The sequence below is a fragment of the Microcoleus sp. S13_C5 genome (assembly GCF_036700845.1).
GTDB lineage: Bacteria > Cyanobacteriota > Cyanobacteriia > Cyanobacteriales > Microcoleaceae > Microcoleus.
This window is the reverse complement of sequence record NZ_JAUBPR010000009.1, coordinates 1-57,671: the sequence shown is the minus strand read 5'-3', so window position 1 is coordinate 57,671 and position 57,671 is coordinate 1. Positions and strand designations below refer to the sequence as shown.

Annotated in this window: 41 protein-coding genes (1 of these 41 running past the window's edge); 22 read left to right on the top strand and 19 right to left on the bottom strand. The window is 46.2% G+C overall.

Annotation, left to right across the window (positions count from 1 at the left end):
- The 7 genes from QUA04_RS04510 to treZ all read right to left on the bottom strand — a co-directional run.
- A protein-coding gene (locus QUA04_RS04510; protein WP_333254163.1) for an efflux RND transporter periplasmic adaptor subunit crosses the window boundary here: on the bottom strand, nt 1–385 show its 5' portion. It extends 1,400 nt beyond the left edge of the window; the window shows 385 of its 1,785 coding nt (coding positions 1–385); it begins with the start codon at nt 383–385; its stop codon lies beyond the left edge, outside the window.
- Nucleotides 386–655: 270 nt separating this feature from the next.
- A complete protein-coding gene (locus QUA04_RS04505) occupies nt 656–1,264 on the bottom strand; it encodes a PadR family transcriptional regulator (RefSeq protein ID WP_333254162.1) in 609 nt (202 codons plus the stop codon).
- A gap of 238 nt (nt 1,265–1,502) precedes the next feature.
- The gene (locus QUA04_RS04500; protein ID WP_333254160.1) at nt 1,503–1,694 is read right to left on the bottom strand and encodes a hypothetical protein; all 192 of its coding nucleotides are present in this window, start codon (nt 1,692–1,694) and stop codon (nt 1,503–1,505) included.
- A gap of 161 nt (nt 1,695–1,855) precedes the next feature.
- Nucleotides 1,856–2,368 (bottom strand): DUF4112 domain-containing protein, encoded by a 513-nt coding sequence (locus tag QUA04_RS04495; RefSeq protein ID WP_333254158.1) that lies wholly within the window; start codon nt 2,366–2,368, stop codon nt 1,856–1,858.
- 198 nt (nt 2,369–2,566) lie between these two features.
- Nucleotides 2,567–4,483, bottom strand: coding sequence for a molecular chaperone DnaK (gene dnaK / locus QUA04_RS04490; protein WP_333254156.1), 1,917 nt, complete (start codon nt 4,481–4,483; stop codon nt 2,567–2,569).
- Nucleotides 4,484–5,022: 539 nt separating this feature from the next.
- On the bottom strand, nt 5,023–7,818 hold the full coding sequence (gene treY, locus QUA04_RS04485; protein WP_333254224.1) for a malto-oligosyltrehalose synthase: 2,796 nt from the start codon (nt 7,816–7,818) through the stop codon (nt 5,023–5,025).
- 174 nt (nt 7,819–7,992) lie between these two features.
- A complete protein-coding gene (gene treZ / locus QUA04_RS04480; protein WP_333254154.1) occupies nt 7,993–9,816 on the bottom strand; it encodes a malto-oligosyltrehalose trehalohydrolase in 1,824 nt (607 codons plus the stop codon).
- 315 nt (nt 9,817–10,131) lie between these two features.
- Between treZ and QUA04_RS04475 the strand changes: the two genes are divergently transcribed.
- A complete protein-coding gene (locus QUA04_RS04475) occupies nt 10,132–12,198 on the top strand; it encodes an amylo-alpha-1,6-glucosidase (protein ID WP_333254152.1) in 2,067 nt (688 codons plus the stop codon).
- Between the two features lie 35 nt (nt 12,199–12,233).
- Complete coding sequence (locus QUA04_RS04470) at nt 12,234–13,274, top strand: glucokinase (protein WP_333254151.1); 1,041 nt, start codon at nt 12,234–12,236, stop codon at nt 13,272–13,274.
- 291 nt (nt 13,275–13,565) lie between these two features.
- Here the strand turns inward: QUA04_RS04470 and QUA04_RS04465 are convergent, their stop codons facing one another.
- The 7 genes from QUA04_RS04465 to QUA04_RS04435 form a co-directional block, all read right to left on the bottom strand.
- A complete protein-coding gene (locus tag QUA04_RS04465) occupies nt 13,566–15,341 on the bottom strand; it encodes a tetratricopeptide repeat protein (RefSeq protein WP_333254149.1) in 1,776 nt (591 codons plus the stop codon).
- A 74-nt stretch (nt 15,342–15,415) separates the two neighbouring features.
- Complete coding sequence (locus QUA04_RS04460) at nt 15,416–15,904, bottom strand: hypothetical protein (protein WP_333254147.1); 489 nt, start codon at nt 15,902–15,904, stop codon at nt 15,416–15,418.
- A gap of 84 nt (nt 15,905–15,988) precedes the next feature.
- The gene (locus tag QUA04_RS04455) at nt 15,989–16,438 is read right to left on the bottom strand and encodes an EVE domain-containing protein (protein ID WP_333254145.1); all 450 of its coding nucleotides are present in this window, start codon (nt 16,436–16,438) and stop codon (nt 15,989–15,991) included.
- On the bottom strand, nt 16,435–18,795 hold the full coding sequence (locus QUA04_RS04450; RefSeq protein WP_333254143.1) for an FHA domain-containing protein: 2,361 nt from the start codon (nt 18,793–18,795) through the stop codon (nt 16,435–16,437). Before QUA04_RS04450 ends, QUA04_RS04455 begins: the two co-directional genes overlap by 4 nt.
- 77 nt (nt 18,796–18,872) lie before the next feature.
- Nucleotides 18,873–20,705, bottom strand: coding sequence for an ABC-ATPase domain-containing protein (locus tag QUA04_RS04445; RefSeq protein WP_333254142.1), 1,833 nt, complete (start codon nt 20,703–20,705; stop codon nt 18,873–18,875).
- 163 nt (nt 20,706–20,868) lie between these two features.
- Nucleotides 20,869–21,906 carry a M20/M25/M40 family metallo-hydrolase gene (locus tag QUA04_RS04440; protein WP_333254140.1) on the bottom strand — a complete coding sequence of 346 codons (1,038 nt, stop codon included), beginning with the start codon at nt 21,904–21,906 and terminating at the stop codon, nt 20,869–20,871.
- Nucleotides 21,907–22,258: 352 nt separating this feature from the next.
- Nucleotides 22,259–22,837: a hypothetical protein gene (locus tag QUA04_RS04435; protein ID WP_333254138.1), complete on the bottom strand. Its 579-nt coding sequence runs from the start codon at nt 22,835–22,837 to the stop codon at nt 22,259–22,261.
- A 348-nt stretch (nt 22,838–23,185) separates the two neighbouring features.
- On the opposite strand from QUA04_RS04435, the gene QUA04_RS04430 reads away from it, so the two are divergent.
- From QUA04_RS04430 to glgP, 3 genes are all read left to right on the top strand, one after another.
- Nucleotides 23,186–26,533: an EAL domain-containing protein gene (locus tag QUA04_RS04430; protein WP_333254136.1), complete on the top strand. Its 3,348-nt coding sequence runs from the start codon at nt 23,186–23,188 to the stop codon at nt 26,531–26,533.
- 361 nt (nt 26,534–26,894) lie between these two features.
- The gene (locus QUA04_RS04425; protein WP_333254134.1) at nt 26,895–27,071 is read left to right on the top strand and encodes a hypothetical protein; all 177 of its coding nucleotides are present in this window, start codon (nt 26,895–26,897) and stop codon (nt 27,069–27,071) included.
- Nucleotides 27,072–27,153: 82 nt separating this feature from the next.
- Nucleotides 27,154–29,712, top strand: a complete 2,559-nt coding sequence (glgP, locus tag QUA04_RS04420) for an alpha-glucan family phosphorylase (protein ID WP_333254132.1) — start codon at nt 27,154–27,156, stop codon at nt 29,710–29,712.
- A gap of 688 nt (nt 29,713–30,400) precedes the next feature.
- On the opposite strand, the gene mnmG is transcribed toward glgP, so the two are convergent.
- Entirely contained in the window at nt 30,401–32,317 is a 1,917-nt protein-coding gene (mnmG, locus tag QUA04_RS04415) for a tRNA uridine-5-carboxymethylaminomethyl(34) synthesis enzyme MnmG (protein ID WP_333254130.1), read from the bottom strand.
- A gap of 92 nt (nt 32,318–32,409) precedes the next feature.
- On the opposite strand from mnmG, the gene QUA04_RS04410 reads away from it, so the two are divergent.
- The 10 genes from QUA04_RS04410 to QUA04_RS04365 all read left to right on the top strand — a co-directional run bounded on the left by QUA04_RS04410 (nt 32,410) and on the right by QUA04_RS04365 (nt 45,684).
- On the top strand, nt 32,410–33,384 hold the full coding sequence (locus QUA04_RS04410) for a hypothetical protein (protein ID WP_333254128.1): 975 nt from the start codon (nt 32,410–32,412) through the stop codon (nt 33,382–33,384).
- Nucleotides 33,385–33,536: 152 nt separating this feature from the next.
- The gene (locus QUA04_RS04405) at nt 33,537–33,866 is read left to right on the top strand and encodes a hypothetical protein (protein WP_039887994.1); all 330 of its coding nucleotides are present in this window, start codon (nt 33,537–33,539) and stop codon (nt 33,864–33,866) included.
- A gap of 198 nt (nt 33,867–34,064) precedes the next feature.
- A complete protein-coding gene (gene psbB / locus QUA04_RS04400) occupies nt 34,065–35,594 on the top strand; it encodes a photosystem II chlorophyll-binding protein CP47 (protein ID WP_333254126.1) in 1,530 nt (509 codons plus the stop codon).
- A gap of 143 nt (nt 35,595–35,737) precedes the next feature.
- Nucleotides 35,738–35,833 carry a photosystem II reaction center protein T gene (locus QUA04_RS04395; protein ID WP_006635641.1) on the top strand — a complete coding sequence of 32 codons (96 nt, stop codon included), beginning with the start codon at nt 35,738–35,740 and terminating at the stop codon, nt 35,831–35,833.
- A gap of 194 nt (nt 35,834–36,027) precedes the next feature.
- Entirely contained in the window at nt 36,028–36,585 is a 558-nt protein-coding gene (gene nrdR, locus QUA04_RS04390) for a transcriptional regulator NrdR (protein WP_333254222.1), read from the top strand.
- Nucleotides 36,586–36,851: 266 nt separating this feature from the next.
- Nucleotides 36,852–37,958, top strand: a complete 1,107-nt coding sequence (locus QUA04_RS04385; protein ID WP_333254124.1) for a 30S ribosomal protein S1 — start codon at nt 36,852–36,854, stop codon at nt 37,956–37,958.
- Nucleotides 37,959–38,336: 378 nt separating this feature from the next.
- Nucleotides 38,337–39,746, top strand: coding sequence for an adenylate/guanylate cyclase domain-containing protein (locus QUA04_RS04380; protein ID WP_333254122.1), 1,410 nt, complete (start codon nt 38,337–38,339; stop codon nt 39,744–39,746).
- 237 nt (nt 39,747–39,983) lie between these two features.
- Nucleotides 39,984–44,198 (top strand): chemotaxis protein CheB, encoded by a 4,215-nt coding sequence (locus QUA04_RS04375; RefSeq protein ID WP_333254120.1) that lies wholly within the window; start codon nt 39,984–39,986, stop codon nt 44,196–44,198.
- Nucleotides 44,199–44,361: 163 nt separating this feature from the next.
- Nucleotides 44,362–44,745, top strand: a complete 384-nt coding sequence (locus QUA04_RS04370; protein WP_333159538.1) for an endonuclease domain-containing protein — start codon at nt 44,362–44,364, stop codon at nt 44,743–44,745.
- A 198-nt stretch (nt 44,746–44,943) separates the two neighbouring features.
- A complete protein-coding gene (locus QUA04_RS04365) occupies nt 44,944–45,684 on the top strand; it encodes an HAD family hydrolase (RefSeq protein ID WP_333254118.1) in 741 nt (246 codons plus the stop codon).
- Nucleotides 45,685–45,970: 286 nt separating this feature from the next.
- Here QUA04_RS04365 and QUA04_RS04360 read toward each other — a convergent pair whose 3' ends face one another.
- Both QUA04_RS04360 and tsaD read right to left on the bottom strand, forming a co-directional pair.
- Complete coding sequence (locus QUA04_RS04360) at nt 45,971–46,462, bottom strand: N-acetyltransferase family protein (RefSeq protein ID WP_333254116.1); 492 nt, start codon at nt 46,460–46,462, stop codon at nt 45,971–45,973.
- A 109-nt stretch (nt 46,463–46,571) separates the two neighbouring features.
- Nucleotides 46,572–47,645 (bottom strand): tRNA (adenosine(37)-N6)-threonylcarbamoyltransferase complex transferase subunit TsaD, encoded by a 1,074-nt coding sequence (gene tsaD / locus QUA04_RS04355; RefSeq protein WP_333254114.1) that lies wholly within the window; start codon nt 47,643–47,645, stop codon nt 46,572–46,574.
- A 330-nt stretch (nt 47,646–47,975) separates the two neighbouring features.
- On the opposite strand from tsaD, the gene QUA04_RS04350 reads away from it, so the two are divergent.
- From QUA04_RS04350 to QUA04_RS04325, 6 genes are all read left to right on the top strand, one after another.
- Nucleotides 47,976–48,464 (top strand): Photosystem I reaction center subunit III, encoded by a 489-nt coding sequence (locus QUA04_RS04350; RefSeq protein ID WP_333172718.1) that lies wholly within the window; start codon nt 47,976–47,978, stop codon nt 48,462–48,464.
- A gap of 117 nt (nt 48,465–48,581) precedes the next feature.
- Nucleotides 48,582–48,710, top strand: a complete 129-nt coding sequence (psaJ, locus tag QUA04_RS04345; protein WP_106151078.1) for a photosystem I reaction center subunit IX — start codon at nt 48,582–48,584, stop codon at nt 48,708–48,710.
- 266 nt (nt 48,711–48,976) lie between these two features.
- On the top strand, nt 48,977–49,789 hold the full coding sequence (locus QUA04_RS04340) for a carbon-nitrogen hydrolase family protein (RefSeq protein ID WP_333254112.1): 813 nt from the start codon (nt 48,977–48,979) through the stop codon (nt 49,787–49,789).
- 487 nt (nt 49,790–50,276) lie between these two features.
- Nucleotides 50,277–50,795, top strand: coding sequence for an acetolactate synthase small subunit (ilvN, locus tag QUA04_RS04335; protein WP_333189202.1), 519 nt, complete (start codon nt 50,277–50,279; stop codon nt 50,793–50,795).
- Between the two features lie 193 nt (nt 50,796–50,988).
- Complete coding sequence (locus QUA04_RS04330; protein WP_333254109.1) at nt 50,989–51,135, top strand: four helix bundle protein; 147 nt, start codon at nt 50,989–50,991, stop codon at nt 51,133–51,135.
- Nucleotides 51,089–51,253, top strand: a complete 165-nt coding sequence (locus QUA04_RS04325; RefSeq protein ID WP_333254107.1) for a four helix bundle protein — start codon at nt 51,089–51,091, stop codon at nt 51,251–51,253. The genes QUA04_RS04330 and QUA04_RS04325 overlap by 47 nt, the downstream gene beginning before the upstream one ends.
- A 29-nt stretch (nt 51,254–51,282) precedes the next feature.
- Here the strand turns inward: QUA04_RS04325 and QUA04_RS04320 are convergent, their stop codons facing one another.
- Complete coding sequence (locus tag QUA04_RS04320; protein ID WP_333254104.1) at nt 51,283–54,684, bottom strand: EAL domain-containing protein; 3,402 nt, start codon at nt 54,682–54,684, stop codon at nt 51,283–51,285.
- A 237-nt stretch (nt 54,685–54,921) separates the two neighbouring features.
- Nucleotides 54,922–56,130 (bottom strand): transposase, encoded by a 1,209-nt coding sequence (locus tag QUA04_RS04315; RefSeq protein ID WP_333254102.1) that lies wholly within the window; start codon nt 56,128–56,130, stop codon nt 54,922–54,924.
- Between the two features lie 198 nt (nt 56,131–56,328).
- On the opposite strand from QUA04_RS04315, the gene QUA04_RS04310 reads away from it, so the two are divergent.
- Nucleotides 56,329–57,333, top strand: coding sequence for a zinc-dependent alcohol dehydrogenase family protein (locus QUA04_RS04310; protein WP_333254220.1), 1,005 nt, complete (start codon nt 56,329–56,331; stop codon nt 57,331–57,333).
- Nucleotides 57,334–57,671: the final 338 nt, after the last annotated feature.

Below are 57,671 nucleotides of genomic sequence, written 5' to 3'. Positions count from 1 at the left end.
CATCGATCTCAGGCTTGATTTCTACCGAACGCTTGGCCTCTAAGCTGCTGACAAATTCCGAGGCATCTTGGACTGAGCTGGTTTGTACGGCTGCGAGCTTGACTGGTATGGCTTTGGGTTGGGCTGCTCCTGCCGTTTGCTGTGGGCGATTATGACTCGATTGCCACGAGTACCAGCCGAAACCTGCTGCGCCTGTGGCGAGCGCGATCGCGGCAATTAGGGGCCAGCGCGATCGTGGTTTAGCAACGGGTTCGGGGCGATCACTGGCAACGGCTGCAAAATCCTGCAGTTGCTCGCTGTCTGCATCGGTTGGGTGCAGTTCGGGTGTGGGAGATTTTTGCTCTTGGGCTTCAACGACGGATTCTGGGGATTTAGAATAACTCATGGGCAGCACCACTTAGATTTTTTTTAACTTCTGACTTACTGAGACTTGGGCGGAATATTTGATTCTCCGGCGTTCCCCTCAAACAGAGGGGGAATAAGGACAAGCGATTTTAAACAGAATGGAATCGGGAAAGTCCCTTTTTAATGGGGTTGGGGTATGTGCAGGGCTTTAGTCTCATCACAGTTAGCCAAGCCAGGGAGTGATTATTTTTAGGAAAGCTTTTTGTTATCTCTCAAAAGTTACGATGGCAGGGAAGATTACGCATCCTTCTTATGACTCAAGTGAGTGGGTGAGTTGGAAGGATTTTTCCTTGGAGTCGGGGGATTCAGCGTAGGTTGGGGAGTCACGCACTCCGGCGATCGCGCTTTTTTCCTTGGCTAGTTGCTCGGTTAACCACTCTATTTCTGACGCCAGCACTGACTTGCAGCGATCGCGAGAGGCGAATTGATAGTCATCGGTTAGTGGATATTCGCTCTTGAGGCTTTCGATGTAGTCTTGACGGGTGTAACAGGCTCGCAAGCGGTGTTCCAACAATTTCATCCGTTCTGCGGGTTCTAAGTCGCCAAAAAAGAAAAACTTGATTTGGAACCGGGAACCACTGTTAACCCAGCTTTCTTGAGGGTGTTCGAGCATTTTTTGCCGCCACAGCTCGCGCCCTTTGGCGGTAATTCCGTAGATTTTGCGCGGACAGCCCGCATCTCCGGCTTCTTCGGCTATTACCGAAATCTCCCCTCGCTCTTCCAAGCGCTTCAGCAGCGGGTAAATCGCTCCGTAGTTGACGCTGATGCAACTGCTCATAAACAGCTCCAGTTTTTGCTTTAGCCGATAGCCGTGCAGGGGTTGCAACTGTAGCAGCCCAAGGGCTGATAATTCAAGCATTTATATCAAATTGATATTATAGTCTGAATTATATAACTATATCTGGCTCAAGGGCGATCGGGTAAATAGCTAGTTTCACAGAAATATAGCGATTACACATTTAATAATATTTGTCAATACCCTTAATATATATTATTTTAGGATCGAGATAGGGCGATGGCTTTGTATTATAGAACACATTTGAGATATAAAAAGAGTGCTGATTTACCTCGATTGCGGTCAGAAGAACGGGAACATCTCACTTGTGACACAAATGAGATGCTGCCTGGTCTTTGATGTGTCCGAAGTGCTTTAATAAACTCTGCTCAACTGGTTTGATTTCTGCCACATATGTCTTCTTGGTAAAAGCAGGTTGAATGTTAAAAGCCTGAGATATTTTAGTATTTTTGGAGAATTTTTTAGAGCGCATACCTGTTTTTTGGTAGCTCATACTCAGAAATTATTTATCAAGTATAATTTATACTAAATTCAAATGTTGTTACCTGCCTCTAATCATCCTCAAACATACTTTTTTAATGACAAATTATCCCATATTAGGTTCTCTTAACCTGACACCGCTAGAGGGATTTATCTTTACCCTAAAACCCAAAATCACTGCCCTCTCAGTGTTCGAAATACCCACCCCAAAAGCATGACGCTCAAGAAAATCACGCCTCCGACAATTAACATCAAACCCAACAGTAATCCCGCCACAAATAGCCAATCGGCTTTTTTCCCAGGTTCAGGGGAACCTAAATGAGCATCTAGCAATTCTATATTTTTGACATTAGCTTTCCAAGCAACATCCAACAAATCTCCTGCCACCGGTACAGTACCAGCAACTGTATCAAATACGATATTAGCTGCCATTTTTACTAAAGTCTCTTGAGGCACTCCCATTTGAGCGGCTTTGAAGACTATGTAACCTGCAAAAATCGATCCGATTAAATCGCCGCCGCCCGGTATAAGTCCCAATATCGGATCGAGTCCGATGCGGTATTTGGTGCCGGGAATGGGAATCGCATTGTCAAGTAAGTGGCTGATTTGGCGCAGACGTCGCAAGGATGCAAGCTGGGATTTGTTGGGAGGATTTGGGGAAGAATTTTGTATAGGGGAACGTGACATTTAATTAGTCTCGATTGCGATATTACTGCTAGTTTATGATATTTGTTGAAGCATATTATAGTTTTGTCTCTATGCCTCAAGCAAGATTTTTAGTAATTTTAGTCGATCGGCTTTGGTTTGTTTTTGAACGAACAGAAACCCGGTTTCTGTTCAAAACCGGGTTTCTTGCTTCTAGCTGGGGGCTTTTAATTTAGCCTGTTATTTGTTGCCTTCTGTGAAGTCGGCGTCAATCACGTCGTCGCCGCCGCCAGTGGGGCCGCCGTCTCCATAGCCACCAGGGCCACCAGGGCCGCCAGGGCCATCAGTTGGGCCGCCTGCTTGCTGGTACAGGTTGCTGCTGACAGCGTAGAATGCTTGCTGCAACTCGGTTGTCAGTGTCTTGATGCGATCGTCATCTTCACTCTCGATCGCGGATCGCAAGTCTTTAAGCAACCCTTCAATCTTAGTTTTGTCATCAGCGGGAACTTTATCGCCCAATTCTGCCAACTGCTTCTCGATTTGATAGGCTTGAGAATCAGCTTGATTTTTGCGATCGATCCTTTCGCGGCGTTCCTTGTCAGCAGAAGCATTCGATTCGGCTTCCCTCACCATGCGCTCGACTTCATTGCTGGGCAAAGTAGAAGCACCAGTAATGCTAATCGATTGCTCCTTGCCAGTACCTTTATCCTTAGCAGCTACATTCAAAATACCGTTAGCATCGATATCGAAAGTAACTTCAATTTGAGGTACGCCACGGGGGGCTGGTGGAACTCCATCTAAGCGGAAGGTTCCCAAATCCTTGTTATCATTCGCCATTTCCCGTTCGCCTTGCAAAACGTGAATTTCCACGTTTGTTTGGCCGTCTACAGCAGTCGAGAAAGTTTCCGACTTCTTGGTAGGAATAGTGGTGTTGCGGGGAATGATTTTGGTCATCACGCCACCCAAGGTTTCGACGCCGAGAGACAGCGGAGTAACGTCGAGCAACAAGATGTCTTTGACTTCGCCGGAGAGTACGCCGGCTTGAATTGCTGCACCGACTGCGACCACTTCGTCCGGGTTTACCGTTTGGTTGGGCTCTTTGCCGAGGATTTTTTTGACCAGTTCTTGCACCGCAGGAATGCGGGTAGAACCACCAACTAAGACGACTTCATTAATTGCAGATTTGTCTAATTTGGCGTCGCGGATCGCATTTTCTACGGGGATGCGGGAGCGATCGATCAAATCTGAACAGAGTTCTTCAAACTTGCCCCGCGTCAAAGTCGTGTCCAAGTGTTTTGGCCCGTCTTGAGTCGCGGTAATAAAGGGCAGGTTGATTTCTGCTTGGGTAACGCTCGAAAGCTCAATCTTGGCTTTTTCGGCGGCTTCCGTCAGGCGTTGCAGTGCTTGTTTGTCTTTGCGAAGGTCAATGCCTTCGGCTCTTTGGAATTCGTTAGCGATGTAATCGACGATTTTTTTGTCGAAGTCGTCACCGCCGAGGTGAGTGTCTCCAGAAGTTGCTAGCACTTCAAATACGCCGTCGCCTACTTCGAGAATAGATACGTCGAAAGTACCGCCACCTAAGTCAAATACGAGGATGGTTTCGTTGCTCTTTTTATCTAATCCGTAAGCTAAAGCTGCTGCTGTAGGTTCGTTAATAATCCGCAGCACTTCTATACCGGCAATTTTTCCCGCGTCTTTCGTAGCTTGGCGCTGGGAGTCGTTGAAGTAAGCGGGAACAGTAATTACCGCTTGGGTGACAGTTTCGCCCAGGTATTTGCTGGCGTCTTCTACGAGTTTGCGGAGAACTTGTGCAGAAATTTCTTCTGGGGCAAATTGCTTGCCACGGGCGGGACAGTCCAGTTTGAGGCTGTTGCCAACTTTGAGGACTTTGTAGGAAACTTCAGTGGTTTCATGGGCTACTTCATCAACCCGACGGCCGATAAACCGTTTTACTGAGTAAAAGGTGTTTTCGGCGTTCATCACGGCTTGACGCTTGGCGATTTGTCCGACAAGTTGATCGCCATTTTTAGCATATGCTACTACAGAAGGTGTGGTGCGACCCCCTTCGGCGTTGGCTATGACGGTGGGTTTGCCGCCTTCCATAACTGCGACGCAGGAGTTTGTCGTACCTAAGTCAATTCCAACTACTTTTCCCATAGGGGTGTTCCGGCTCCAATCTCTACAAAATTTTGGTGTTTTATCTGTGCGATAGTCTGGTTATTCAGGACTGCGATTTTACCTCGCGGTTTACGGGTAGTGAGTCCTGCTTTAATACAGTCTTCGATAGGGTGCTGATCTCTATACTGCGGGCGGTAGACCTTGCGATGAAGGGGTATTTACCGAACCTGTTGGGGGACGGTTGCATCCGTGAGGCTTGCACCGCTACAGTTGTTGACTGCTTTTCTTTACTCTTCCCAATGTACGGTGTGCGATCGATTCGGGTATTGTGGCAAACCGTATACGTTGTGTTGTATTTGCCGTCTTTGTTGTATAAATTTTGTTGGGCGGGTTCGGGCGATCGGTTTTTTGACTTCAAATCAGGTTTAATATCAATTCTGAAAAGGGACACGGCAATGCCCTATCCCTACCCGTTTACTTCCAGGCTGTGCCTGGGAAGGAATATATTATTGAGGCAGAGCCTCAAGTCCGCCTTCTGGGAATTTCGGAAAATTCAATAATTTTCCAGCTTTTAATTGCTATCTTTCACCGATCAGCAGAGCTGCAGGAAAGTAGCTCAGAGCTTCACCAATTGCTAACGTACCGTTACTTTCTACCGCCTGATTTGTAATTGCATCTTTCCAAACCGACGGCATTTGCTCGGATAATTTCAAATTAGTATCTTTCCAGACTTGTTTGCCGATCGGCATTTCTTCCGGTTTGACAATTACCGTCAAAAACCGGGGAGCAATGACAATAACTGTAGTATCTTCAAAGCTTCTGGCAAAGGCAACAACATTATCTTTAAAAGTGCCAACTGCTTGCAGGGGCACATAGTCGCCAGATTGAAAAACTTGCAAGTATTTTTTTCTCGCTTCTAGCGCTCTTGCCGTCAAAAATAACTTTATTCTCGCATCTTCTCGCGTCGCAATCAAATCTTCAATTAGTTGCAAAATCTCAGTCTGAGATCGCTCTTTAATTTCCCGCAAAACCTCGATTCTGCGGTCAAAATCAACGGGACGGCGGTTATCCGGATCGACGTGGCTTAAATCCCAGAATTCCGTCCCTTGATAAATGTCTGGAACGCCAGGAGCAGTGATTTTCAGCAGCGTTTGAGATAAAGAATTGAAAATTCCGTAATTAGCTACTTTTTTCCAGAAAGGTTTAAATTTGTTGAGAAACTGATTTTGTTCCGAAAGTTCGAGAACGCTATCGACAAAGGTCATAAAACCAGCTTCGTAGTCGTTATCCGGTCTCAGCCAAGCCGTATAAACTTTGGCTTCACGGACAGCTTTAATCACATAATCTTTCAGGCGCTGGACATAATCAGTGTTTTCAATTCCCTCAAAGGGAAAACTGCCTAGCAGAGTTTGGTACAGGAAGTATTCGTCATTAGTATCTGGAACCATTCGATTCACAAAGTTGACTTTCTTAGAAGAGTTTACCTCTCTCCAAGACCTGACTTGCTGTTCCCATTCATCGGGAATTTCTGACAAAACGTTAAGTCTGGCTCGCACATCTTCGCCGCGTTTGGTATCGTGGGTAGCTGTAGCATTCATTTTGTGCGGCCAAGCTACTTGCTGCTGTTGGTTGAACTCGTGAAAATCTACCAGCGACACGCCGAACTGACTGGGATTTCCTCCCACTTCGTTGAGGGATAAAAGCCGATAGTAGACGTATAAAAGGGTGTCTTCAACGCCTTTTGCCATTAATGGGCCTGTCAACTGCTGGAGTTTCATTACAAAGTGCCGGCGCTGCTCTTTTTGTTCTGGTGTGAGAGTTTCTTCTTCTTCGAGTAACAGCACCGTTTCGATAAATTTAAGTTCCTTGAGGAGTCGGGGTACTTGTTCTTTGGCATGGGCGATCGCATATTTTACGTAAGTGCGATCGGACTCTCTCAAACCGTCTTGATTGATGTAAGTTCGGTAGACTGGAAAAATCGTCAAAACAGCAGCCAATGCTTTTTCCAAACCTGGACGAGTAAAGTCATTTCCCTGTCTCGATTGACCGGAGATATTCTTCAAAAGTTGAGCTAGATTGTCTACATCTCCAGCCAAATTTTTCTCAACAATCAGTCCTTTTTTATCTAAAAACAACTGTTCGTAGGGAACAGTCAAGCGAGTAAATCTCTGATATATTTCGGTAAATTGCTGCTCGCGATCGCACCGACAAAAAACGCCGTTTACGTAATTCAAAAAGTCGTAGCCGCTAGTTCCCTCAATCGGCCAATATGACGGCAAATCTTCTTCGTGTTCCAGAATTTTTTCAACAGTAATATAAGTGTCTCCGACTTTCTCCCGCAGGCGTTTCAAATATTCGGTGGGGTCGTACAGTCCGTCGATGTGGTCAATTCTCAATCCGGTAAACTTTCCCTCATCAACCATGTCGAATATCAGAGCATGGTTTTTGTGAAAAACTTTAATCTCTTCAACTTTTACCGAAATAAGTTCGTTTACCGTAAAAAATCTTCGGTAGTTAATTTCTTCGGCCCCCACTTTCCAGAAAGCCAGACGGTAAAACTGCTCGGCAAGCAATTCGTCTAGCAGATTAAAGCTTTCGGGATTGCCCTTTTCTCCGTTAAAAAATTTGATGTTTTCATCAATGAATTCCTGGACGATGGGATTTTGATTGTAGAGTTCCCACAGCAGTCCTTTGACAAAAGCTATCTGATCGTATCTGGTTTTACCTTTAGTTTCTGAGGGGGTATTTTTAATTAAATAAAGAATTCCTAAAAACTTGATAAAATCTGGATGGCGTCGGCCTAATTCCCTGGCTAAATGCCCCAAATTATGACTGATAAATTTAGCATAAGATTCAATTCTTACTGGCAATTGTAAGCTATAATAATTGATAGTCAGCCCAATTTCGCTGTATTTGAGTTGAATCTCGCCATTTTCCAGACACTCTCCATAAAAATTGCCCAGCAGTGGAGCCAGCACTCGACCCCTGAGATGTTCGTAAGCGTGATTCCATTCAATATCGAAGTAATCGAAATAGTCGGAATCGGGCCCGTGTTCCAATACGTCTAACAGCAGCAAATTTTGAGTGTCGTAAGCCATGTGATTCGGGACAATATCTTGCAGCCATCCCATGTTCCGTTTCTTGATTTCGTATGTGAGACCTTCAAAATTTTCTGATGTTCCCAAATCGGGATTGAGCTGATTTGAGTCAACGACATCGTATCCGTGAGAGCTGCCTTTTCTGGCTTTAAATATGGGTGAAGCGTAAAGGTCGGTAATTCCTAAATCTTCCAGATAGCTAAGGATTTGTTTGGCGGCTTCAAAGTTAAAACCTCCATGAAATTGAATCCGATAAGTTGTTGTGGGAATTCTCATCATGTTAATTTTACTCCGGGTTTTTTAGGGTTTTCTTTTTTAATATAGGAGGCAGAGCCTCCTGAACTGCATTCCCAGGCTCTGCCTGGGAATGAGAGAGGCTCTGCCTCCCGTTTCTTGTTCCTAGGCTCTGCCTAGGAACGCCTGTATTTGAGGCTCTGCCTCGACTTTTAATTATTCTAATTCATAGAGTGCGAAACTCTGCGGTTTAATGGTCAATTTTTGCTCTGAAGTTATCTTTTCAGGCAAGCTAGAACCTGAACCCATCCATTTTTCATCAGCAGAGTCTAAAATTTTGTGACCGTTGCCTTGGGGCAGTGTAGCTGTAAAAGCTACCTCTTGCCTGTTGAAGTTTAAAATGCAGAATATCTGGCTGTCATCTGTCCATCGACGTAGAAATAAGATTTTTTCGGCTTCAATACTGGACACTTCTAGACTGTTTTTGTCGAGTTTTTTAAGGGCTGGTATTGTCCGCCGCAGTTGAATCAGATGTTGATGCCATTCCCAAAGGATTTTGTGTTTGCCTTCGGTTTGTTTTTCCCAGTTTAACTTACACTTATCGAAAGTCTCAGGACTCTGGGGGTCGTGAAACTCGCCTCGGCCTTCAAAGATTTTAAATTCTTGTTGTTTGTCTTTGCGGATAGCTTCAATTAAGTTTTCGTCCGAGTGGGAAACGAAGTAAAAAAACGGTGCTTCTTCTCCGTATTCTTCTCCCATAAAAAAGAAGGGAATGTAGGGAGAAATTAAGACAGTGCCTGCTGCAAGTTTCAATCCTTCAAAGTCAACTATTTTGGATAGTCTGTCTCCCAAAATGCGGTTGCCGATTTGGTCGTGGGTTTGGGCAAACACCAGAAATTTATGACCCGGTTCATCCTTAACAGAATTGCCGTGTTTCCGCTTTCTGTGGGGGGCGTACTGGCCGGAGTAAACAAAGCTTTCTTTGAAGGCTTTTTCTAAGTGTTCGCATTTGCCGAAATCTTGGTAGTATCGGTCGTCTTCTCCGGTGAGCAAGGCGTGCAGTGCGTGGTGGAAATCATCGCACCATTGGGCGTCTAGTCCAAAGCCACCGAGTTCTTTAGGACGTATAGTGCGGACATCATTTAAGTCACTTTCGGCTATTAAGTAAAGTTGCCGTCCTAGTTCTTGGGAAATATCGGCTGTGGCATCGGATAGTTGTTGTAAAAAAGGTCTTGCACCTACTTCAAATATTGCTTGAATTGCATCTAATCTCAGGGCATCGATGTGATAGTCTCGAAACCAGTATAGAGCATTTTCAAGAAAGTAGTTACGCACGCCGTCGCTGTAGGCGTCGTCGAAGTTGAGGGGATCTCCCCAAATTGAGCCGTATTTTGAGGTAAAGTAGGGGCCGAAGTCCCTGAGATAATTTCCTTCGGGGCCGAGGTGGTTGTAAACTACATCGAGAATTACTGAAATGCCGTGTTCGTGGCAGGCGTTGACGAGCGTTTTGAAGCCTTCGGGGCCGCCGTAGGAGTTTTGAACTGCGTAGGGATATACGCCGTCATATCCCCAGTTTCGCTCGCCGGGGAATTGGGCTACTGGCATTATTTCGATGGCGTTGATTCCCAATTCTTTAAGTTGTTTTAGCTGGGGAATTATTGCTTCAAATGTTCCGGCTTGGGTGAATGTGCCGACGTGCAGTTCGTAAATAATCATTTCGGCTAGCGGCACGCCTTGCCAATTTGTGTCAGTCCAAGTAAAAATATTTTGATCTATTACTTGCGACGGAGCGTGTACGCCTTGGGGTTGATATTTTGAGGCTGGGTCTGGTCGGTCGGTTTTTCCTTCGATTTGGTAAGTGTAAAGGGTTCCTGGTTCGATGTCTGTAACTGTGGTTTGCCAATAACCTTCTGCCGATTGTTGCAGGGGTATCAGGCGGTTTTTTGGGGAAACAATTTGGACTGCGATTTGTTTGAGGGTGGGCGCCCAAACGGTAAATTTACATTGGTTATTGCCGAGGTAATTTGCTCCTATCTTCACTTTGAGCTGTTCTCCTTATAAAATAGGTTGGTAGTTCGATCGCCCGACGCGCTATCAAATGCTTGCCCTTAACGTTCAGCGCCTGTTTAGACGGTAATATTACTTAATATAACAAACAACTAACTTTAGACAGAGGCATCAAAGGCTAAAATTGTGTAAGGGGCAAAAGTAGCAGTTGGTGAGGCCGAAATTAGAGCAGGAATGGGCACGGGGCCGATCGCCAAATTAACGGCCTGCAAGCGTTAATATTTCTGGTTGATCTCATGTCGAAAATCTACCTAAAGGTAGGTCAAAAATCAGCGCGAGTGTGTTTTTATGGTTATGGCTTTTGGACGGGAAATCTGCTGCAATCTCGACTCGGCGGAGTCTCGCGAGTGGTTGGTCACAAACGGGATCGGCGGTTACGCTAGCGGGACGATCGCAAATCTCCTCACCCGCCGCTATCACGGCTTGCTGATAGCCGCCCTCAAACCCCCGCTGGGACGCACTTTGATGCTCGCCAAGCTGGACGAGACGGCTGTGTATCACGATCGCGCCTATCCGCTTTATACAAACCGCTGGGCCGACGCGACGATGGAACCCCACGGCTACAAATACGTCGAAAGCTTTCACCTAGAAGGCACGACGCCTGTTTGGAGGTTTGCTCTCGCCGACGCTATCCTGGAAAAGCGGATTTGGATGCAGCAAGGTGCTAACACAACATATATTCAATACCGCTTACACCGCGCCTCACAACCGATCGCCCTCGCTGTCAAAGCCCTGATCAACTACCGCGACTACCACCACACCACGAGCGCCGGCGACTGGCAGATGAGCCTACAAACCTTGGAAAGCGGGGTTTGCGTGACTGCATTTCCCAAGTCTGTACCCCTGTACCTGCTGACGGATGCCGAACCAGACGCGAATTTTCGAGTTTCTACGCCTTTATACAATTGGCATTACGGATTTGACCTAGCAGCCGAAAAGCGGCGGGGATTGGACTACTGCGAGGATCACTTGCACGCGGCGACTTTTCACATGACGATCGCACCGGGACAGTCTCTCACATTGATAGCCAGCACCGAGAAAAATACCGAACTCAACGGCGGTACAGCTTTAGAAGAGCGTCGCACTTATGACCAACAACTGCTGCAAAACTGGTCAAAAGTGAGCGAATCTCCCGACTGGATCAATCACTTAGTGCTCGCCGCCGACCAATTTATAGTCAGCCGCCCGCTACCGGAGGAACCCGAAGGCAAAACGATTATCGCCGGATATCCCTGGTTCAGCGACTGGGGGCGCGACACGACGATCGCCCTACCCGGTCTCACAATCTGTACCGGGCGATGGGAAATTGCGCGATCGATTTTGCGGACATTTGCGCGGTATGTCGATCGGGGGATGCTGCCGAACCGCTTCCCGGATGCGGGCGGCGAACCGGAATACAACACCGCAGACGCCACTCTGTGGTACTTTGAGGCTATTCGCGCTTATATCGATGCCACGGGGGACGACGAACTTTTGAGCGAACTCTGGCCGACGTTATGTGAGATTGTTGACTGGCATATACACGGAACTAGGTATAATATTCGCCTCGATCCCGATGACGGTTTAATCTACGCCGGCGAAAAGGGCGTGCAACTGACTTGGATGGATGCGAAAATCGGCGATTGGGTGGTGACGCCTCGGATTGGTAAGCCGATCGAACTCAGCGCGCTTTGGTACAATGCTATACAAGCTATGGCAAGTTTTGCTCGAAAATTGGGCAAGCCTCACAATGAATACCAGCAATTGGGCGATCGAACGGCCGCCGGATTCACTCGTTTCTGGAACGCCTCAACCGGTTACTGTTACGACGTTCTCGACGGCCCAGACGGACACGATGCCTCGCTGCGGCCCAACCAAATATTCGCCGTATCCTTGCCCCTATTAACTGGGTATCCGCCTCCGAACTCTTTATCAGCAAGGGGACTGCGGGCAAAGGAAACCCACCGCTATACACCCTTACTGACACCCATCCAGCAGCGCGGCGTGGTGGACGGCTGCGCTCAACAGCTTCTAACTTCTGTCGGCCTCCGCAGCCTGTCGCAGCAGCACCCGCAGTATCGCGGCGCATACGGAGGCGACCAATTGCAGCGCGACAGCGCCTACCACCAGGGCACAGTTTGGGGCTGGCTGATTGGCCCGTTTGTCTTGGCGCACTTGCACGTATACAAAGACCCTGCACAAGCTCGCGAATTCCTCGAACCGATGGCACATCATATAAAAGCCGACGGAGTTGGCAATCTGAGCGAAATTTTTGAGGGCGACGCCCCCCACTCGCCGCGGGGCTGCACGGCTCAAGCTTGGACTGTGGCTGAGGTGCTGCGGGCTTGGTTGGCAATTAATACTGTGGGTGTTTAAATGGGGAATGTTATCTTTGGTGGAAAAAGAGATTTATGGCATTATTATTAGCGGGCGATATTGGCGGAACTAAGACAATTTTGCGCTTAGTGGAAAGGACAGTTAACGGTGAAATGAACGCTCTTTACGAGTTCCGCTATCCGAGCGGGGAGTTTCCCGATTTAGTACCGATGGTGCAGCAGTTTTGGACGGAAGCTGCTATGAAATTGGATTTTGCGCCATTGCCTGAAAAAGCTTGTTTTGCGATCGCAGGCCCGGTGGTTAACAACACTGCAAAACTGACTAATTTGCCTTGGAGGCTGGATGCGAAACGTCTGGAACAGGAATTAGGAATATCACACGTTAGTTTAATTAATGATTTTGTTGCGGTTGGCTACGGCGTGTGCGGTTTGGATGCTACAGATTTGCACACTTTGCAAGTTGGAAAACCCCAACAACACGCTCCAATTGCTGTGATTGGTGCGGGTACTGGTTTGGGAAATTGTTTTGCAATTCCCGACGTAAATGGGGTGAGGGTTTTTTCTTCGGAAGGGGGACACGGTGACTTTGCGCCGCGATCGGAGTTAGAGTTTGAATTGCTGAATTATTTGTTAGCAAAACACGACATTCCCAGAATATCGATCGAGCGAGTCGTTTCGGGACAGGGAATTGTGGCAATTTACCAGTTTTTGCGGGACAGAAAATTTGCGCCGGAATCAGCGGAGGTAGGAGAAATTATCAAACAATGGGAGTCAGAAGTCGGGAAAACGGAGAAGACGGTCGATCCGGGGGCGACAATTGCACAGGCGGCACTCAAAAAGTGCGATCGGCTTTCGGAACAAACAATGCAAATGTTTGTAGAAGCTTACGGTGCTGTTGCAGGAAATATGGCTGTGACACTTTTACCTTACGGTGGTTTGTACATAGCTGGCGGCATCGCTCCTAAAATTTTGCCACTGATTCAAGAAGGGGGTTTTATGCGAGCTTTTACCCACAAAGGCCGGATGGATTCGCTGTTAGAAATGATGCCGGTGAGATTGGTTTTAAATGATAATGTAGGGTTAATTGGAGCCGCAGTTTGTGCGGCCGGTCTTTAGTTAAGACACCGAAATGATAGAGGACACGGTATTGCCGTGTCCCTACCCCGATTCATTGTAGGGAAACGGCATTGCCGTATCCTGATTTCTTAGATTATCCTCATTCAAGAATCTCAAATTTTATGGGATCGTAAATATCTCTTAAACTAATCTGAAACTCAACCGATTCTAAAATTAACGTCTCATCCTCAGACTCATATACAAAATCGGATGACTAATTATATCATAGCTGGGATTAAGTAGACTAAGTAAAATAGAATATCCTTTCTAGTTTTAATCTAAAATTTAAAATTACTTCCCTTCCAGTTCTTCCAGCTTCCGCTGGGCCAACTCCTTCACCTGCGGATATTGAGCGACGGCTAAAGCTTGGCGATAGCTTTCAATTGCTTTTACTTTGTCGCCTTTGAGTTCATAAGCCATGCCGCGACTGTAGAAGGCTGCTGCATCTTTAGGATTGAGTAGAAGGGCTTGATTGAAATCGGCAATGGCCCGATCGTATTCCTTTTTATTGCCGTAAGCATTGCCGCGATTAAAGAAGGGTTCTGCATCTTTAGGATTGAGTAGAAGGGCTTGATTGAAATCGGCAATGGCGCGAGCGTATTCCTTTTTATAGTAGTAAGCATTGCCGCGATTGTTGAAGGCATAGGCATCTTTAGGATTGAGTAGAAGGGCTTGATTGTAATCGGCAATGGCGAGATCGTATTCCTTTTTATCGTAGTAAGTATTGCCGCGATTGTTGAAGGCATAGGCGTATTTAGGATTGAGTAGAAGGGCTTGATTGAAATCGGCAATGGCGCGAGCGTATTCCTTTTTATAGTAGTAAGCATTGCCGCGATTGTAGAAAGATTCTGCATCTTTAGGATTGAGTTTTAGGGCTTGATTGAAATCGGCAATGGCGCGAGCGTATTCCTTTTTATCGTTGTAAGCACTGCCGCGATTTTTGAAGGCGGCTGCGTATTTAGAATTGAGTAAAAGGGCTTGATTGTAATCGGCAATGGCGCGATCGTATTCCTTTTTATTCTTGTAAGCATTGCCCCGATTGTTGAAGGCTTCTGCGTATTTAGGATTGAGTAGAAGAGCTTGATTGTAATCGGCAATGGCGCGATCGTATTCCTTTTTATTCTTGTAAGCATTGCCCCGATTGTAGAAGGCTCCTGCGTATTTAGGATTGAGTAGAAGGGCTTGATTGAAATCGGCAATGGCGCGAGCGTATTCCTTTTTATTGTCGTAAGCATTGCCGCGATTGTTGAAGGCTGCTGCATTTTTAGGATTGAGTAGAAGGGCTTGATTGGAATCGGCAATGGCGCGAGCGTATTCCTTTTTATCGTTGTAAACAATGCCGCGATTGTTGAAGGCTGCTGCATTTTTAGGATTGAGTAGAAGGGCTTGATTGTAATCGGCAATGGCGCGATCGTATTCCTTTTTATAGTAGTAAGCAATGCCGCGATAGAAATAGATAGTGGCTGGGTCAAGTGCAGCTTTATTTGGTTTAGCCACTGAAAGTGCTTCCGTTAGTTGCTTAATAGCATTATCCCAATCATCCGCTGCATAAGCAGACACCCCCAATGTCACCAACGTTAAATATTTCAGTTCCTCTGCTAAATTGACTTGTATCTCAAAACTTTCTAGCGCAGCCACCGCCATTGTGCGAATTTCTCCCTGCACTTGCTTACCTACATCGATATAATCCTTTGCTGCTGAAAGCATCTCAAAATTCACGCTGACTGCTGCTTTCTGCTGCGTCTTGCCATACCAACCCCAAATCACAATATCCGCCTTTTTATTCTTGCCCAATTCCCGCGCTTTATCTTTACCTTCCTGCTGACTAATCGCTTGTTTGAGGGGCTGAATTTTCACGGTTGGGTAATTTTTAGTTGCATCCTGCAAATTCTGTAAAATCGTTTCTGTGACGCGATAATTTTTCGCATCCACCCCATCAAACTCCGCTAACAGAACCGTTACAGTTTGGTTTTTTTGTTCGCAGTGTTGTATCAGACATAGAGGTGATAACTGAGGTTGTAGAAAATGCAAACCTATACCGCTACCACCGAGACTCAATAACCCCATCGCCCCTGCAAATAGCCAAAGCCTTGTTGTCCTTTGCGGGCTCCCCCCCGAAGTTCGGGTTATTTCGGAGGGCGTTACTTTTTTAGTTTGTCTGCAAAGGTACAAAACGTGGGAAATACCCGCCGCAACAATCCTTCCGTATCCAATTCCATCTCATAGGAAATTACTCCCGGCAACAACGGAATCGCTGCTTTGAGTTTTCCCGCCGCCGGAATTCCCGGCTTACTCAATTCCGCTTTGATTTCCTGTAACACCTTCATCAATTCAGCATTACTCTGAACCGCAGGTTCAATCTCCATAAACTCCACTTCCTGCACCAATTGACTCACAACTATTTCCGCATCCGCTTCGGGGGGAATCGTCAATCCGGCAATTTCCGCCTGCCAGCGCAGCCAATAGTCTCGTTCAACGCTACCGAGTTCTTCTTTCAGTTTATCAATTCCCTGCTGGATCCGTACCTTTTGCGCGTCTTCAGCCAACCGTTTCGCTGTTTCCTGGCAAGCGAGTTGATCGTAGTAGCCTTGGACTTGAGATTGCAGGTGGGACAGGCGACGGCTAATCATCGAAAACTCCAAATAATATAATCAGTTTAAATCTCATATTCTCACTATACGGCTCGACATCCGCATCTATTTTCCTCTTTTCTCCTACTTCATCTTCAAAATCTTCTGTGCCGCACTTTCAGATATCGGCATCACCGATAACCGATTGCCTTTCCTCACCAGCAAAATCTCATCAGCACTAAACTTTTGTTTCAGTTCATCCAAAGATATTAATTTAGCAAATTCCTCAACAAACTCCACTCTCACAGTTTGCCAGCGAGGAGCATCAAACGGCGATTTAGGATCATAATATTCGCTATTCATATCGAACTGACTCGGATCAGCAATCCCAGCTTCCACGACGCGCACTAAGCCGACAATTCCCGGTATTTTAGTATTAGAATGGTAAAAAAATACTAAATCTCCCCGACTCATTTCTCGCATAAAATTGCGCGCTTGATAGTTGCGAACGCCATCCCAAATGGAAGTGCGATCGCCCTTCAAGTCCGCAATACTGTAAACATCCGGTTCCGACTTCATCAGCCAATAATTCATAGAATATCTTTCCGCTTCTGCAACCACAGAGTCAACATCAAATAAACGAAAATATGCACGCACAAAATAGCCCAATTTAAACTCAAATTCTCCCAGGTTGGATCGTAAACAGGAGTAGGCTCAAACGGCTGAGGAAGTATGCTCCCATCCGGCAATGTAGTAGGTGCGGGAACCATCCCATTCACATTAACTAAAGAGCCGTAAGCACCGACAGACCAGCGGCTTAACATCAGCCAAGAAAACTTGCTCGCCGCACCTTCCATCTTAAACAAAACTCCAGAAAAAATAATTTGAGGCAGCAATAATAGAGGCAAAGCGCTATTAGCTTGAGAGCTATTTTTAACAATCGCGGAAACCACTAATCCGAGACTTATGCAGCTCATTAAAGTTAGGAATGTGGTAATACTTGCCCCCATCGCCCAGGAAATAAAACTCGGTTCGGGGGATTTAAAAGCAATCAGAATAACTCCTACCATTAACAGTGTTTGCAATACTGCCAAACCAGAAAGTATAAATATTTTTGAACCTAAATAAGCAAACAATCCTAAATTGACCAAACGTTCGCGCAGATAAATAGCAGATTCCTTAACAATTTCTTGCAGAGAAGTTGCCAGTCCTACCCAAATCGCCGCGCAGGTAAATACAAATAAAACTCTGAGCGCTAAAGGTGCTAAAGTTGCCTCCGGTGCGCCAATTAATGGGTCTTTATCTCTGACGGCTAGCCGCAGCAAACTAATGCCTATTGGAGCCGTTAAAAGAGCTAAACTCAAGTTAACTAAGTCGCGGGAAACGAGTTGAAAATAGCGCTGGGCAAGCAAAACGAGTTGTTTTACAAAAGATTGAGATTTTGGTACAGAAGGTGCAGAAGGTATTTTTGCATTAGCCTGGCCTGTGCTGAAGTGGTTGACAATATAGCGCTGATAGTAGTGAGATTTATTAAACTTTTCTGCCCAGCTTAGAACGTTGGTTTCTCCTGTCTCTAATTCGTTGTAAATGTCGGCAAAATCGCCAGTTTTGACATCGAAAAAATCGAGCGCTTCCCTAGGCGGACCGAAGTAACAAAGGCGTCCGCCGCGACCCATAAAAACAATACGATCGCACATCGTGATATTTGCCGTCGCGTGAGTCACCAGAATCACCGTCCGGCCTTGGTTTGCCAACTTTCGCAGCAGTTGCATCATCTTCTTATCCAAACCCGGATCGAGTCCTGAAGTCGGTTCGTCTAAAAAGAAAAGTTTCGGGTCTGCTAACAGTTCAACTCCGATGCTGACCCGCTTCCGCTGTCCGCCGCTAAGCTGTTTTACCAAAGCCTTGCGACGGTGAGTCATTTCAATATCTTCTAAAGTTTTTGCGACTACCTGCTTGACATCTGTATCGGGAGGTAAGCGCAATTTAGCTGCATAACTTAAGACTTCTTCTACTGTCAAATCTGCGTGTACAATATCATCTTGAGGCACGTAACCGATTTGATTGCGATAAATATTGAAGTTTTGGCGTAGGTTGTCGCCGTTGAGAAACACAGCGCCGTTAGTAGTTTTTTCGATCCCTAAAAGCGTCCGCATTAAAGTAGATTTACCCGCACCGCTACCGCCGACTAAAGCCACAAACTGCCCGGGTTCGATCGCCAAAGTGATATTATCCAAACGCTTCGGAATCACCAGACTGTCAGCATCCAAACGAATTTGATGGCCCGAGTCTTGCATCTGCAACTCACCGCTGCGGTAAGTTAGAGTAAACGGGCCGATCCGAATTGCATCTCCCTCGGACAACTGTACAGAATTTGTCACTCGCTGACCGTTAACAAAAACCCCGTTAACGCTGTGGTCTCGCAAAATATAATTACCGCGACTGTCTTGGTCGATTGTGGCGTGGCGTCTAGAAACAAGCGGCGCATCTAATTGCAGCGAAGCGTTTGGATCGCGGCCCAACAAAACCGACCGATTCTTAAGAAGAATTGACTGCTTGCTAGGGACAGCAACCTGATTCGCCAGCGGATTAAAATAAGTCAGCAAAACTTGATTTTGAGGATCGAGACCGATTTTAATTTCTGTGCCGTTTTTCAGACAATAACCGTCATTGGGAGTGATGCGAGTGCGATCGACAAATAAGCCATTAGTGCTCGGCCGCTGCCCGTCACCGTCGTAAATCCAGTAATTATCCCCAATTTGGCGCAAAACACCGTGAACGCCCGAAACTGCCCGCCAAGCATCGGGAATGACTAAATCAGCACGAGTGCGATCGCGCCCCAATACGTGCTGCTGCTGTTTTAACTCTAACTGTAAAACCTCGCCTTGATTGCTTAATACTAAATAAGGTCGATCGCTTAAAGCAGTCAGTTGTCCTATATTGCCTGTCATACTTCAATCGCGGTTTTTGCACTCACTTTTGTCAGCATATCAAAAGTAAGGCAACTATCCACTTATATTAAGCAAGTCTACTTAGCAACAACCGACAAGCTGCGAAGCCGATTAATTGCCGCCGCCAATTCAAAGCGCCGAAACATGGCAAAATCCCCTTCAGGAAAAGGCGATAAAATATCCATTCCCTGCGCGTCAATATCTGCCATCACCAAATCTATGATTTCCGACAAAGTGCGTTCCCCGTCCATGTATTGCTGCTTAGCATAAACCATTGCCGCAGCGATCGCCCTTAACTGTCCGCTGTCCACAATTTGCTCAACAGAACCCAAATCAATCTCCTCAGTTCCGAAAGCCAATTCATCAACATCCCGCACCTTCACCCGCACATCTCGCCGTCCTCGACTCGGATCTAAACTAGCAGGAATCGGCACTCTTTGAGTAATATCACCAAAATTTTCTCCCCCTTCAGCAGCGCGGCTAATCGAGTAATTCTTAGCAATTTCTTTAGCTTTCACCGTTACATTGTATGCTTGAAAATTATCCATTGCAATCACAGTATCCGCCACATCAAAATAATCGCCGCTTCCCCCCATTACTAAAATAGTCGATACGCCATAATCCGCATACAATTGTCTCACTTTATCAATAAACGGCGTAATCGGTTCCTTATCCTTAGCGATGAGTTCCTGCATTCGGCGATCGCGAATCATAAAATTCGTCGCCGCCGTATCCTCATCCACCAATAAAACAGGCACTAAATTCTCTTCTGAAGAAGCGACTAATTCCAAAGCCTCAATAATATTAGCAGCTTGCGACGTGCTACCACTAGCATTCTCAGTATAAAATTGTGCAGTATCCCTACCTTGTGGCAAGTGGTTAATAAAAGGCGAAATATCAACTCCCGCAACACTTCTGCCATCTTCCGCTCTAATTTTAACCGCCGCCGGATTAGTCACCACAAATTCCCGACCATCTCCCGCAATTCGGTTGTAAACTCCCAACTCGATCGCCCTGAGTAAAGTTGATTTGCCGTGATAGCCGCCCCCAACAATCAAAGTAATGCCAGCGGGAATACCCATACCGGAAATCCAACCGCGATTCGGACAATTAAACTCAACCTTTAACGACGGTGGCGACTGAAAAGCCACAGCATTATTTAACAAAGGACTGTTGTCAACACCGCTGCGGCGGGGTAAAATAGAACCGTCAGCAACAAACGCAATTAATCCGTTTTGAGCTAACTGCTGCCGCAGCCAGTCAGCATCTTCTACAGTTTCAACATGACGGCGACATTCCGCAGCATTTAAGTTAGCATACTTCAGAGAATTGCTGACAATTTGCGGAATATCTTCGCACAGCATTTCAGCAGCTTGTCGCCCTAAGATACTGCGCCCGCCCGCTGGAAGTCCGACGGCAAATCGCAGTTCTACCCCCCCTAATTCCCCCCCTTGGTAAGGGGGGGATATAGAGATTTTTGCCCCCCCTTGGTAAGGGGGGGATATAGAGATTTTTGCCCCCCCTTGGTAAGGGGGGGTTGGGGGGGTAATAAATGCGGAAGTTCGCTCTAAAACTTCTTGTCCGAAGCGAGTCACTGCAATCATACCGCTTTTCCCAGTACCGCGTTTGCTGCTGATGCTGTGTGCTGCTTTGTCAAACTGGCGAGTTAGGTAATCTCGCAAGGCTATTTCTCGACTGCGAGAGTTTAAAAGTTCGCGGGGAATTTGAGCAATGTTGGGGGGAACTATGACTCTAAATTTACTGGGAGAAGCAAATGGATCTCCCTGCACGTAATCAATAATTAATGTGAATTCGGAAAAATCGTAACTACCTTGAATGTCTTTGTAGCCTTTGTAGCCTCGATTGTCTAGTTGCAGTAAATGCCGTTGCAGGCTTTCTTTGTTAGTCATTTGTTATTACTTATTAGTTATTTAGCTGGTTCCTAGACTCTGCCTAGGAACCGATGCCCAGATGCTCTGCCTCGCTTGCTTTGTGTGGGAAAATTGGAGGCAGAGCCTCCGGATATGCGTTACCAGGCCGAGCCTGGTAACGAGTAGAATTACCGATTACCAATTACCTAATTTCCAATAATTTAGCCACGGCATTGACAACAACTTGAGCAGAACCGGCGAAAAAAGGTCGATCGATAGTTGCTAATGTATCGCTAGATTGGTGATAGTGGGGCGATCGCAAATTTGCAGTATCCGTCACCAACACAGCACCAATTCCTTTATACCAGAAAGGCGCGTGGTCGCTGCGTAAAACATCAGGAGTCAGCAACCCTTTCAGGGGAACCGGCAGCGCCACCACCGCAGGCAAATCGGCTTTTCCAGACTCTGCAAAACTTTTCAATAGCAGCGGATGTTCCGCATCCCCAATCACAGCGATAAACTCGCCTTTGTCGGGAGATTTTACTCCCGATGCTTCTAGAAAAGGTTGCGCTGTCAATCCTTCGGGATATCGCTGGCATCCGGGCGTGTGGCAGGCATAACCTACCATATCCAGGACGATCGCACCCTGCAAATTTTTTAACCGCGCGTCGCTACCGGTGAATGCTAAACTGCCTAAAAGTCCAATCTCTTCCCTGTCGAAAAAAGCTACTTGCAGTGTCCGAGGTGTGGGACGAGAACCCAGCAATCTTGCTACTTCTAAAACTACTGCAACTCCCGTCGCATTGTCGTCAGCCCCGGGGGAGTTTGGTACAGTATCGTAGTGTGCTGCCACTAAAATTGCACCCGCATTTGAGTCAGTACCTTTTCTCTCAGCGAAGACGTTGATTCCGCGATCGAACGGCTGCAACTCTGGGGAAAATCCTAATGTTTGCAGTTGTTTGGAAATGTAGTCTCTAGTAAAAGAACGAGATCGTTCTCCCTCGCGTTCTCCTGCTAAACTATCGACGTGTTTCCACAAGCGAGATTGGTCAATTTGGGGTTCAAAAACAGCATTTTTTTCAATAGAAAGCGGTGAGGGAGACGGGCTTTGGGAAATGTGGATATTGCGATCGCTCGAAACTGCGGGTACACCCGACAGCCGCTGCCACGAGTCAGAACGCCAACCCACAGCCGCCATCGCAACCATAATAAATAGCGCTATCCAAATCAATTGTTTCATCAGTAAGTCTATTTGAGATTTTAGACACGGCTTACGCACTCCTCGCTCTCATCAACCGCGTTTTTTAGCGGAAGCGAGGGCTGCAACAAAGTCTTTTCGTAAAACCCGGTTGATGCGTCCAGAACTGTTATATTTTAGATTTTAGATTGACACCCGAGTTAAAAATAAACCTGTTTCAAGAAATGAAACTCAAAAATCTTAAAATTAACTGCGCCAGAGGCAGTTTTGTATTTTTTCTGTAAAAAAGCAGGTAAAATCCCTGGGATGTTGCCGTCGAATCAGTCTTGCTTATTGGAGCGTTCGACGGCGGCATTCAAATTACTAATTTACCTTTAACATTCACAAGCCAAAATTACTTTTTTTCCCACTCAATCTCCTTATTCTCCAGGAGCAACCCGCTGCTGCTGGGAAAAGCATAAGGAATAGTTTTGGCCGAAAATTCCACTATTTGAGTTGGTTGTTGAAACCACTCGGAATAACTGGGATTGAGTTGATCGTACAGTGCTTTTAAAGCTTGAATCTCTGCCTCTAGCTGCGCTGCTGCTTGATTGATTCTCCGAGCTTGTGCTTGCAAGCGTTTTTCCCCGGTTTGAACGTCGTTTTCTACTTCTTGCCAGTGCTTTCCGGCCAGCAATTTGTCTAGTTCACCTTGTTTGTAATTGAGTAAAGCCTGTTTTGGCTGCAGTTGCTTTTCAATATTTTTAGTCTCTCGGTCAATTTCCTGGATTTGCTGCAACCACTGCTCCCCAAAAGCAGCAGTTTGCTGGTGGAACTCAGCAATGGCTTCAGGAGTATTATTTTTGGGAAAACTGACTGCCACTCGGCACTCAGAGCGCTGTACGCCAAGTTTTTCCAGCGACTCTTGCAGGGCGGTAACTTCTGCTTGCAGCGCGCGGACTTCTTTTTGGAGTTCTGGGATGGTCTGACTCATGGGTTCAATTAGTGGACCTCTTCATCGATTTTAAGCTAATTGTTGATTTTTCTAACAAATCCCGGTCGCCTCCTTGCGGAAATTATCTAATTTTAGCGCGCTCCCACCCGGTGTCTAGGCAGAATGGCGGATAATTTGTGGCACAATGGCTGATGACACATTTTAAATTAAGATTAAAATTGTAATTAGTTATAAAGCTCAGTTATTAGCTTGGTAAAATTTAATTTACAAGTCCACATAAATTAAGGTTGGCGGGGTTTTCCTATGGCAGAGCAACTTATGGTAAACTTTTTAACATTTAGGATGACGGGAAAAGGATTTATTTAAAATTATTAGAAACTGGATAATATGAAAATATTTTTTCAATTAATTTTGGGATATTTCGCAATTTATATTTTTGGGGCGGAATGTTGCACTAATCCCAAAATATTACCGACAAGTCTAGGAAATGGACTTGGCACTCGCGCTGTACAAGGAATTTTGGTTGGCTCTCAGAAACATAGCTATTTGCGATCGGCATCTCACCCCTTTACTTCTGCAAGCGCCGCATTATTTTTGGATGAATTATCTCAAATACAACCAGTAAATTTACCGAGCTACAATTATATAGAATCTCAGGAATATCCGAGACAAGAGCCTACTCTTAGGTTAAGAATAATTTCTTATTCTCTGGTTTTTATTTCTTTATTAATCTCATTATTGATCAGGGCGAAGACAGTAAATATCTTATCCAAGACGATGGGGTTAATCAAGCCGAACTCTGAAACAGACAATGACAAGCTACCAAAAGGAGAAAAAGTGTTGTATCCAAAAAAAGAACTGGATATCTGGCATACTATTGCCCAAATGACCCAAGATTTGCAGCAAACTGCCGAATATGCTCTCGATATTTGCGAGGAAATGAACGTCTCGATAATTGCGACCACCCCGGGCGGTCATATCCTGTCGTTAAACCAAGCTACCTGTCAACTTCTGGGATACTCTAAAAAAGAGTTGTTAGGCAAACCAATCGCCGGACTTTTCAAGAAAAGTGAATCACCGCTGCAGGAGTTAGAGTTAGCGAGTTTAACAGCGGAAGGTTCTGTCCGCAACGTCGAAAAAGTCTACCTTTCTAAACAGCGAAAAAAAATAATTGTACTGCTTTCTATTTCAATTATTCGCGACGGTCAAGGCAAGATCAGCGGCAAGTTATATATAGCACAAGATATTACCGATAGAAAGCGGGTTGAAAGAAATTTGCGGCGCAGTGAAAAAAAGTTTCGCCAACTGATAGAAACTGTTAATGCTGTTGCGTTTATCTATCACCGCAGACAGTTCCGCTATGTTAATGCTCAGACAGAAGATCTGACAGGATATACTCGCGAAGAATTACTAGCATTGGATTTATACGACTTAATTCATCGAGATTTTCTAGAAATAGTTAAAAAATGGGGTAAATCCAGCCACGCGCGCTCAACGCTAGGGTCAAAATATGAATTAATAATAGTCACAAAAACAGGAGAAATGCGCTGGATTGAAGCAACTGTAGATATTATAAAATTTGAAAAAAAAGCCTCAATATTAATCACAGCGTTTGACATCAGCGATCGCAAATTAGCAGAGTTAGAACTAGAAACATCTCTTTCGTTGCTTCAAGCAACCATTGAATCTACTGCTGACGGTATTCTGGCGGTTGACAGTGGAGGCACAGTGCTCACCTTTAATCGCAAATTTGCCGAAATGTGGCAGTTGCCGGATTTCCTGCTGGATTCGAGAGATAACAACCAAATTTTGGCATTTGGAATCAACCTCTTAAAATACCCGGAAATATTTCTCAACCGTGCTAAAGAATTGTCCGATCGCCCCGCAGCAGAAAGTTACGATATCATAGAGTTTACAGATGGGAGAATCTTTGAGCGCTACTCGTTGCCCCAGCGCACGGGAGGCAAAATTACTGGTCGAGTATTCAGCTTTCGGGATGTAACGGAATGGGTGCAATCCGAAGAAAAACTACGCAAAAGCGAAGAACGATTTCACCTGCTGACGCGGGCGACAAATGATGCAGTATGGGATTTTGATTTGTTAAAAAATGAGTATTGGTTGAGCACAGAGTTTGAAAAAGTTTTTGGATACAAACTCAACGAAACTCAGACTATAGAAGTAGAATCGTGGTGGCTAAATATTCATCCCGAAGAACGGGAAAGAGTGATGTTAAGCTTCAACGAAACAATGAACTCAGACGCTCAATATTGGTCGGAAGAATACAGCTTTCACCGTGCAGACGGGGGATATATTTTTGTACTCGATCGCGGGTACATCATCCGCAATGAAAGTGGCAAAGCAGTAAGGGCGATCGGCACGATGATGGATATCACTCAGCGCAAGCAAGCTGAAGAAATTATTCGCTATCAAGCTGTTTATGACCAACTCACCGGTTTACCGAACCGGATACTTTTTAACGAGCGACTGCTGGCGTCATTAAGACAAGCTCAAAAAACAAAAAAAATGCTAGCTGTGATGTTTTTAGACTTGGACAGATTCAAAAAGATTAATGATACACTAGGTCACGCTGCGGGCGATCGCCTGTTAGAAGGTTTTGCCGGACGCATCAGCGACACTTTGCGATCGACTGACACGGTTGCCCGCTGGGGAGGCGACGAATTTACCATACTACTTCCCGATATCAATTGCTTAGAAGATGCAGTTAAAACAGCTCAAAGAATACTCAACACTTTAAAGCCAGCATTTAAACTAGAAGGACAACCGTTTCACGTCAGCAGCAGCATCGGCATTGCCCTTTATCCCGATGATGGCGAAGATGCCGAAACTTTAGTCAAAAATGCCGATGTCGCCTTGTATCGCGCTAAAGAAATGGGAAGAAATAACTATCAATTATATACTTCGACAATTAATCCCCAAGGCAGCCAGTTACTAACTATAGAACACAGGCTGCACGAGGCTTTAGAACAGGGAGAATTTGAGGTTTTTTACCAACCCAAAGTCAACATCGCTACTTGGAAAATTCAGGGTATGGAAGCCCTGCTACGCTGGCAACATCCACAATTAGGTTTAGTTACTCCCGCTACATTTATTCCGATCGCCGAAGAGAACGGACTCATTGTACCTATTGGGGAATGGGTGCTGCAAACAGCCTGCACTCAAAACAAAGCTTGGCAGGATGCTTTGCAGCCAGATTTGCGGGTAGCAGTCAACGTTTCGGCTCGGCAGTTCCAGCAATTTAATTTATTAGAAATGGTAGCGAACTGCTTGGAAAAAACTGGTTTAGCACCCAAGTATTTAGAGTTAGAAATTACCGAGACTACAGCCATGCAAGATGTGGATTATACCACAAAAGTTCTGAGGGAGTTGCAGAATATAGGAGTGCAGATTGCGCTGGACGATTTCGGCACGGGTTATTGTTCTCTAAATTATCTCAAAAAGTTTCCCTTGAATATCTTAAAAATAGACAGGTCGTTTGTCAGCGAACTGACGACCGATCCGTGCGAACGGGCGATCGCCAAGGCTGTAGCGACCCTGGGGCGAGATTTGAACTTGAGCGTGGTAGCCGAAGGAGTAGAAACTAAAGAGCAGTTGGAGTGTTTGCGATCGCTCCACTGTCAAGAAATTCAGGGCTACTATTTCAGCCCTGCCCTCTCGGCTGGTGAGGCTAGCAAACTTTTGGTAAATTCTATGTTGAGGAAAGTGCAAATTGCTTAATTAGTCATTAGTCATTAGTTATTAGTCATTCCGGAGCCATCATCCCTCAATTGTAAGTCCGTGAGGTGCGGTTCAAGATTTATCTATGGGTAAAAATAGTGAATCTGCGCGCCTCACCAACTAATAAGTCTCAGGTGCTTCCTGTGTACCCGAAAGTTATATACCAACCCTAAATAATTGGTAAATTTCTTGCTTTCTACCCGCGGGTTCGGGTGGGGTAAAAAAATTACGACTTCTGCAAGGATTGCTATAGTTCTTGACCGCGAATCTTAGCCTCGTGGCTTATTTTCCTGCGCTACACCCCAACATCATCACTGCTAAAGCGCTGCGGCGGGCCTAAGTTGTCGGGCAATTCGTTAAGATGCTTGCCCAAAGCGTGACAAAGCGCTATAAACTTGAGGGATTTTCAGCTCCGAGGCATCAAGTCCTCGCTCCCGCCACCGCAGTTAAAAGCTTAGCTGGGTTAGGGACACGGCACTGCTGTGTCATTGTAGATAGTCCATACAGATGGTCGATCGCGATCGCCCGCGCTGGTTAAAACTTAAAATAGTGTGCAGAATAACGGACTTGTACCTAAAGACAGAGGAAAATATCGCTACCCCAACATAAAGGCTTTGTCTATGCAGCCAATTCGCACTTTTAACGTTTCCCCGTCGCTACCGACAATTCTCGAACCCCTACGCAAGCTTGCCTACAACTTGCACTGGGACTGGAACGTCGATACCAAAGACCTCTTCCGCCGCCTCGATCGAGACCTGTGGGACTCCAGCAATCAAAACCCGGTGCTGATGCTCGGAACCATATCTCAAGAGCGACTGCAAGAAATGGCAGAAGACGAAGGCTTCATTGCCCAAATGAACCGAGCAGCCCAGCAGTTAGACGATTATCTCAAAAATCGCGCCTGGTACCGCAAACAGCGTGGCACCGAACAGCAAGAATGCTACGCTTACTTTTCGATGGAATTCGGCTTAGTTAAAGCCCTACCGATCTATTCGGGCGGTTTGGGCGTACTCGCAGGCGACCACCTCAAATCAGCTAGTGATTTGGGCTTGCCCTTAGTCGGTGTCGGCTTGCTATACCAAGAAGGTTATTTTTCGCAGTATCTCAACGCCGACGGCTGGCAGCAAGAACGCTATCCGCTCAATGATTTCTACAATATGCCGCTGCACCCAGAACGCAATCCCGACGGTTCGGAATTGCGGATTGAGGTGGACTATCCCGGCCGCAAGGTGTATGCCCGGATTTGGCGGGTACAAGTGGGAACGGTTCCTTTGTACCTAATGGATACAAATATTGAACCTAACAGCCGCTACGACCAAGATATTACCGACCAACTGTATGGCGGTGATAAAACTCTGCGGATGCACCAAGAAATCATGCTGGGCATCGGCGGCGTGAAAATGCTCAAGGCATTGGGGCTGACAGTTACGGCTTATCACATGAATGAAGGCCACGCGGCTTTCATGGCTTTGGAACGCATTCGGATGCTGATGGAGGAATATCACCTGAGTTTCGTAGAAGCGGAACAGGTGGTGGTTTCGAGCAGTATGTTTACGACTCACACGCCGGTACCTGCTGGGTTTGACTTGTTCGAGCCGGATATGGTGATGCACTATCTGAGTCACTATCCCAAGATATTTGGCTTGTCGCAAGATGAGTTTTTAGGATTGGGCCGGGAGAATACTGGCGATTTGTCCGCACCTCTGAATATGGCAATTTTGGCTATTAAAATGTCGAGTTTTGTCAATGGGGTGGCGGCTTTGCACGGTGTGGTGTCGCGCCCGATGTTTCAGGGTTTGTGGCCGGGTTTGCCGCAGGAAGAAGTACCGATTACTTCGATTACCAACGGGGTGCACGCTCGCAGTTGTGTGGCGAAGTCTACTCAGGAGTTGTACGATCGATACCTCGGCCCAGATTGGGAAATGACTCGCAAGGACGATCGACTCTGGGATCGGATGTCATCGATTCCTGATGAGGAATTGTGGCGCAATCACGAACGCTGTCGATCGGAGTTGGTGGTGTTCGCACGGGAGTGGCTGCAAAAGACTTTGCGTGAGCGCGGTGCGGCCCAAACGGAAATCGAACACGCGCGGGAGGCTCTCAATCCGAAGGTGCTGACGATCGGATTTGCGCGTCGTTTTGCTACTTACAAGCGGGCTACGCTGTTTTTGCGCGATGTCGATCGAATCATGCGGATCATGCGGGATCAAAATCGCCCGGTGCAGTTTGTGATTGCTGGGAAGGCTCACCCGATGGATATTCCGGGTAAGGAATTGATTCGAGATATCGTTCACTTCATCCGCGAGCACGAGACGATGAGCTCGATGGTGTTTTTACCGAACTACGACATTAACGTTGCTCGGATGATGGTTTCTGGCTGCGATGTGTGGCTGAATACGCCACGCCGCCCGCGTGAGGCTTCGGGTACTTCGGGGATGAAAGCTTCGATGAATGGTTTGCCGAATCTGAGCATCCTCGACGGATGGTGGGATGAGGCTGATTATGTTCGTACCGGTTGGCCGATCGGACATGGCGAGTTTTACGAAGATACTAAGTATCAGGATGAGGTAGAGGCGAATGCTTTGTACGACTTGATGGAAAAAGAAGTTGTACCCCTGTTTTACAACCGGGATGCTGATGGCATTCCCCGTGGTTGGACGGCGAAAATGAAGGATTCGATTCGCTTGAACTGTCCTTTCTTCAATACTGCTCGGATGGTGAAAGATTACGCGCGGCGGGCTTATTTCCCTGTGAGCGATCGATTCTTCACGATGACTTCGGATAATTGCGCTCCGGCGAAGGAGTTGTCTCACTGGAAGAAGCACGTTCTCGCGAAGTGGAAGGATATTAAGATTGAGGCTGTTGATATTTCCCAGGATAAGGAAGTTAAGGTCAATCAGTCGATCGCTGTTAAATCTCGGATTAATCTGATGGGATTGACGCCTGCGGATGTGCAAGTCGAACTTTATCAAGGTTCGGTTGATGCTAACGGAAATATTGTCGGCGGCGTGCCGGTGGTGATGGAGTATTTGGGAGAAGATTCTCAAAATGCTAGCCTTTATACGGCTGACATTACTTATACTTCTAGTGGTTTGCAAGGTTTGTCGTTGCGCGTTTTGCCGAAGCACGATAATCTCAGCAGTCCTTATGAAGCTGGCGTGATTCTCTGGGCACATTAAAGGAAGTTCGGCAACGGATTCGCTTTCTTCGGATGTAACGGATGTAACGGATGTAACGGATGTAACGGATGTCAGGAAGAGGGAATCAGGAATCAGGAAGATTTTACCTATTCTCCCCCTCTCCCACTCTCCCACTCCCTCTCTCCTTATCTTCCTTGGGGAATGATTATTTAGCCGATTGTGCGATCGCCCCCTACTAAATTCCGCTCTATTCCCAGTACCACCAGTGAGTCCGTAGATAAGCGTATAGCAAGGCATCTCGCTGTTTTTTTAAGGCTTTGAGGGCGGCAACACTGGTGGGGATTTTGGGGAGGTTTGAACCACCGATGAACGCTAATTCTTATGCGGAATATTTGCCAAATTCAGAGTGGGTTCGAGGATTTATAAATATCTACAATATACTGGCAGAGTTTCATCAATTATAGTTGACATTCTGCCAGTTTTCATTGTTAGTGGCGTTGCTGAATCACAGGTATAAATTCCCGATTTGGGGATTATTATAACCCAAGTATTGTGAGTTTTGTAACTTCCGATAAAAGTTGATTCATACCGTGAATCAGCAACGCCCAGAATCTATATCCTTCAATATGAAAGCCGCCGAACAAAATAGTGGTGCCAAAATAGTCACACTTTTTCATACTGCTATTCCATAAAATTGAAGGAACCTTTGAGACACCTCTAGTTTAGCTTATTTACCCACAGCCGCTGGCTGCTGACGGTTTCGCACTTCCAGAAAAATCAACAAAGCATTAACATCAGCCGGATTTACCCCACCAATTCTGGCAGCTTGGCCAATAGTCAGCGGTTTTACCTTAGCCAACTTTTCCCGCGATTCTTTGGAGAGAGTTGTAATTGCCATGTAATCCAAATCCGCAGGCAATTGTCGGCGTTCGTGTTTGGCAATGTCATCGATTTGATTTTGCTGTCTTTGCAGATAGCCGGAATATTTGATATCAATTTCTGCACCATCTTTCTCAGCCAACTTCAGACTAGAATTGCCTAAATTGTAGCGTTCCAAATCCACATAATGAAAACCAGGACGACGCAACAAATCAGCAAGAGTAATTGAACCTTTAATCGCTTGTTGAGTGTCTGCAAAAATTGCCTTACCTACTTCCTCGTGCTCTTTCACCCGCGTCGAGTACAAGCGTTCCTTCTCTGCCACAATATTAGCTTGTTTGCGATCGAACAACTCCCAGCGGCGATCGTCAATCAAACCAATTTCCCGTCCCAGCGGCGTCAAGCGTTGATCCGCATTGTCCGATCGCAATAATAGCCGATATTCCGATCGCGAAGTCAACATCCGGTAAGGTTCCCGCAAATCCTTCGTACACAAATCATCGATCAAAGTGCCGATATAACTTTGCTCGCGAGGAAAGACAATCATCTCCTGATTTTTCGCAAACCTGGCCGCATTAATCCCCGCCACAATCCCCTGTGCAGCCGCCTCCTCATATCCAGTTGTACCGTTAACCTGACCCGCGCAAAATAGCCCTTCAATCTTCTTAGTCATCAGGGTCGGATAACACTGAGTGGCCGGCAAATAATCATACTCCACAGCATAAGCAGGGCGCATCATCTCGCACTTTTCCAAACCCGGAAGAGTCCGCAGCATTTGCAATTGCAAATTTTCCGGTAAACCAGTAGAAAATCCTTGGATATAAAGTTCAGGAATATCTCTACCTTCCGGTTCAATAAAAATCTGGTGACTTTCCTTATCTGCAAACCGCACAATCTTATCTTCAATACTCGGACAATAGCGCGGCCCCTTCGCATCAACCCAGCCGCCGTAGACTGGAGAAAGGTGCAAATTGTCTCTAATTAACTGATGAGTAGCTGGCGTAGTTCTAGTCAAATAACAAGGCATTTGTTCCCGTTCGATCCAAACTTCTGGATCGAAACTAAACCAGCGAACCTCTGCATCTCCAGGCTGCGGTTCCAGGTGGGTGTAATCGAGAGTACGTTTGTCAACTCTTGCCGGAGTTCCTGTTTTTAACCGGCCCGTTTCAAAGCCCAAACGATTGAGAGTTTCCGTCAAACCAACGGCCGCAAATTCTCCCGCACGTCCGGCGGGCATCGACTTATTGCCCACCCAAATCGTGCCACCTAAAAAAGTACCTGTGGTGAGAATTACTGCTTTGCATTCAAAGGCGACGCCGAAGTATGTTTCTACTCCGATAACTTCTTCGTTTTTGCCCAAAACTAAATCTGTTACCATCGCTTCGCGGATGGTCAAATTGGGTTGATTTTCGACAATATTATTCATCACAGCGGCGTATTCCCGCTTGTCAGTTTGAGCTCGCAGCGCCCACACTGCGGGGCCTCTCGAAGCGTTGAGGACACGCTTTTGTAAGTAGGTGCGATCGGCCATTTTGCCAATTTCCCCGCCTAACGCATCAACTTCGTTAGTGAGTTGGGTTTTAGCCGGGCCGCCGACCGCCGGATTGCAAGGTTGCCACGCAATTTTGTCGAGGTTGAGGGTGAGGAGAAGGGTGCGACATCCGAGGCGAGAAGTGGCGAGGGCGGCTTCACAGCCGGAGTGTCCGCCACCTACTACGATGATGTCGAAACTGTCTTGGAATTGTACGGGCGAAGTCGGGGTCATGGTTTATACTGAGTTGCACGGACTCATATTTGACATATTAGCAGTTATAGTGATAGTTGTGGCATTCCGTTAACTTTCACACCGACATTTTTATGGTTGGCATGGCTCGTTTTGGTTGGATAGTAGATGACGAACCCACAGACATATACTTTTTTGGTTGTAAAAATGGTGAGTGGGTAGATTGGCATGATGAAGATGATGAAGATGATTGCTCCCGCTACGAACACTACTTCTCTAGCGGTATTGAGTTTGAATATCTAGGTCACAAAATTATCTTGACCGCAGAGGAGATAAATAATGACTGGGAACCTGAGGATGCTGCTGAGTTGGTTCAAGCTCTCAATCTCCCCTGCGAACTGCCCGATGCTCTCACAAAAGAAGTGATTTATGAGAGATTAGAAGGTTGTTACTGGAGCGTAGATGGAGAAGAGCAAAAGATAGATATAGTATGGTCTCAAGTGACAAATGTCAAGTGGGCGAATTTAGAAGCAGAGGAAAAATGTAAATTTATCAACACAAGCGATCGAAACAGTGAAAATATACAGCCATGTGAATTCTGCTATCGCCCCCGGGAATATGATTATTATACGTATGAGTGGAACTTCTCTAGCGGTATTGAGTTTGAATATCTAGGTCACAAAATTATCTTGACCGCAGAGGAGATAAATAATGACTGGGAACCCGAGGATGCTGCTGAGTTGGTTCAAGCTCTCAATCTCCCCTGCGAACTGCCCGATGCTCTCAAAAAAGAATTGATTGATGACAGATTAAAAGGTTGTTATTGGAGTGTGGATGGAGAAGACCAAAAGATAGATATAGTAGGGTCTCAAGTGACAAAAGCCAAGTGGGTAAATCTACAGAAACCGCAGTGTAAATTTAAAGCGAGCGGTCAGTTTTTTGAAGAAGAAAATGAAGATGATGAACAAAGATATTATTACATTTTTAACAGAGGCATCGCTTTTACATATCTCGATCGCCGAATAATCATGTCACCCAATGACTTAAAATCTTTGCATATTAGTGCAGTTTCCATGTTGCTGGAAGTCCTAAATCTAGACGAAGATTGAGTCGCTATGTATGCGATTTCGATTGAAATGAGGGTAAAATAGCGTTGTTACAGCTCTTCCTTAGCGTCCTTCGCGTCTTCGCGGTTCAATAATTCCGTACTATTGCAGTTTTGCGCTATGTTAGACAAAAAAATCTCAACAAGCGTACACAAGTGAAATACTTCTTCTTATCCGACGGCTGGAAAGTTGGGCGCGTTTGGGGCGTCGGCGGCGAGTGGAGTCACGCCGCCTGGAGGCGGGCGCCGGACATCCAACAGCTCAACCTCTGTCTTTCCGATCGCAACGAAAAAATGTGGCTCTACCGCGTAGAAGACGCCGTACTCATGGTAGAAGTCCAACCAGCAGTCCGTCCCGATCCTGCCGATCCCGCCAAAAATATCGGCAACGTCACCCTCACCAGACTGATCGATGCCGAGCAAGTCCTCGAACGCCTCGGGACGATCGCCGCCCGCTGCGAAATGGGCAACCCGCAACTAATGTAATGCTCAACATATTGCAATCGGTTCTAACACTCGATACACTTCTTTAAATAACTTTCATTTTTATGCCTCCACCTTTGAAGGTAGATGGCAGTCGGCAAAAGGCAGAGTTTAAACCCTGCAGGTAACTGCTGGGGATTCAGAATCTGATTTTTCCGTAAAAATAGACATCATCACTTACACCTTGGAGAACCGCAGTCAATGGGACTACCCTGGTATCGCGTACACACAGTCGTCTTAAATGACCCAGGCCGATTGATTTCTGTACACTTAATGCACACTGCCCTCGTGGCAGGTTGGGCCGGCTCAATGGCCCTTTATGAACTAGCAGTTTTTGACCCCACAGACCCAGTTCTGAACCCAATGTGGCGTCAAGGGATGTTCGTGTTGCCCTTCATGACTCGCTTGGGAGTTACGGGTTCTTGGGGCGGTTGGAGCATCACCGGCGAAGGTAACGTCGATCCGGGCTTCTGGTCCTTTGAAGGCGTCGCTGTTGCTCACATCGTCCTCTCGGGCCTGCTGTTCTTAGCAGCAGTTTGGCACTGGGTATTTTGGGACTTAGAACTTTTCAGAGACCCTCGCACCGGCGAACCAGCCCTCGACTTGCCAAAAATGTTTGGCATTCACCTGTTCCTCTCCGGCTTGCTCTGCTTCGGCTTCGGCGCATTTCACCTTTCGGGACTTTTTGGCCCGGGAATGTGGGTGTCCGACCCCTACGGCCTGACCGGTCACGTCCAGCCAGTGGCACCTGCTTGGGGCCCTGAAGGCTTTGACCCGTATAATCCGGGCGGCATCGTGGCTCACCACATTGCAGCGGGCGTAGTCGGCGTAATTGCCGGTTTGTTTCACTTGACAGTGCGGCCGCCGGAACGTCTTTACAAAGCCCTGCGGATGGGGAATATCGAAACTGTACTTTCTAGCAGTATCGCTGCCGTATTCTTCGCAGCCTTTGTGGTTGCGGGTACGATGTGGTACGGTTCTGCTGCGACTCCGATCGAACTTTTTGGCCCGACTCGCTATCAGTGGGACAGTGGCTATTTCCAACAAGAAATCGATCGCAGAGCTCAAGCTACCTTGGCCGGTGGCCAGGGCTTCCAAGAAGCTTACGAACAAATTCCCGAAAAATTGGCTTTCTACGACTACGTGGGCAACTCTCCTGCTAAAGGCGGTTTGTTCCGGGCCGGCGCGATGGTCAATGGCGACGGTATTGCTAAATCTTGGCTGGGCCATCCAGTATTTACTGACAGCGAAGGTCGGGTATTGTCGGTTCGCCGCCTCCCCAACTTCTTTGAAACTTTCCCAGTCATTTTGACGGACAAAGATGGGGTCGTTCGCGCTGATATTCCCTTCCGCCGTGCTGAATCAAAATACAGCTTTGAACAAAGCGGAGTTACCGTCAGCTTCTACGGCGGCGAACTTAACGGTCAAACCTTTAATAATCCTCTAGATGTTAAGAAGTTTGCTCGCGCTGCTCAAAAAGGTGAAGTGTTTGAATTCGATCGCGAAACATTGAATTCGGACGGGGTTTTCCGCACTTCGACTCGCGGTTGGTTCACTTTTGGACACGTTTGCTTTGCTTTGCTATTCTTCTTCGGCCATATCTGGCACGGTTCTCGGACTATTTTCCGCGACGTGTTTGCTGGAGTTGAGGCTGACCTGGAAGAACAAGTCGAGTGGGGCCTGTTCCAAAAGGTGGGCGACGTGACAACAAGAAGAGAAGAATCTCTCTAAATTTCGCCAGCCTCTGGGTAGGGGGGAGACTTCCCCGCTGCACAAAAACCCGGTTTCTTCAAGAAACCGGGTTTTTTTAGTTAATAATAAAACCAACAATTAAGATAAAATAATACGGCAAGGGAAGATAGGGAAAATTTAACATGGAAAGTGTTGCTTACATTTTGATTCTGGCTTTAGCCATAGGCGTACTATTTTTTGCGATCGCCTTTCGGGAACCTCCCCGGATTGGCAAATAATTAGCTATACGCCTCCAGCAAGTCCAAAATATCTTGAACCGGACTGCGGTTAGCCCGCATCATAGTGATCTAATTTGGTGCGGGACTATTTCTCCGCTGTGTGCTAAGTGATTTTTCTAGTCCAGCCATTCATCAGACCCCAGGCGGTTAGATGAATGGCAATTTGCTGGCAATGCCTGTTAAAATCAGCAATCATGCGCTGTTCCTCCTGCCAACACACAAATAGCCGCGTTCTAGAATCGCGTTCAGCCGAGTCAGGTCAAAGCATCCGTCGGCGGCGCGAGTGTTTGAGCTGCCAGCACCGCTTCACAACTTACGAACGCATAGAATTTGTGCCGATTACGGTGATCAAGCGGGACGGCAAGCGCGAATCTTTTGACAGGTCAAAATTAGTCAGGGGATTGATTCGGGCCTGCGAAAAAACAGGTTTGTCTTCCGGGCATCTCGAAACTCTGGCCGAAGAAATTGAGGCCCAACTCCAAGGTCGATCGCTCCGAGAAATCGCCAGTTCAGAAATAGGGGAACTGGTGCTGTTGCACCTGCGACCGCTCAGCGAAGTCGCTTATGTCCGTTTTGCCTCGGTATATCGGCAATTTCGAGGTATCCGAGATTTTGTAGATACCCTAAATCACCTTCAGAATCCCCTCAACGAAGCTGAAGATACAGAAACTACACCGAATTTTGACGCAGATTTGCCGGATTCGGAATCAGTCGATCGAGAAAGCCCAGCGTCCTGCGCTACTCCCAGCTAAGCTCGCTTAAATTAATTTTAAACCAGTATGCGGGTAAGTTATAATAGTCTACTTGACTCGGAATGTTAAGATTCAACGTTTTAACACAGAGTATGGAGTAACAGTAATGGCAAGCGCTGGTGTGCAGTTGCACCTGGCAAAAGTTAGCAACAACTGACTTTAGTAAAAGATTTTGAAAAAAGTTAATCGCTTTTTAACCAAAATCTCTAATATCTGCCGGCACAAACGAAAAACATGAAGGAGAGAAATCCTAGGAAACTATTCGCATGGTCAATCTCAAAACCACAGTCAAAGACATCGGCTTTACTCACGAAGATTTTGCAGCCCTACTTGATAAATATGACTATCACTTTAGCCCGGGCGATGTAGTAGCGGGTACAGTTTTTAGTATAGAACCGAGGGGCGCTCTGATTGATATCGGTGCTAAAACAGCAGCGTACATTCCCATTCAGGAAATGTCCATCAATCGAGTGGAAAGCCCTGAAGAGGTATTGCAATCAAACGAAACCAGAGAATTTTTCATTCTAACCGATGAAAATGAAGACGGACAATTAACCCTGTCCATCCGGCGCATCGAATATATGCGGGCGTGGGAAAGAGTGCGACAACTGCAAGCAGAAGATGCCACAGTACGATCGCAAGTATTTGCCACCAACCGCGGCGGCGCACTCGTGAGAATAGAAGGCTTGCGAGGCTTTATTCCCGGTTCTCATATAAGTACCCGCAAACCGAAGGAAGAATTAGTCGCCGAAGAATTACCATTAAAATTCTTAGAGGTAGACGAAGACCGCAACCGCCTAGTGTTGAGTCATCGTCGCGCCTTAGTTGAGCGCAAGATGAACCGCCTCGAAGTCGGGGAAGTCGTCATCGGTACAGTACGCGGTATCAAGCCTTACGGTGCCTTTATCGACATCGGCGGCGTCAGCGGCTTGCTGCACATCTCGGAAATTTCGCACGATCACATCGATACGCCTCATAGCGTCTTCAATGTCAACGACGAAGTGAAAGTGATGATCATTGACTTGGATGCCGAGAGGGGCCGGATTTCTCTCTCCACCAAGCAGTTGGAACCGGAACCGGGCGCGATGGTCAAAAATCGCGAATTGGTATACGAAAAAGCTGAGGAAATGGCAGCTAAGTTCCGCGAGAAAATGCTCGCTCAAAAGCAAGCTAAAGCAGGCATAGACATTCCTGTAGACTCGATCGATGCTGATGATGAGCTCTCCGACGAAATACTCGAAGATGTACCCTCAGCAATGGAAGAGGATCTGCCGGAAGTAGCACCTGAAGCAGCACCTGAAGCAGCACCTGAAGCAGCACCCGAAGCAGTATTAGATGTAGAGGAAGAAATCCCTCCTGCGACGGAAGAATAACATCGCAGTTAGTGCAATTAAAAGAGGGAAAATTCCCTCTTTTTTTTTGAGTTAGTTATTAGTCATTAGTCGCTTCTCGGTGGTTGACAATTGCCAATTCCCAATTGCCAATTCCCCATTCTTAATTACCCAGATTTAAGATATTTCTGTAGACGGATGCAGCGATCGCACTTTGAATTAAAAAAAGTGACAGCGCGATCAATCTGCCTAAATAGGCATCGCCTTCCTGGTGCTAATTTGTTAAGATTTATAAAGATCAGAGACATCGGCACAGGTGCAAGCTCATCAGAATTCTCACTGCAGAACCAACCAGACGAGCAAATTATACAACAAAATTCTTATAAATTTCTTGCCCTGACGGTCAAAGGCAAGTGGATTATGAACATCGAACTATTAAAAGAAAAATTAGAACAGCTAAAAAAACGTCCCAATTGTAGCAAAGGAACGATCGACCAAATCGAAAACTGGTTAACCGGTTCCCACATTTTGCAAAGATTGAGAATTAATCCTTACTACGTAGCAGGCGATACAGTCAAGAATGTTAAAAAAATTACTTCCGAATTTCTGCACGGAGTGATAGCCGGTGCCTTCGACTTGCACTGGGATATTCACTGCCCCCACTGCAACATGATTACAGAAGAATTTAAGGATTTGGCAGACACATCAGAAATGTCTTTTTGCCCGATGTGCGAGCGCGAGTTTAAAATTGATTTGCTCGATCGTGTCGAAGTTACTTTTTCCCTAAACAAAGAAATCGAAGACCCGCAACTGCGGCCCGTCTGCGCTCCCCCTCCCGTACTCCAGAGCAAACTGCAACTGGTAACGCCTTTATACTGCACCGAATCCGAGACTGTCACCTTAGAAAAAGGTAGATACCGCTACTGCTGTCCCCTGACTTTAGCTAAAGGGATTTTAAAGGTTGAAGGCCCAGAAACAGAAGAGATACAAGAAATTAAACTCCAGCAGTTAGCCGGCCCAGATTTCGATAAAAAAGAGCTTGCCGTGCGTCCGGGAAAAGTCAAGATAGAATTAACTAATGCCGAACACAATTTGTCGGGGCTGATTTTGCATTCAGATGAATTGCCCGATGAATTGACAGTAGAACAACTGCCCCTGCGGCTATCAGGAATGCAACTGCTTCATCACCCGGATTATAAGCGTTTGTTCGGCGATCAAGTAATATCGGAAAGAGAGCGAGTCAAGATTCGGGCGATTACTATTATGTTTACTGATATTACTGGTTCTACCAGAATGTACGAAACACTGGGAGATACCAAAGCTTACAATATTGTGCGCGATCATTTTGAAATTTTCTTTGACTCGATCGAGAAATTTGGCGGAAAAGTAATTAAAACCATCGGCGATGCTGTCATGGCTTCCTTTATCAGCAACGAACAAGCAATTATGGCTGTCGCTGGTGCTGTAGGCTGTTTGAGAGAGTATAACTCCACTCGCCAACCACAAGAGTGGATTCAAGTCAGGATTGGCATTCACCGAGGTACGGCTTTGCTGGTAAATCTTAATAATTCGATCGACTATTTTGGCTCTACAGTCAACAAAGCCGCCCGCATTCAAAATCTTTCTAAAAGTGACGAAGTTTCTTTTTCCGAAGATGTTTACAGCGACGAAGCATTTTTAACAGCATTAAAAGCTGCTGGAGTGTCCGAAATTCACAAACGAGTAGAAGATTTAAAAGGAATACAAGGCGCACAAGTCGCTTATACTGCTAGAATTAATATGGAATCAGTAATCCCGCTGTCTGCTACACTTGTCGCTGAAAAAAGCTAAGTACAAAAGCAGATATACTACTTGGTTATTGCCAGCCTCTCGTTACGATCGCCGCAACAGCAGATAGAGTTGTTCGAGAGCGCTCAGATCATGGCTCCCACAGTGTAGGTCATCCTTAAAGGATCTTCATAATGCCGATAGCTCAAGTAGGCTTTGATACAAATAGTCCGAATTACTGAGCCAGACGCTTAGCAAATATGTTGGCTCCTAAATAACTGAAGTCGAGGACTTCATATTATGACTTCTCCTCAATTATCTCCAGAAAATACACTCGAATCGATCGCACCAGCCGCCCTCGATTGCGAACAATTAGCCGAAACCGATGCCCCGTTTCCCATTGTTGGGATTGCCGCCTCAGCAGGAGGTTTGGAAGCATTCACGCAGTTACTGAGCCATTTACCGACAGATACGGGTATGGCGTTTGTGCTGATTCAGCATTTAGACCCCAATCACAAAAGTCTGCTGAGCGAGATTCTCGCGAGAACGACGCAAATGCCTGTTAATGAGGTAGAAGACGGCGTAGCTGTAGAGCCCAATCAAGTCTACGTTATTCCGCCCAACACCAAGATGGTGGTATATAAAGGCGTGCTGCAACTATCACCGCGCGAGAAGATTTATGGCAAATATATGCCGGGAGATGCGTTTTTTACCTCATTGGCGCTCGATCGCGGACACAAAGCAATCGCCGTAGTTTTATCCGGGGGAGACGGAGACGGTTCACTCGGGCTCAAGGCCATCAAAGCAGCCGGAGGCATGACTTTTGCTCAATGTCAAGACACAGCAAAATTCGATAGTATGCCGAATACCGCTGTTGCCACAGGCAATGTCGATTTCGTTCTGCCACCGGAAAAAATTGCCGAGGAACTGGCAAACTATAGTCACAATCCCCTTCTCACTGGCCCGCTTCCCATGACAAAAGTTGAGGAATCGCCCGAACAGGGAGATGCCCTGGCCACTATTTTTGCGCTGCTGAAATCCACCACAGGCGTTGATTTTAGCCACTACAAACCCACCACGATCGCTCGACGCATCCAGCGACGGATGGTGTTGTACAAGCTGGAAAGCTTGGATGATTACGCCCAACATCTTCGACACAATTCGGCTGAAGTCACAGCCCTGTATGAAGAAATCCTGATCCACGTTACCAGTTTCTTTCGCGATCCCGAAGCATTTGAAAAGTTAAAAGAACTGGTTTTCCCCACGATTACCCAAAATAAATCGGCAGAAACTCCGATTCGGATTTGGGTGGCAGGATGTTCGACAGGTGAAGAAGTTTATTCGATCGCCATTTGCTTGTTAGAGTTTTTGGGCGATCGAGCCATCCAGCCACCGATCCAGATTTTTGCCACGGACATTGGCGAACAGGCGATCGGCAAAGCGAGGTCTGGCGTCTACTCAGAAAACCAGATGGTAGATGTTTCACCAGAACGACGTACTCGCTTCTTTATTGCCGAAGTAGGAGGTAGCTATAGAATCAGCAAGGCAGTCCGCGAACTTTGTGTATTTGCCCGACAAGACTTAGGCAGCGACCCGCCTTTTTCCAATATCGATTTAGTTAGCTGTCGGAATGTGCTGATCTACTTGGGAGAGTCATTGCAAAAAAAAGTGATGCCGATTTTCCATTACAGTCTTAAGCCAACGGGCTTTCTCCTGTTAGGCACTTCTGAGAGTACCGGAGAATTTTCCTACTTGTTTACTTCAGTGGATAAAAAGTCTAAAATTTATGCCAAAAAGTTGAATGCGACTCGTCCCAATTTTTCGTTTACGCTGAGTTCCTATCCCGTCGTTAAAGCACCTGAACGGCAGGAAGTGAAGGACAATTTTACGAATAGCTTGGATTTACAACAAGAAACTGACCAACTGATTTTAAATCGATATGCCCCAGCCAGTGTGGTTGTCAACGAGCAGATGAAAATCCTGCAAGTGCGGGGAGACATCGATCCTTACTTGAGAGTGGTAGCCGGAACGCCCGACTTAAACTTGCTGGCAATGGCAAGGGCAGGCTTGCTGGTTGAGCTTCGCACCGCGATTTATCAGGCACAAACGCAGAACGCAACCATTAGGAAAGAAAGGGTATTGCTTGAATCGGGCGGACGATCGAGTATCGTCAATTTTGAGGTGATTCCCTTCCAGCCACAGGCCGTCGAAGGACGCTACTTTTTGGTGCTATTTGAAGAGGTTTCACCCACGGTGCTTAACCTCAGCATCCTCACTTCTGAAAGCTTAGATCAAGCGGATCTATATCCTGAAATTGAGCTGCTGAGGCAGCAACTTGCAGCCGCTAACCAAGAAAAAACTGCGGCTCAAGCCCAACTGCAAGCGGTGATCCAGGATCAGGAAAGTCTCAACCAAGACCTCAAAGTTGCGAACGAAGAAATCCTATCGAGCAACGAGGAGTTGCAAAGCACCAATGAGGAGTTAGAAACTGCCAAAGAAGAGATTCAAGCCACTAACGAGGAACTCACTACCACTAACGATGAACTTCGCAGCCGAAATATTGAACAAAGCCTGGTCAATAACGATCTGATAAATTTGCTTTCCAATATCAATATCCCTATCTTAATGCTGACAAACGATTTACAGATTCGACGTTTTACGCCAACGGCCCAGCAAATTTTTAGTGTGATTCCCACAGATGTTGGACGACCCTTTAGCGACATCCGCTCAACTCTGAATGTTGCTGACTTGGAACAGATGATTTTGGAGGTGATTGATACTCTCCAGACGAAAGAACAAGAAGTTCAAACTTTATCGGGATATTGGTACAACCTCCGCATTCGTCCTTACCGGACAACAGAAAACCAGATTGACGGTGTGGTGATGGTTTTGCTGGATATCGATGCTCTTAAACGCAGTGCCAGAACCTTGGATGAGGCCCGAAATTATGCTGAAACCATTGTGGAAACTGTGCAAACGCCTTTAGTCGTCCTAGATGCTGATTTCCGCGTGAATAAAGCAAATCGCTCGTTCTATGAAATGTTTCAGGTTTCACCGTCAGAAACAGCAAAATCTTCGCTGTTTGAGCTAGGCAACGGGCAGTGGAATATCCCCCAAGTGCGATGGATTCTGGAAGATATTCTGGTTAGTGATGTTCAGCTTCAAGATTATGAGTGGACTCACCTATTTGATAATATCGGGCCCAAAACCATGCTGCTGAATGCTTGTAAACTTGAACGAGAAGATCAAGCTTTAATGATTCTGTTGTCGATCGAGGATATCACGGAGCGCAAGCAGTTGGAGACAGTACGATCGCAATTATTACTGCAGGAACAGTTTGCCCGCCACCAGGCAGAAACAGCCAACCGTAGTAAAGATGAATTTCTGGCGAATCTCTCCCACGAATTACGCAATCCCCTGACTCCGATCCTGGGCTGGGCACAAATTCTGCGTTCGGGGAAACTGAAGGAACCAGCCTTTACTAAGGCTTTAGAGGTGATCGAGCGCAGCGCGAGAGCGCAATCTCAGTTAATCGAAGATATCCTGGATATTTCCCGGATTACGAGTGGTAAGCTTCAACTGTGCATTTGTCCGATCGATCTGCGGTTAGTGGTGCAAGCTGCGCTGGAGGGGGTTGAATTATCAGCCGAAGCAAAAAACATTCAAATTGTTTCGCAGTTGATTTCTACGACTGTTTTAGGGGATATCAATCGCTTGCAGCAAGTTGTGTGGAATCTTCTGTCTAATGCGATTAAGTTTACTCCGGCGGGGGGACGACTGGAAATCATGCTATCGACGATCGAGAATCATGCTCAACTTCGAGTCAGCGATACGGGAAAAGGCATTGGGGCAGAATTTTTGCCGTATATTTTCGATCGTTTCCATCAAGGCGATGCCAGCAGCGTTAAGGCAAATCAAGGGCTGGGATTGGGTTTGTCGATCGTGCGTCACCTGGTTGAATTGCACGGGGGAACGGTGCAAGCCGAAAGTCCGGGTGAGGAACAAGGAACTACAATGACTGTGAGATTGCCGTTGCGATCGCTGCCTCCAGAGTTGACATCGGCGATCGATTTAAAGTCAACTGCTTTGGTAGGGCCTTTAAACGTTTCTAGTGATCGCGTCCCCTCTCTCGAAGGCTTGCACATCTTAGCCGTAGACGATCAGATCGATACGCGCGAGTTCTTACAATTTGTGCTTGAAGGCTATGGGGCTGAGGTTTTGGCAGTTGCATCTGCCAGAAGTGCGATCGCTGCTTTGACTGAAAATCCGCGCAGATATGACGTGCTAATCTCCGATCTCGGAATGCCAGAGGAAGATGGGTATTTCTTAATTCGAGAAGTGCGAGCTCTTGCTGCGGAAGCCGGAGGAGAAATCCCAGCCGCGGCGCTGACTGCCTATGCGAGCGATAAAGAACGCAAAAGAGCGATCGAAGCTGGTTTTCAAAGGCACATGGTTAAGCCGATCGAGCCGGTTGTACTAGGATTAATGGTGGCTAATTTAGTAGGACGATTTTAAATATTTTGGAGTGTTGATTTATGATGTTTGAGATTAGATTAGGCAGTTAAACTCTTGTCCCCCGGAGATCCCCCTAAATCCCCCTTAAGAAGGGGGACTTTGAGTGCTTCATGTCCCCCCCTTTTTAAGGGGGGTTAGGGGGGATCGATCCGAGATTAGGAGGATGATGACCAAATTAAACGACTCGAATTTCCACCTACCTTACAACCCAAAACTCATCCCTATCGCTAAGGAACTTCGGAAAAATCCCACTCCAGCCGAAAAGAAACTTTGGGAAGATTTTCTGAGAAATTTCCCTTTTAGAGTTTTGAGACAGCGGCCGATCGACAATTTTATTGTAGATTTTTATTGTGCTGCTTTAAGATTGGTAATTGAGGTTGATGGCGAGAGTCATTTTACTGAACAGGGGAAACAATATGATGCGGAAAGAACAGGGATTTTCGAGGGGTATGGACTGCAAGTTGTCAGGTTTACGAATGTTGATGTGTTGCAGTGTTTCGAGGGAGTTTGTCAGGAGTTGTTGGGTGCGTGCGATCGTCATTCTTAGGGCCAGATATCCCCTAACACTCCTTAATAAGGGGGGGGACAAGAGTACGATATATCTCCTAATAGTTAAGGCCAGATCCCCCCTAGCCCCCCTTAATAAGGGGGGGACAAGAGAGTTATGTTGCGCTAAAAACAATTGCTAAAAATAGCGCAATATGGGAAGATATAAAAAAATATAAAAATTACGGAGTTCAGATTCTTGGTAACTATTAAATGTCGGGGTATTACCTTCTCGAATATCCAAGCCGTAATCTTTGACAAAGACGGCACTCTAGAGGATTCTCAAGAATTTTTGAGACTGTTGGGAATGAAGCGAGCGCGCCTCGCAGACGCTCAAATTCCGGGCGTTGGAGAGCCTTTACAAATGGCTTTCGGCATCGAAGCTGGCAGCATCGACCCCACAGGCTTGCTAGCAGTCGGTAGTCGTAGGGAAAATGAGATTGTGGCGGCGGGATACATCGCCGAAACCGGCAGGGGATGGCTGGAATCTTTAACTATTGCGCGCCGCGCTTTTGACGAAGCTGACGAAATGTTTAAAAATAGTGCTGTTTCTCCTTTATTTGTCGGCAGTTTGGAAGTGCTAAAATATCTTTCGGAAGCGGGTTTGAAGCTGGGCATTCTTTCGGCTGCTACAACGGAAGTTGTGCAGAAATTTGTGAAACACCACGCATTAGCTGACTACATTCAGTTAGAAATGGGAGTTGATTCAACGGTTCATAAACCCGATCCAAAATTGTTTTTGCAAGCTTGTGAGAAACTCGGAGTAAATCCCGCAGCAACTTTGATGGTGGGAGATTCAGCGGGCGATATTCAAATGGGTAAAAATGCGGGCGCGGCTGGCTGTATCGGGATTTGTTGGGGAAAGGCCCAGGTTAGTCATTTGGAAAATGCTGATGTGGCGATCGCATCTTTGGATGAAATTACAATTTTAGCAGATTGAGCAAACATCAGATCGTCTGGGCCGATTTTGCTTGGGAAAATCTCGCTTGTAGCTGAGTCCAGATCCCCCCTAACCCCCCTTAAAAAGGGGGGGACAAGAGTGTTTTAAGTCTCCCTTTTTAACTGGAAAGAGTCTTCTATTTCGTCCCGTTAAGAAGGGGGAAAATAAAGATCATTCAAAGTCCCCCTTCTTAAGGGGGATTTAGGGGGATCTGGCCTCGGCTATAAGCGAGAGATACAAAGGTTTTTAATCTTAAGTTAACACGATAAAAAGCATTGCGGTGTCCCTACAGACAACGCAAACCCAGAATTACGACATCTCTTTCAAAGCCGTCAAGTTCGGCAACTTGTGGCATATATCCCCACCGCTGAAAGCCAAATTTCTCAAACAATCTTACACTCGGCTGATTGTGAGCAAAAATTATTCCTATGAGATTTTTAAGCTTCAATTCAGGACTCCGCACAATTGCCGATTGCAATAAATTTTGTCCGATTCCGCAGCGTTGGCGATCGGGTGCGACGTAGATGCTAACTTCTGCTGTATGCTGATAGGCAGCGCGTCCGTAGAAAATCTGCAAACTCAGCCAGCCAACAATATTTTGTTCTGATTCCATTACCCAAATTGGCCAGGAATTGGGGGAGTGTTCTCTGTACCACGGGAGGCGGCTTTCGACTGAGACTGGTTTTAAATCGGCTGTGGCCATTCTGCCCGGTATTGCTGCGTTGTATATTTGAACAATTGCTGGCAAATCGCTTTCTTCTGCGTCGCGGATTTTCATCGTTTGGTTGACTGTTAACTGTTGACTGTTGACTGTTAACTGTTGACTGTTGACTGTTAACTGTTGACTGTTGACTCTTAACTAATGACTAATGACTAATGACTAATAACTAATGACTCTTGTACAGTTCCATAATATCGCTGACAGCCATCCGCGAATTTGCTCCCAAAGTCAGCGGTGATGTGTGTCCTCGCTGCAAGTGTTCTGCCGCCGCACAGCCAATCATTGCTGCGTTGTCTGTACAATATTTTAATGGCGGAAACAATACCCGCAAGTTGTGTTTTGCTGCTGCTGCTTGTAAGTGTTTTCGGAGTCCGCTGTTTGCTGCAACTCCCCCGCCGACTACAATAGTGGTAAGCCCGAAATTTACGGCGCAGTCGATCGCTCTTTTTGTTAAACCCTTAGCTACAGTTTCCTGAAAGCTGGCCGCAATATCATTAATTGTAGAGGCAGACAAGATGCCTTCCTCACCCACATTGTTATTTTGTTTCTTGAGTTTCTGCACTAATTGCAAAACAGCAGTTTTCAAGCCGCTAAAACTACTGTCGTAGGGATGGTAGCCGCCACCTGGCAAGGAAATTCTGCCTTCTGGTAGAGGGTATGCTTGGGGATTCCCAAGGGCCGCCAATTTGTCAATCAGCGGCCCGCCGGGATATCCTAGCTGCAACAGTCTCGCGACTTTATCAAAAGCTTCGCCGGCGGCGTCGTCGCGTGTTTGTCCTACAGTTTCGTAAACGCCGCAATCTTTGACGTAAATAAAGCTAGTATGTCCCCCGGAAACTAACAAACACAAAAACGGTGGCTGCAAGTCGGGTTCGGTAAGGTAAGAAGCGTAGATGTGCCCTTCGAGGTGGTGGACGCCTAAAAAAGGTTTTTGATGGACTATTGCCAAGCTTTTCGCCGCTGTCAGCCCGACTAACAATGCACCTACTAAACCGGGAGCACAAGTCGCTGCAATGCCGTCAATTTCTGACCAACTCAGGTTTGCTTCACCGAGACACTGGGCAATTACCTGATTGAGCATTTCTAGGTGACTCCGCGAAGCCACTTCCGGCACTACCCCGCCATACTGCTCGTGGATTTTAATTTGCGATGCTACAACATTGCTGCAAACTTGACGATTCTTAACAATTGCTGCTGCTGTTTCGTCACAACTTGTTTCGATTGCGAAAATGGTTGCCATTAACTGGTAATTTTATTTGATAGGTTAGTTATTGCTAGCTTAACTAATTCGGCGCAAGTCCCCCGCTCTACCTGTACTCAGGTTATTGTTAAGGGATTTTTGCCCGATCGACAGCTAAGACCATCATCTGATGCAATGAAGGAATATCCTCACGGTATTGCTAGCTCAGCATTGACCTATGAAAACGGGAATCCCTCATTCTATTGGGCTTTGCCGCATCAATGATGGATACTTTACACTGTCAACAAACACAATCATCTGGATTCCAGATCGGCAAGTTGAAATGCTTGTACAAAAACTTATTGTTTTGTAACAAAAGGAAACAATTCCATGCGACGATTGTTTGCTGCAATTTTAGTGTTGAGTGTCTGGTTCAGTTTTGCTCCAGTTGCTTCGGCTTACAATTTAGTGCCGTGCAAAGACTCTCCCGAATTCAAGGAACTGGCTAAAAATGCACGTTCTACGAATGGCGACCCCGCATCTGCGAAAGCAAGATTCGATCGCTATTCTCAAGCTATGTGCGGCCCAGAAGGATACCCGCACTTAATCGTAGACGGCAACTTGAGCAAAGCAGGGGACTTTTTGATTCCTAGCATACTGTTCTTGTATATGGCTGGTTGGATTGGTTGGGTAGGCCGTTCTTATCTGCAAGTTACCAAAAAATCAGCAACCCCAGAGGAAAAAGAGATTATTATCGACGTTCCTTTGGCAATCAAATGTATGCTGAGCGGCGTTTTATGGCCTCTGGCAGCTCTCACATCAATCACCAGTGGTGAAATGTTTGCGAAGGACGACGAAATTACTGTTTCCCCCCGCTAAAATTGGGAAATGGAGAAGAGCTAATAGCTAACAGTTAAGTAATTAACTAGAAATTAGCAATTAGCCCTAGACCGATCGGCAATTACCAACTGTCTCGAATTTTCAGGAGCAGAATTCATGCAATATTTTGTCAAGTTTCTTTCGACCGCCCCAGTATTGGCTATCCTTTGGCTCTCTATTCAAGGCGCGGCTTTAATTGAATTTAACCGCTTTTTCCCCGACCTGCTTTTCCATCCGATGCCTTAAGATTTGAAGGAAATTAGGTTGCAAAACCTAGGAGAAAAAAGTTGAGAGTTTTGAGTTTTGAGTGATGAGTTACAGGTTAATTTAAAGCTCAAACATCAAAGCTCTCAAACGAGAGTAGTTGGTGCAAGACCAGCGCATAAATGGGTAAAAGCCCAGGATCTAAACTATTTAGTTATCAAATTAGTTCGCAATGACTAATGACTAATGGCTAATGACTAATGACTAATGACTAATGACTAATGACTAATGACTAATATTTTGAATCGATGAAGTCTTATCTCGCCGCAGCAATTCAAATGACTAGCTTGCCTGACCTGCAAAAAAATTTGGTTCAGGCAGAGGAATTAATCGACCTGGCAGTACGTCGGGGTGCGGAGTTAGTTTCCTTACCAGAAAATTTCTCGTTTATGGGAGAAGAGGAGGAAAAGATTGCTCAAGCAGAGGCGATCGGACTCCAAAGCGAAAAATTCCTCAAAACGATGGCCCAACGCTTCCAGGTAACGATTCTGGGCGGCGGATTTCCAGTGCCGACTCCAGGGGGGAAGGTATACAATACTTGTTTGCTGGTAGACCCAAATGGCACTGAAGTGGCAAGGTACCAAAAAGTACATTTGTTCGATGTGGATGTTCCCGACGGCATTACTTACAGGGAATCGAACACTGTGAAAGCTGGTGAAGATTTGCCATCGGTTTATGTGTCGCCGGAGTTGGGGACGCTGGGACTTTCTGTGTGCTATGACGTGCGGTTCCCGGAAGTGTACAGGCATTTGTCGTACAAGGGGGCGGATATTTTGTTCGTGCCCGCGGCGTTTACTGCTTACACTGGCAAGGATCACTGGAAGGTTTTGTTGCAAGCTAGGGCGATCGAGAATACTTGTTATATGATTGCCCCTGCACAAACTGGCCGCCACTACGGTCGCCGTCAAACACACGGTCACGCGATGATTATAGATCCTTGGGGTGTGGTTTTGGCGGATGCTGGAGAGGAACCGGGTGTGGCGATCGCAGAAATTAATCCCGATAGACTAGAACAAGTCCGCCGCCAGATGCCATCTCTGCAACACCGGGTTTTTCTATGAAGGAATTTTGAGATTAATTAATCTCAAAATTTCAGTCCGCGTCAGCGACAAGACCTGAAAACTTTTTATTCGAGCGAGGAATTGTGTCGTTGCGTACACAAAAAAACTTAGCTCATGTGGGTGCGATCGACAAAAATAAGCGGGTGGGGGCGGATTTAGGCTGATCGATGAGTGGTATTGTCGATCGGAGGTGACTCTGGCCCCCACAGCTTAATATATTGTTTTTTCCCGCAGATGAACAGCGAATAATATCAAATCCGTTAGCATCGGAATAGTAAATTCGAGTTCACTGTTGACGGCGTTGAGTGTTGAGTGTTGACGCCGTGAACAGTCAACACTCAACCGTAAACAGTCAACATCATTCCGGTGTAACCGGAAATGATATAACTCGCGATAAAATGTCTAATGCAGGTTCAATGGGCGTGCACTTCTGCTAAAAGGCGAATTGGCGAAAGTAGAATTGCACGAAATGCGTCTTTTTGGAGAAATGAAACACACTCTTTCGGTTTTAGTTGAAGATGAAGCGGGTGTCCTCACTCGAATTGCTGGTTTGTTTGCCCGTCGGGGTTTTAATATTGAAAGTCTCGCCGTTGGCCCGGCGGAGCAAGTGGGAATATCTCGGATTACAATGGTTGTACCCGGAGATGACCAGGTTATCGAGCAGTTGACCAAGCAACTGTACAAGTTGATTAACGTGCTTAAAGTTCAGGATATAACGGAAATTCCCTGTGTGGAACGGGAGTTGATGTTGCTGAAAGTTAATGCTGCTAGCGGGACGCGATCGGAGATAATTGAGTTAGCTCAAATTTTCAGAGCCCGCGTGGTGGATATTGGTGATGATACGCTGACATTGGAAGTTGTCGGAGATCCCGGTAAAATGGTGGCGATCGTCCAGGTTCTGAATAGATTTGGGATTAAGGAAATTGCTCGTACTGGGAAAATTGCCCTGACGCGGGAGTCGGGGGTAAATACTGAGTTTCTCAAGTCTTTGGAAGCGAAAGTTTAAGGAAGTTGACTGTTGACTGTTGACGGTTGACTGTTGGTAGTTGACTGTTGACGGTTAATGGTTTGCCATCAACTATGTTAAAGGAGCTAAGATGGAAAGCTTCCAACAGCTACAAGTTTATTAATGAGCTGAAAAAATATCAAACGAAATATGGTTTATTGTTAAAAAATAGGACGACTTTGCGAAGGATACGATGGGCAAACAAATAGTGCGATCGGCTGATAGTGTTGGTGCTAATATTGCAGAAGGACATGGACGCTATAGCTGCCAAGATAATCAGCGTTTTGTGAAAATTGCTCTTGGGCTCCTTAAACGAAACAAGACACTGGTTAAGACTTGACGGAGCTCGAAATCTTTTAACTCAAGAACAGAGCGATCGCCTGCATCCCTTATTAAATGAACTTTCACCAAAACTTAATGCTTATCTTAACTCACTCAAACAAAAAACCAAAGGTTAACAGTCAACAGTCAACAGTTAACAGTCAAATTACCATTTGGGTTGACTTTCTATCAAAAGTGTGGCTGCGATGCTGTCTATCGGCTTTGAGAAAAAGTATCCTTGTCCGTATTCGCATTGCAGTGCTCTGAGTAAATTAAGCTGTTCGCTGGTTTCGATTCCTTCAGCAATTACATCCATACCTAAATGACTGGCTAAAATTAAAATAGTCTGTACAATAGCTTCGTTCCCTTCATCTTCAGTCATGCGACTGACAAAAGCTCGATCAATTTTTAAAGCATCAGTTGGAAAAGTGTGCAGGCGGCTCAAAGAAGAATAGCCAGTTCCGAAATCGTCAATATATAATTGAATTTCTAAATTTTTCAATTCCGCGAGGATAGCGACTGCTGATTCGGCATTGTCCATGATGACGCCTTCAGTAATTTCTACCTTTAAAGTGCGGGGGTCAAGCTGAGTTTCTTGTAAAATTTCGCGAATGCGATCGATTAAATCCGGTTGTTTAAATTGTTGGTTAGAAAGGTTGACACTGACAGTCAACGGCGGATTTGCTGGAAATTTTTGGTGCCACTCGTGGATCTGATGACAAGCCGATCGCATCATCCACCAGCCCATAGGTATAATCAATCTAGTTTCTTCAGCTACTAAAATAAACTCGCCAGGAGATACGATACCCCGCTGCGGGTGATACCACCGCATCAGCGCTTCAAAACCGCTGATTCTACCGGTAACTAGAGAGACGATGGGCTGATAGTAAAGCTGAAATTCCTGGGAGTCTAAAGCGCGTCGCAGGTCGTTTTCCAGTTGCAAAAGGGCGACGGCGCGAGTGTGCATACTTAAGTCAAAAACTTCGTGGCGAGCTTTGCCCAATCCCTTAGCATGATACATGGCAGCATCTGCATCTCGGAGCAGTTCTTCAGGCCGATCGTACAATATGGACAACGGGACATTGGGAACAGGAGAGTCGGAAGATAAGCAAGACAAAGAAGTTTCCCGATCGATATTTCCCAGATTTTCGGGGCTCGACAGTTTGCTGGTTTCCGTTGGATACGGAGGAACACCAGAACAAACAATCCCAATGCTAGCACTGGTAAAAACTTGATACTCGTTAAGGTAAAAAGGCTGTGCCAGTTCCGCCTGCACTCGTTCCGCAATCTGGATCGCATCCTCGGTGCTTTTGATATTTTCCAGCAAAATAGCGAATTCGTCGCCGCCGAGACGGGCAACGGTATCTCCAGCGCGCAAACAGATTCCCAGGCGCTGCGCGATCGCAATCAGCAACCGATCGCCCACTAAATGCCCCAAACTGTCGTTAACAACCTTAAAGCGATCAAGATCGATAAACAGCACCGCAAACAAAATCTCGGGGCGGCGTTTTGAAAGATTGAGCGCGTGCCCCAAGCGATCCATAAATAAAGCTCGGTTGGGCAAACCGGTTAGCATATCGTGCAAAGCATCGTGTACTAACTTATCTTCTGCTATTTTGCGGAGGGTAATATCTTCGACAGTGCCTTCGTAGTAAAGTAAATTTCCGTCAGGGTCGCGAACTGCCCGGCCGTTCTCGGAAACCCAGATAGTAGTGCCGTCAGCGCGGTAAACTTGCGACTCGAACTCTGACACAAAACCGTGTTTTTCGATCGCGCGCAAAAACTCGACGCGGCGGTTGGGATCGAGGTAAAGTTGGCGGTCTATGTCTTGGATATTCGCGATCAAGTCGGCGGCCGACTCGTAGCCGTAAATTCTCGCCAAAGCAGGGTTAGCGCTGAGGTAGCGTCCGTCGGCCGTTGTCTGGAAAATGCCTTCGATCGCATTTTCAAAGATACTGCGGTATTTCTCTTCCGCCTGTTGCAGGGCGAATTCGGCCTGCTTGCGATCGGTGATATCGGTCAACGTGCCAAGATAGCCTAGAACTTCCCCGCTTTTGGTCATTTCTGGCACTGCTTGCCAAAATACCCAGGTTGTGAAGTCACCGTTGCAAAAGCGGTACTCTAACTTACATGGCAACTTGTCTGTGACAGCGCAATACCACTGGCTCAAAACACGCTCGCGGTCTTCGGGATGCAAACTTTGCGCCCAACCTTCGCCTAGTGCCTTTGGCGCAGTCAATCCCGCCATCTCCAAAAATCGCTCATTGACGTACAAGCAATCTCCAGCAGCGTCGGCGCGGAAAATCCCGACCGGCAGTATTTTTGCCAAGGTGTAATAGCGGTATTCGCTTTCTAGCAGCGCGCTAGCAGCTACTTTAGTCTCTGTGATATCAAACATTGCGCCCTGAAGGATTACGGACTTGCTTGCTTCATCGCGAACTGCGGTCGCTTGATCACGGAACCAGACGACTCGACCGTTGCGGGCGATCGCGCGGTATTCTGAAACCAGCGACCCCTCGCAGAAGATATCTTCTCCCTCGCTGAATTTCTGTGTGGCATTTTCAACTAACACGCGGTCACGGTCTTCTGGGTGAACGAGTTTCAGCCACAGGTCGGGATCTGCTCTCCATTCAGCTACAGAATAACCTAGAAAAGTCTCGATTTGCGGGCTGATGTAAAGTTTGGCAGCCTTGCGGTTGAGGGGAGAAATGTAGGTGACAGCGGGCATTTGTTCTACCAGGGCGCAGTATTTCGCTTCTACAGTGGACAGTGCTGCTTCTAGGCGCTGCCGCTCTAATTCGGCGGCGGCGCGTCCCGCAAAGATGCTGAGAATTAATCGGAATTTGGCAAGATGTGCTTCCACCAGGGGTCGATCGTGGAAAATACAAATAATGCCTAAAGGTTCGCCGTAAGAGTTTTTCAGCAAGACTCCCAGGAAACTGCGCGCACCTGTAACTATCGGTCTGCGGTCTTCTGGAAAGGTTTCCCAGAGGTTGTCTAGACAGGAATACATTCCCTCCTCCAGCACCCGCGCTTCGGGAGTATTGGCGGTGTCGCACTCAAAGTTTGGCTGCTGCTGTCCGTCGCTCCAAAAACTGATAACTTGCAATCTATCGGCAGCAGCATCGGTGCGTGTCTTCGACTTAATCGATTTGGCAACGACGGCGGTGCGAACTCCGAGTGCTGAGGCTAAGTGGCAAACTAAGGCATCAAAGAATTCTGCTCCCCCCGGCGAATCAGTACCTGCTAGGATTTCGCCCAACAAATCTTCCTCCAATTGCTCGGAAGCAGTAACTTTGGGAGAATTCTCGGCATTCGGGCAAGGGGGATTGTCTCCCAGCGAACCCGAAATGCTCAGACTTAGCGTTTTGCTAGTTCCCGGCTCCAAAAGAGGCGAAGAATTCACAGTTAGGCACTGTTGCTTGGCCAAGAATACAGCGCGGCCCATACCTAAAACTTTACCCAAGAAGCTGTCAGTTGCCGGCCACAGATTTGAGTTGGGGAAAATCAAAAAGTTTTTCCACATTTTCAATCCCGCAGATAAATCGTCGGGCTTTAATTCTGCCAACTGCCGTTGCTTTTGGCCTAGCGGTAGACTGGAATGCCTTCGGTGCCACTTGAGATAAATCGCGGACACCAAGGCTAAAGTCGTCGATAATCCCAGAAGATATGCAAGAATCTCAAAGTAAAAAAATAAATCTAGCTCGAACATCGATTAGCACCGCTCGACAATTATTGTAGTTATCTGAAGCCAATCTATTTAAAAATAACTAAGTATCGTCACGGATGGGTAACGAATACAAGGTCAGATCGCCGTGAAGGCGACAGGAGAGTTAACAGTTGACAAAAAACCGGGCAATCCTTGACATTCCCGAACTTTTTGTGATTCTTTTGGTACAGGCTCAACCCGCACCGGTGAAATTGCAAACACATATATACGGTTGTGGCACTCCTCTAAGGGTGAGTTTACGTTGACTTTTATAATCATATTTAACGCTGCATTCACATCAGCATTAATCCGACTTTCATTCAAAGACCGAAACCACCCAAGTTTACCTCTCTTACCCTGGTAAGACTCTTGCTTACCGACAGGCTCTAAATCCCCAAATCTGCACTTATTTGTATAATATGCTTGTGTAACTGTTACCTTGATACGCAGTAACTCAGCTTTGTCAGTAATAATTTTTAGGATCTGGGTGTGAGGAATTACTACAAAAGTCTGATTCGTTTTTTTTCCTGATTCTATATTTTGTTTCCCCCCGATTTTTGTGCTAATAACTAGCTGCACGATTTTCTCATCCACCAACCGCTTGACAATCCAACTGCTGGTTTGATGAAGGTAGTTTTCTAATCGTTTGTTTCGCTTAAAGGTGATTTGCTGGATTTGGCGCGTGGTAGATTTTCCCGGGTCAATTTTTGACAGTAAAAATGCTCGGCGCTGATTGAAACCTTGATTGATTGATTTGAGATGTTTTTTATCATAGATAGTTGGAATAAATGTTGGCTTATTCGATGCCAAAGCGACGAGGTGATCCATCCCTAAATCTATACCTGCTCTGAGATGGCAATTTAAATCCACCAAGGTTACAAGTTTTTGATGGGCAACCTCAACAAGGTAGAGCGCTGTTTCAAGACCTATCCTTACCTTTATGACATTTGGGAATTTTGTAGAAATTATTATGCCATTTTGAAATAAATGAAATAGTCCCTTATTTTTGTCACCTCCCCTTTTTTCTATCGATGGGTTATCACGACTTAACAAGTTACGTCCCCAGATTTTAGGTTGGTATTGGGGTATGCTGGGGAGGAATGAAAATCGAGGTAGATATCGGTCATAAGCTCTTCTTGACTTTTGGCAATCCTCCCAATCGTGAACAACTTGTTTGAGAACTTGATTCCTAATTTTAGCAGGGAATGATTTAGAGCCGTGTCTAGGTTTTAAGATGGCAAATAACTGTGTGATAATTCTAGGCTCACTAACTTTAAGTTCCGAAGTGAAAAAGTGTTTCCTCATAAATATTTACCATTGTCGTTTAGATTTCTGGACAGTAATAATAAGTCATCAAACTGTTTATAAAAATGATGCGACCGATCTATGTAAGGTCTTTCAACAACCCTCATAATTTTGGGGATAAACGAAAAGTTTTTTGTTGCTTTGCTAAGCAATATACAATAAAGTCTAGGGATTATCTGATCTAGTGTAACACCCATGATGAAAGCCATCGTTTTTCAAACCCCCGGAAGCCCGTCCGTATTGAAAGTGCAAGATATCCCCGCCCCTACTATACAAACAGAAACAGATGTTTTGGTGCGGTTGCGAGCGGCGGGTATCAATCCGATAGATACTAAGTTGCGATCGCGCGGCACTTTTTACCCCGAGAAAACTCCTCACGTTTTGGGGTGCGACGGTGCTGGAGTCGTAGAGGCTGTCGGTGCTGGTGTGCAAAGTTTCCAAGTGGGAGACGAGGTTTTTTTCTGCAATGGCGGTTTGGGCGGGTCGATCGGTACTTACGCTGAGTTTGCCGTTGTAGACCAACGCTTTCTCGCCCTCAAGCCTGCTGCTTTAAGTTTTGCTGAGGCGGCGGCGGCACCGTTAGTTTTAATTACAGCTTGGGAATCGCTGTACGATCGAGGGCGCTTGCAAGGCGGCCAAAAAGTGCTGGTTCAAGCTGGTGCCGGCGGTGTCGGCCACGTCGCGGTACAGTTGGCGAAGTTGCAGGGGGCAGAGGTTTGCACGACTGTTAGTTCTGAGGAAAAAGCCAATTTTGTCAAGCACCTAGGTGCAGATTCAGTTATTTTATACAAAAATACCAATGTTGTCGATGAGGTTTTGACTTGGACTCAAGGACAAGGAGTTGATTTGGCTTTCGATACAGTCGGGGGAGAAACTTTTTACCAAACTATTCCGGCTGTGAAGATTTATGGAGATTTGGTAACAATTTTGGAACCCGATCCAGCTTTGGGCAATTTGAAAACAGCGAGAATGCGGAATCTGAGAATTAGTCTGGAATTAATGTTAACACCTATGCTGGAAGGTTTGGTGGAGGAACAGGAACAGCAGGCTCATATTTTGCAGAAGTGTACTCGTTTGTGCGATCGCAACTTGTTAAAAATTCACGTTAGCACAACTTTCCCTCTCGAAGAAGCGCAAGCCGCTCACGAACTGTTAGAAACAGGCTCAGTAACCGGTAAAATAGTGCTTGAAATTGGGGGTTAAAAATGCGGATTTTAAAATTTGCGGGTTGAAGAATCGCAGGCGATTGAGAATTGCGGGCGATTTCAAGAGACTGTTGGCAAATTTAAAAAGGGTGAAATCAAACATCCCATAATCATCGCAGGAGAGCTAAAGCAATTTTTGCAGGAGTCGTAAACTTTTTACTCCACCTCAACCCTCCCCGAACCCAAGGGGAGGGAGCAAGAAATTCACAAATGATGCGAGGATTTGATATACTGCGTATTCCAGGTTTATGAAATACACGGCTCTCCTGAAGTTGCGGTGATATTTTTATCTAATTAGAAAAGCAAGCTAATACGCGTTCTCGAAAATTATCAAAG

What these genes read in the sequence shown, in the direction of transcription:
- QUA04_RS04505 (WP_333254162.1), bottom strand. Translation starts at nt 1,264, where the DNA reads ATGCTTGAATTATCAGCCCTTGGGCTGCTACAGTTGCAACCCCTGCAC.
- QUA04_RS04500 (WP_333254160.1), bottom strand. Translation starts at nt 1,694, where the DNA reads ATGAGCTACCAAAAAACAGGTATGCGCTCTAAAAAATTCTCCAAAAAT.
- QUA04_RS04495 (WP_333254158.1), bottom strand. Translation starts at nt 2,368, where the DNA reads ATGTCACGTTCCCCTATACAAAATTCTTCCCCAAATCCTCCCAACAAA.
- dnaK (WP_333254156.1), bottom strand. Translation starts at nt 4,483, where the DNA reads ATGGGAAAAGTAGTTGGAATTGACTTAGGTACGACAAACTCCTGCGTC.
- treY (WP_333254224.1), bottom strand. Translation starts at nt 7,818, where the DNA reads ATGAGAATTCCCACAACAACTTATCGGATTCAATTTCATGGAGGTTTT.
- QUA04_RS04475 (WP_333254152.1), top strand. Translation starts at nt 10,132, where the DNA reads ATGGTTATGGCTTTTGGACGGGAAATCTGCTGCAATCTCGACTCGGCG.
- QUA04_RS04470 (WP_333254151.1), top strand. Translation starts at nt 12,234, where the DNA reads ATGGCATTATTATTAGCGGGCGATATTGGCGGAACTAAGACAATTTTG.
- QUA04_RS04465 (WP_333254149.1), bottom strand. Translation starts at nt 15,341, where the DNA reads ATGGGGTTATTGAGTCTCGGTGGTAGCGGTATAGGTTTGCATTTTCTA.
- QUA04_RS04460 (WP_333254147.1), bottom strand. Translation starts at nt 15,904, where the DNA reads ATGATTAGCCGTCGCCTGTCCCACCTGCAATCTCAAGTCCAAGGCTAC.
- QUA04_RS04455 (WP_333254145.1), bottom strand. Translation starts at nt 16,438, where the DNA reads ATGAATTATTGGCTGATGAAGTCGGAACCGGATGTTTACAGTATTGCG.
- QUA04_RS04450 (WP_333254143.1), bottom strand. Translation starts at nt 18,795, where the DNA reads ATGACAGGCAATATAGGACAACTGACTGCTTTAAGCGATCGACCTTAT.
- QUA04_RS04445 (WP_333254142.1), bottom strand. Translation starts at nt 20,705, where the DNA reads ATGACTAACAAAGAAAGCCTGCAACGGCATTTACTGCAACTAGACAAT.
- QUA04_RS04440 (WP_333254140.1), bottom strand. Translation starts at nt 21,906, where the DNA reads ATGAAACAATTGATTTGGATAGCGCTATTTATTATGGTTGCGATGGCG.
- QUA04_RS04435 (WP_333254138.1), bottom strand. Translation starts at nt 22,837, where the DNA reads ATGAGTCAGACCATCCCAGAACTCCAAAAAGAAGTCCGCGCGCTGCAA.
- QUA04_RS04430 (WP_333254136.1), top strand. Translation starts at nt 23,186, where the DNA reads ATGAAAATATTTTTTCAATTAATTTTGGGATATTTCGCAATTTATATT.
- QUA04_RS04425 (WP_333254134.1), top strand. Translation starts at nt 26,895, where the DNA reads ATGCTTGCCCAAAGCGTGACAAAGCGCTATAAACTTGAGGGATTTTCA.
- glgP (WP_333254132.1), top strand. Translation starts at nt 27,154, where the DNA reads ATGCAGCCAATTCGCACTTTTAACGTTTCCCCGTCGCTACCGACAATT.
- mnmG (WP_333254130.1), bottom strand. Translation starts at nt 32,317, where the DNA reads ATGACCCCGACTTCGCCCGTACAATTCCAAGACAGTTTCGACATCATC.
- QUA04_RS04410 (WP_333254128.1), top strand. Translation starts at nt 32,410, where the DNA reads ATGGTTGGCATGGCTCGTTTTGGTTGGATAGTAGATGACGAACCCACA.
- psbB (WP_333254126.1), top strand. Translation starts at nt 34,065, where the DNA reads ATGGGACTACCCTGGTATCGCGTACACACAGTCGTCTTAAATGACCCA.
- QUA04_RS04395 (WP_006635641.1), top strand. Translation starts at nt 35,738, where the DNA reads ATGGAAAGTGTTGCTTACATTTTGATTCTGGCTTTAGCCATAGGCGTA.
- nrdR (WP_333254222.1), top strand. Translation starts at nt 36,028, where the DNA reads ATGCGCTGTTCCTCCTGCCAACACACAAATAGCCGCGTTCTAGAATCG.
- QUA04_RS04385 (WP_333254124.1), top strand. Translation starts at nt 36,852, where the DNA reads ATGGTCAATCTCAAAACCACAGTCAAAGACATCGGCTTTACTCACGAA.
- QUA04_RS04380 (WP_333254122.1), top strand. Translation starts at nt 38,337, where the DNA reads ATGAACATCGAACTATTAAAAGAAAAATTAGAACAGCTAAAAAAACGT.
- QUA04_RS04375 (WP_333254120.1), top strand. Translation starts at nt 39,984, where the DNA reads ATGACTTCTCCTCAATTATCTCCAGAAAATACACTCGAATCGATCGCA.
- QUA04_RS04370 (WP_333159538.1), top strand. Translation starts at nt 44,362, where the DNA reads ATGATGACCAAATTAAACGACTCGAATTTCCACCTACCTTACAACCCA.
- QUA04_RS04360 (WP_333254116.1), bottom strand. Translation starts at nt 46,462, where the DNA reads ATGAAAATCCGCGACGCAGAAGAAAGCGATTTGCCAGCAATTGTTCAA.
- tsaD (WP_333254114.1), bottom strand. Translation starts at nt 47,645, where the DNA reads ATGGCAACCATTTTCGCAATCGAAACAAGTTGTGACGAAACAGCAGCA.
- QUA04_RS04350 (WP_333172718.1), top strand. Translation starts at nt 47,976, where the DNA reads ATGCGACGATTGTTTGCTGCAATTTTAGTGTTGAGTGTCTGGTTCAGT.
- psaJ (WP_106151078.1), top strand. Translation starts at nt 48,582, where the DNA reads ATGCAATATTTTGTCAAGTTTCTTTCGACCGCCCCAGTATTGGCTATC.
- QUA04_RS04340 (WP_333254112.1), top strand. Translation starts at nt 48,977, where the DNA reads ATGAAGTCTTATCTCGCCGCAGCAATTCAAATGACTAGCTTGCCTGAC.
- ilvN (WP_333189202.1), top strand. Translation starts at nt 50,277, where the DNA reads ATGAAACACACTCTTTCGGTTTTAGTTGAAGATGAAGCGGGTGTCCTC.
- QUA04_RS04330 (WP_333254109.1), top strand. Translation starts at nt 50,989, where the DNA reads ATGGGCAAACAAATAGTGCGATCGGCTGATAGTGTTGGTGCTAATATT.
- QUA04_RS04315 (WP_333254102.1), bottom strand. Translation starts at nt 56,130, where the DNA reads ATGAGGAAACACTTTTTCACTTCGGAACTTAAAGTTAGTGAGCCTAGA.
- QUA04_RS04310 (WP_333254220.1), top strand. Translation starts at nt 56,329, where the DNA reads ATGAAAGCCATCGTTTTTCAAACCCCCGGAAGCCCGTCCGTATTGAAA.